42 protein-coding genes and 2 pseudogenes are annotated in these 43,038 nt (G+C 56.2%); 26 read left to right on the top strand and 18 right to left on the bottom strand.

All coding sequences use genetic code 11. The features are described 5' to 3' along the window. Positions 1 to 185, top strand: a 185-nt coding sequence (locus tag ACEW72_RS08530; RefSeq protein WP_373475957.1) for a hypothetical protein, incomplete at its 5' end; no start/stop codon positions are given. Positions 186 to 201: 16 nt separating this feature from the next. After that, positions 202 to 759 carry a DUF5655 domain-containing protein gene (locus ACEW72_RS08535; protein WP_373475958.1) on the top strand — a complete coding sequence of 186 codons (558 nt, stop codon included), beginning with the start codon at positions 202 to 204 and terminating at the stop codon, positions 757 to 759. Positions 760 to 1,128: 369 nt separating this feature from the next. Here the strand turns inward: ACEW72_RS08535 and ACEW72_RS08540 are convergent, their stop codons facing one another. Beyond that, positions 1,129 to 2,199, bottom strand: coding sequence for a class I SAM-dependent methyltransferase (locus ACEW72_RS08540; RefSeq protein WP_373475959.1), 1,071 nt, complete (start codon positions 2,197 to 2,199; stop codon positions 1,129 to 1,131). Beyond that, positions 2,189 to 3,052, bottom strand: coding sequence for a prolipoprotein diacylglyceryl transferase (gene lgt / locus ACEW72_RS08545; RefSeq protein ID WP_373475960.1), 864 nt, complete (start codon positions 3,050 to 3,052; stop codon positions 2,189 to 2,191). The genes ACEW72_RS08540 and lgt overlap by 11 nt, the downstream gene beginning before the upstream one ends. Before the next feature lie 77 nt (positions 3,053 to 3,129). Between lgt and ACEW72_RS08550 the strand changes: the two genes are divergently transcribed. Beyond that, positions 3,130 to 4,833: a class I adenylate-forming enzyme family protein gene (locus ACEW72_RS08550; protein WP_373475961.1), complete on the top strand. Its 1,704-nt coding sequence runs from the start codon at positions 3,130 to 3,132 to the stop codon at positions 4,831 to 4,833. 60 nt (positions 4,834 to 4,893) lie between these two features. Continuing rightward, positions 4,894 to 7,653, top strand: coding sequence for a [protein-PII] uridylyltransferase (locus ACEW72_RS08555; RefSeq protein WP_373475962.1), 2,760 nt, complete (start codon positions 4,894 to 4,896; stop codon positions 7,651 to 7,653). Between the two features lie 116 nt (positions 7,654 to 7,769). Here ACEW72_RS08555 and ACEW72_RS08560 read toward each other — a convergent pair whose 3' ends face one another. The 8 genes from ACEW72_RS08560 to ACEW72_RS08595 form a co-directional block, all read right to left on the bottom strand. Continuing rightward, entirely contained in the window at positions 7,770 to 8,894 is a 1,125-nt protein-coding gene (locus ACEW72_RS08560; protein WP_373475963.1) for an OmpA family protein, read from the bottom strand. A gap of 158 nt (positions 8,895 to 9,052) precedes the next feature. After that, positions 9,053 to 9,502: a DUF2793 domain-containing protein gene (locus tag ACEW72_RS08565; protein WP_373475964.1), complete on the bottom strand. Its 450-nt coding sequence runs from the start codon at positions 9,500 to 9,502 to the stop codon at positions 9,053 to 9,055. Positions 9,503 to 9,533: 31 nt separating this feature from the next. Next, the gene (locus tag ACEW72_RS08570; protein WP_373475965.1) at positions 9,534 to 11,735 is read right to left on the bottom strand and encodes a phage tail protein; all 2,202 of its coding nucleotides are present in this window, start codon (positions 11,733 to 11,735) and stop codon (positions 9,534 to 9,536) included. Between the two features lies 1 nt (position 11,736). Next, positions 11,737 to 12,150 (bottom strand): hypothetical protein, encoded by a 414-nt coding sequence (locus ACEW72_RS08575; RefSeq protein WP_373475966.1) that lies wholly within the window; start codon positions 12,148 to 12,150, stop codon positions 11,737 to 11,739. Further along, a complete protein-coding gene (locus ACEW72_RS08580) occupies positions 12,140 to 12,961 on the bottom strand; it encodes a DUF2163 domain-containing protein (protein ID WP_373475967.1) in 822 nt (273 codons plus the stop codon). The genes ACEW72_RS08575 and ACEW72_RS08580 overlap by 11 nt, the downstream gene beginning before the upstream one ends. Positions 12,962 to 12,966: 5 nt before the next feature. Beyond that, on the bottom strand, positions 12,967 to 13,869 hold the full coding sequence (locus ACEW72_RS08585; RefSeq protein ID WP_373475968.1) for a DUF2460 domain-containing protein: 903 nt from the start codon (positions 13,867 to 13,869) through the stop codon (positions 12,967 to 12,969). 172 nt (positions 13,870 to 14,041) lie between these two features. Then, positions 14,042 to 14,230 carry a hypothetical protein gene (locus tag ACEW72_RS08590; RefSeq protein WP_373475969.1) on the bottom strand — a complete coding sequence of 63 codons (189 nt, stop codon included), beginning with the start codon at positions 14,228 to 14,230 and terminating at the stop codon, positions 14,042 to 14,044. Positions 14,231 to 14,499: 269 nt separating this feature from the next. Continuing rightward, a complete protein-coding gene (locus ACEW72_RS08595) occupies positions 14,500 to 15,138 on the bottom strand; it encodes a glutathione S-transferase family protein (RefSeq protein ID WP_373475970.1) in 639 nt (212 codons plus the stop codon). A gap of 175 nt (positions 15,139 to 15,313) precedes the next feature. Between ACEW72_RS08595 and ACEW72_RS08600 the strand changes: the two genes are divergently transcribed. The 3 genes and pseudogenes from ACEW72_RS08600 (at position 15,314) to ACEW72_RS08610 (ending at position 16,603) form a co-directional block, all read left to right on the top strand. Then, positions 15,314 to 15,517, top strand: coding sequence for a hypothetical protein (locus ACEW72_RS08600; RefSeq protein ID WP_373475971.1), 204 nt, complete (start codon positions 15,314 to 15,316; stop codon positions 15,515 to 15,517). 68 nt (positions 15,518 to 15,585) lie between these two features. Beyond that, positions 15,586 to 16,236: pseudogene (locus ACEW72_RS08605) on the top strand (YqaA family protein). A gap of 55 nt (positions 16,237 to 16,291) precedes the next feature. Then, complete coding sequence (locus tag ACEW72_RS08610) at positions 16,292 to 16,603, top strand: hypothetical protein (protein WP_373475972.1); 312 nt, start codon at positions 16,292 to 16,294, stop codon at positions 16,601 to 16,603. Positions 16,604 to 16,617: 14 nt separating this feature from the next. Here the strand turns inward: ACEW72_RS08610 and ACEW72_RS08615 are convergent, their stop codons facing one another. Further along, positions 16,618 to 17,037 carry a VOC family protein gene (locus ACEW72_RS08615; protein ID WP_373475973.1) on the bottom strand — a complete coding sequence of 140 codons (420 nt, stop codon included), beginning with the start codon at positions 17,035 to 17,037 and terminating at the stop codon, positions 16,618 to 16,620. Then, positions 17,034 to 17,402, bottom strand: coding sequence for a hypothetical protein (locus ACEW72_RS08620; protein WP_373475974.1), 369 nt, complete (start codon positions 17,400 to 17,402; stop codon positions 17,034 to 17,036). The genes ACEW72_RS08615 and ACEW72_RS08620 overlap by 4 nt, the downstream gene beginning before the upstream one ends. A gap of 94 nt (positions 17,403 to 17,496) precedes the next feature. Between ACEW72_RS08620 and lnt the strand changes: the two genes are divergently transcribed. From lnt to ACEW72_RS08645, 5 genes are all read left to right on the top strand, one after another. After that, complete coding sequence (gene lnt, locus ACEW72_RS08625; RefSeq protein ID WP_373475975.1) at positions 17,497 to 19,095, top strand: apolipoprotein N-acyltransferase; 1,599 nt, start codon at positions 17,497 to 17,499, stop codon at positions 19,093 to 19,095. 60 nt (positions 19,096 to 19,155) lie between these two features. Next, positions 19,156 to 20,367, top strand: a complete 1,212-nt coding sequence (gene metK / locus ACEW72_RS08630) for a methionine adenosyltransferase (RefSeq protein ID WP_373475976.1) — start codon at positions 19,156 to 19,158, stop codon at positions 20,365 to 20,367. 308 nt (positions 20,368 to 20,675) lie between these two features. Then, positions 20,676 to 21,374 (top strand): tRNA (guanosine(46)-N(7))-methyltransferase TrmB, encoded by a 699-nt coding sequence (locus ACEW72_RS08635; protein ID WP_373475977.1) that lies wholly within the window; start codon positions 20,676 to 20,678, stop codon positions 21,372 to 21,374. A gap of 98 nt (positions 21,375 to 21,472) precedes the next feature. Beyond that, positions 21,473 to 21,814 carry an XRE family transcriptional regulator gene (locus tag ACEW72_RS08640; RefSeq protein ID WP_373475978.1) on the top strand — a complete coding sequence of 114 codons (342 nt, stop codon included), beginning with the start codon at positions 21,473 to 21,475 and terminating at the stop codon, positions 21,812 to 21,814. Positions 21,815 to 21,818: 4 nt separating this feature from the next. Then, complete coding sequence (locus ACEW72_RS08645; protein WP_373475979.1) at positions 21,819 to 23,069, top strand: type II toxin-antitoxin system HipA family toxin; 1,251 nt, start codon at positions 21,819 to 21,821, stop codon at positions 23,067 to 23,069. A gap of 101 nt (positions 23,070 to 23,170) precedes the next feature. Here ACEW72_RS08645 and ACEW72_RS08650 read toward each other — a convergent pair whose 3' ends face one another. After that, entirely contained in the window at positions 23,171 to 23,728 is a 558-nt protein-coding gene (locus ACEW72_RS08650; protein ID WP_373475980.1) for a hypothetical protein, read from the bottom strand. A gap of 163 nt (positions 23,729 to 23,891) precedes the next feature. Between ACEW72_RS08650 and ACEW72_RS08655 the strand changes: the two genes are divergently transcribed. Both ACEW72_RS08655 and ACEW72_RS08660 read left to right on the top strand, forming a co-directional pair. After that, entirely contained in the window at positions 23,892 to 25,019 is a 1,128-nt protein-coding gene (locus ACEW72_RS08655) for a sensor histidine kinase (RefSeq protein WP_373475981.1), read from the top strand. After that, complete coding sequence (locus ACEW72_RS08660) at positions 25,016 to 25,756, top strand: LytR/AlgR family response regulator transcription factor (protein ID WP_373475982.1); 741 nt, start codon at positions 25,016 to 25,018, stop codon at positions 25,754 to 25,756. Before ACEW72_RS08655 ends, ACEW72_RS08660 begins: the two co-directional genes overlap by 4 nt. A gap of 39 nt (positions 25,757 to 25,795) precedes the next feature. On the opposite strand, the gene ACEW72_RS08665 is transcribed toward ACEW72_RS08660, so the two are convergent. Beyond that, a complete protein-coding gene (locus ACEW72_RS08665; RefSeq protein WP_373475983.1) occupies positions 25,796 to 26,116 on the bottom strand; it encodes a UrcA family protein in 321 nt (106 codons plus the stop codon). Between the two features lie 274 nt (positions 26,117 to 26,390). Next, positions 26,391 to 27,371, bottom strand: a complete 981-nt coding sequence (thiS, locus tag ACEW72_RS08670) for a sulfur carrier protein ThiS (RefSeq protein WP_373475984.1) — start codon at positions 27,369 to 27,371, stop codon at positions 26,391 to 26,393. Positions 27,372 to 27,466: 95 nt separating this feature from the next. Here thiS and ACEW72_RS08675 point away from each other — a divergent pair, with 95 nt between their 5' ends. From ACEW72_RS08675 to ACEW72_RS08725, 11 genes are all read left to right on the top strand, one after another. Continuing rightward, entirely contained in the window at positions 27,467 to 28,402 is a 936-nt protein-coding gene (locus tag ACEW72_RS08675) for a YdiY family protein (protein WP_373475985.1), read from the top strand. 15 nt (positions 28,403 to 28,417) lie between these two features. Continuing rightward, complete coding sequence (gene aroQ / locus ACEW72_RS08680; RefSeq protein ID WP_373475986.1) at positions 28,418 to 28,852, top strand: type II 3-dehydroquinate dehydratase; 435 nt, start codon at positions 28,418 to 28,420, stop codon at positions 28,850 to 28,852. A 44-nt stretch (positions 28,853 to 28,896) separates the two neighbouring features. After that, positions 28,897 to 29,370 carry an acetyl-CoA carboxylase biotin carboxyl carrier protein gene (gene accB, locus ACEW72_RS08685; RefSeq protein ID WP_373475987.1) on the top strand — a complete coding sequence of 158 codons (474 nt, stop codon included), beginning with the start codon at positions 28,897 to 28,899 and terminating at the stop codon, positions 29,368 to 29,370. A 2-nt stretch (positions 29,371 to 29,372) separates the two neighbouring features. Then, a complete protein-coding gene (accC, locus tag ACEW72_RS08690; RefSeq protein WP_373475988.1) occupies positions 29,373 to 30,722 on the top strand; it encodes an acetyl-CoA carboxylase biotin carboxylase subunit in 1,350 nt (449 codons plus the stop codon). Next, complete coding sequence (locus tag ACEW72_RS08695; protein WP_373475989.1) at positions 30,698 to 31,411, top strand: M15 family metallopeptidase; 714 nt, start codon at positions 30,698 to 30,700, stop codon at positions 31,409 to 31,411. Before accC ends, ACEW72_RS08695 begins: the two co-directional genes overlap by 25 nt. Before the next feature lie 134 nt (positions 31,412 to 31,545). Then, positions 31,546 to 32,514, top strand: a complete 969-nt coding sequence (locus ACEW72_RS08700) for an RcnB family protein (protein ID WP_373475990.1) — start codon at positions 31,546 to 31,548, stop codon at positions 32,512 to 32,514. Between the two features lie 114 nt (positions 32,515 to 32,628). Continuing rightward, positions 32,629 to 33,897 carry an amidohydrolase family protein gene (locus ACEW72_RS08705; protein WP_373475991.1) on the top strand — a complete coding sequence of 423 codons (1,269 nt, stop codon included), beginning with the start codon at positions 32,629 to 32,631 and terminating at the stop codon, positions 33,895 to 33,897. Between the two features lie 12 nt (positions 33,898 to 33,909). After that, a complete protein-coding gene (locus ACEW72_RS08710; RefSeq protein ID WP_373475992.1) occupies positions 33,910 to 34,614 on the top strand; it encodes a prolyl hydroxylase family protein in 705 nt (234 codons plus the stop codon). A 105-nt stretch (positions 34,615 to 34,719) separates the two neighbouring features. Continuing rightward, a complete protein-coding gene (locus ACEW72_RS08715) occupies positions 34,720 to 36,537 on the top strand; it encodes a DUF885 family protein (protein WP_373475993.1) in 1,818 nt (605 codons plus the stop codon). 46 nt (positions 36,538 to 36,583) lie between these two features. Next, complete coding sequence (locus ACEW72_RS08720) at positions 36,584 to 37,477, top strand: alpha/beta hydrolase fold domain-containing protein (RefSeq protein WP_373475994.1); 894 nt, start codon at positions 36,584 to 36,586, stop codon at positions 37,475 to 37,477. Between the two features lie 60 nt (positions 37,478 to 37,537). Next, the gene (locus ACEW72_RS08725; RefSeq protein ID WP_373475995.1) at positions 37,538 to 38,596 is read left to right on the top strand and encodes a fatty acid desaturase family protein; all 1,059 of its coding nucleotides are present in this window, start codon (positions 37,538 to 37,540) and stop codon (positions 38,594 to 38,596) included. Here the strand turns inward: ACEW72_RS08725 and ACEW72_RS08730 are convergent. From ACEW72_RS08730 to ACEW72_RS08740, 3 genes are read right to left on the bottom strand one after another with little or no spacing between them, the layout of a single operon-like run. Then, positions 38,574 to 39,542 (bottom strand): magnesium and cobalt transport protein CorA, encoded by a 969-nt coding sequence (locus tag ACEW72_RS08730; protein ID WP_373475996.1) that lies wholly within the window; start codon positions 39,540 to 39,542, stop codon positions 38,574 to 38,576. The genes ACEW72_RS08725 and ACEW72_RS08730 overlap by 23 nt on opposite strands. After that, positions 39,539 to 40,063 (bottom strand): DUF1003 domain-containing protein, encoded by a 525-nt coding sequence (locus ACEW72_RS08735; RefSeq protein ID WP_373475997.1) that lies wholly within the window; start codon positions 40,061 to 40,063, stop codon positions 39,539 to 39,541. Before ACEW72_RS08735 ends, ACEW72_RS08730 begins: the two co-directional genes overlap by 4 nt. Beyond that, the gene (locus tag ACEW72_RS08740; protein ID WP_373475998.1) at positions 40,060 to 41,625 is read right to left on the bottom strand and encodes a lysine--tRNA ligase; all 1,566 of its coding nucleotides are present in this window, start codon (positions 41,623 to 41,625) and stop codon (positions 40,060 to 40,062) included. Before ACEW72_RS08740 ends, ACEW72_RS08735 begins: the two co-directional genes overlap by 4 nt. 39 nt (positions 41,626 to 41,664) lie before the next feature. On the opposite strand from ACEW72_RS08740, the pseudogene ACEW72_RS08745 reads away from it, so the two are divergent. Then, positions 41,665 to 43,038: pseudogene (locus ACEW72_RS08745) on the top strand (ATP-dependent DNA helicase); the annotation flags it as partial.

The raw sequence follows: 43,038 nt of genomic DNA on the forward strand, positions 1-43,038 counted from the left end.
GTGATGTGGTTCCGGTCCGCGAACTCCCATACGGGCCCGCAGCTATGCTGCATCAAGAGGCCGGACAGATGGCAGCATCCGACTACATGCACCCCTCTCAAAAACCGCTTGCATCTTTAGGGGCGTCCACAGATGGAAAGCTGACATTGCGTTTTTCTCTCAAATTAGGCATTTTACTCTTCTAAGAGTAGGAGAGACTCTATGGCAGATGTGGAAAAGGCCAAGGCCACTCAGCTAAGCAACATCGAGATCAAGACCGGTCAGAAATTGTCGGCGCTGTGCGAACAAATTGGTGCATCAGGTAAGGTAAGTCACAGCGAGGTCCGAAGTTGGATAATCGAGAAATTCGGTCTAGGCTACGGCGACGCTAATGCGCTCGCTCATGCAGCCAAAGCGGCGACGTCAACCACTGCCCCCGTCGATGATCCACTCGCCAGCATATATGCAGGTAAGAAAGAACATTTGCGCATTATCCATGACGCGCTGATTGCTGCGATCGCTTCGTGGGGAGAATTTGAACAGTCTCCTAAGAAAGCCTATGTTGCCCTACGGCGAAAGAAGCAGTTTGCTATGCTAGGGCCAAAAAATGCTAGTGCATCTGAGCTGGGAATAAATCTTAAGGATGATATCCGAAGCAGCCGGGTAATTGCACAAAAGCCAGGTGGTATGTGCCAATATGCCGTAGCGCTAACAAACGCGGATGACATCGATACAGAAGTTTTGGGGGTGCTACGCCAAGCGTTTGACGCGGCGGGGTGAAGATTGGCGAACGTCTGAAAAGTTGTCGTGTCCTGATAGTCCGCTTTCGATGTAGATTTTCGATTTGGCGACATAATCCTTCCTCTCTCCTTTAGGGGAGAGGTACGTAGTCTTGTGGCTTTAGCCATTAGACGAAGTGGAGAGGGGGAGTTGGCGAACGAACCTCACCGTTGTGGCCCCTCTCCAACTGCGCGGCACCGGGCGGCTTTTCTCTCATCAGCAGGCATGTACTGTAAATAGACCCTGAAACAATTTCAGGGTGACGGCTTTTTGCAATAAAGCGGAATGTGCAAGTCGACCTTTTTGTTTCGCCAACCTTCTTCATGCCTTCGTCTATTCGTACGAACCAAATTCAAATGCGCAGCGTCCCTAAACCACCGGACCACCAAAACCTTCGGGTACCGGCCAGTCAGCGGAGTGCGCGGCGAGGACTTTGAACAGCGTCCCCATTTCACCGGTTTTGACCAAACGGTCTCGTGCAACGTATATCTCTTCGCCTTTATCAGGTGACGCCTCTACCAAAGCGGCTGCGCGTTGTCCGATGCCGAGCGCGGACAACCAAACACCCTGCGTGGTTGGCCCGGAAACAACCAATTCCCGCATTCGCGCCAAATTGCCGAGCTCCAGGAAATTCACATGTGCTGTCAAATCGCAGATGCCGGGGTCAAGGAATGGGTCGGCATAGCCATGCGACTTCACCGCCTGCAGAGTGCTGCCCAGCGAGGGCTGTGTATAGCCATAGTCGATAACCAATATCACCCCGCCCTGCGTGGCGATACGCGTGGCGAGTTCATACATAATGGTCGCCGCATCGGGCGACGATTCGAATATGCTGCCGACCGGGGAATTCTGGAACGCGGCAGGGACCGATCCATCCATCGGGTAGGAGCCGGGCATAGCCGCAAATTTCGTGCCGCGATCCCGCACAACAACGCGCTCACGCCAACCGGCATGGGTTAGGATGAGCTGGCGGATGGGGAGCGCATCGAAAAACTCGTTCGCGACCACCAGCAACGGCCCGTCGGTCGGTAGGCTCTCGATCCGGTCATGAAAGGTCGCAAGCGGCACATTTTTGAGCTGCTGTGCACGCAACGCCTCGCTTGTTTCGACAAAATGCACGGCGGGTGCAAATTCGAATTTCGACATGGCGCGTAAAGCATCGGCGGCCAAAGTGCCGCGCCCCGGGCCCAATTCGACATAGTGGCAGTTGGTCGGACTGTTTTGGCGCAAATAGAGATCGGTGAGCCACATGCCGATCAGCTCGCCGAACATCTGGCTGATTTCCGGCGCGGTTATGAAGTCGCCTTCGACCCCGAACGGGTCGCCTGCGCCATAATATTCATTGTTCGACGCGCGCATATATTCGGCAACGCTGATCGGGCCGGACCCCTCAATCTGCTTCGCCAGACGAAGCGCGAGTTGGCCTGTGTCAGGCGACACTGTTACTGCCTGATACAGGTTCGACCCGCTGCCTGCGGCCTGCAGCGGTCGCGATCAGCCAGATGCCAAACAGCAAAAACGGGATGGTCAACCACTGGCCCATGCTTAGCCCTGTCATTTCGGGAAGCCATTTCAACTGGCTGTCGGGTTCGCGGACGAATTCGACGCCGAAACGCGCCACGCCGTAAATCAGCGCTGCCACCCCTGTTAGCAGGCCGGGCTTGTACCGGGCATCGGTTTTCCAGAATAACGGCCAGATAATCGCAGCCATCAACAATCCTTCAAGACCGGCTTCATAAAGTTGGCTCGGGTGGCGGGGAAATTCATCGGCCGCAGGAAACACCATCGCCCACGGCACGTCGGTCACCTTGCCCCACAACTCGCCATTCACAAAATTGGCCATACGGATCAGAAATGTTCCAAAAGGTACGCAAACCGCGATATAATCGCAAACGCGAAGATAGGATAATTTGTGGACACGAGTGAACAACCAAAGCGCAAACAGAACACCTAAAGTGCCCCCATGCAGCGACATCCCACCCTCCCAAAGCTTGTAAAAGCGGTCCAGAGCCAGCAATTCTTGGTCGTAAAACAAGATGTAGCCGAATCGGCCACCCAATATGATACCTAATGTCATATAGAGAATAAGATCGTCAGCATGTGCGCGTGACATTGGTGCACCCGGTCGGTTCAGCAATTTGGTGAGATACCAATAACCGAGCAATATCGTGACCAGATAGCTCAGGGAATACCAGCGAATCTGGAAGAAACCCAAATCCAGCGCAACCGGCCCCACCCCAAGGTCGGTGTAATGGATATACTCGGCTGCGGTCGCAATAATTTCAAATGGCACAGGAAATCCTCGGTAAATTTTGACATTCCTATAGAGCGAAATAGAAGGTGCACAAAAGAATTTAGGAGAGAATCATAATGCCTACCGAACTGGACCTTGCGATTACCGCGACAATTTCGCGCCTGATGGAAAATGATGGTCCCCTTGCCGTTATCCAAGTCGAAAAATATGGCGTCCAAATGCCGATGTTGGCGAAAGCCCCGGCAAATCTTTCGGATTATTTCGCCTTTTTCTGCGCGACCCATGCTGGCAAGGAATTTCTGGTCGACGGCGATTGCCGCCTGACGTTCGGTGAAACCTATGCCGCAGCTCGCGCCCTGGCCGGTGGCCTGGTTGAAGGCCGCGGACTACAAAAAGGTGAGCGGGTTGGAATCGCCGCACGAAATTCGGCAAACTGGATCGTCGCTTATATGGCGATTATCATGGCCGGCGGCGTTGCGACACTATTGAACGGATGGTGGCAAGGCGGCGAACTGGCTGAAGGTATCCGCATGGTCGGGTGCCGCTATGTCCTCGCCGATGCCCAGCGGGCCGCGCGTGTGGAAGGACAGGATATAGGCGACTGCCAATTGCTGATATTCAGCCATGATTGTTCACCGCTTGACGGCCTGTCAGTGTTGACTTCACAAGGTGGTGGAGCGCAAACAGCCCTCCCCGCAATAGATGCGCTGGATAATGCAACCATTCTCTATACATCTGGATCGACGGGGCAGTCCAAGGGTGCTGTTTCCGACCATCGCGGCGTAGTTCAGGGTGCGATGAGCTATGTGGGCCAGACACTGGTCTTTTTTGAGTTGTTGAGCGCAACAGGACAGGCAATGCCGGCGCAGCCCTCGGCCTTGGTCAACGTACCATTATTCCATGTCACCGCTTCAGTACCGCTGGTGTTGCAAAGCTTCGCCATTGGCCGCAAATTGGTCATGATGCCCAAATGGGATGCCGAGGAGGCGATGCGTATCATTGAAAAGGAACGCATCAGTTACTTTGTCGGCGTGCCGTTGATGAGCATCGAGCTTGCGACCCACCCGAACCGCCACAAATATGACCTGACCAGCTGCACGGCCTTTGCCGCAGGGGGCGCACCGCGTCCGGTCGACCATGTGAAGAAAATCCGCAAGGAAATGAGCTGGGGTTACCCGCTGCTCGGCTATGGCCTGACCGAAACCAACGGCGTCGGATGCGGCAATTTCACGGAAAACTATCTGCTAAAGCCCACCAGCACGGGCCCGGCGACCAAGCCTTTGGTCGAGGTGGCGATGCTTGATGATGACGGCAACCATATGCCACAGGGGGAACGTGGCGAGGTCTGCATTCGGACCATCGCCAATTTCAACGGCTATTGGGATAATGAAAAGGCCACCAGCGACGCCTTTACGGAAGACGGATTTTTCCGCACTGGGGACATCGGCTATCTGGATGAAGACGGCTATCTGTTCATCGTCGACCGCAAGAAAGACATCATCATTCGTGGCGGCGAAAATATCAGCTGTCCCGAAGTCGAAGCCGCCGCTTACGAGCATGACTCGATCGTCGAGCTGTCGGTGTTCGGCATTGCGGATGACAAATATGGCGAGGTGCCCGGCATCGTCTACCACACCAAAGATGGAGTGGCCCTGACCGAGGAGGAATTGAAAGCCTTTCTGTCCCCGCGCCTCGCGCCGTTTAAGATTCCGGTACATTATTGGCATGCGCCCGAGCCGCTTCCGCGTCTTGGCACACAGAAGATTGACCGGGTCACGCTGCGCCGCGAATATAATGCAAAGGTCGGTACGACTGTCTAACTTTGGATACCGGCCTGCATTTTGGTTCGACCCCGATGAAATAGGGGTATAGGAGGCCCTATGGCTTCGACAGCGGATCATATTGTTAAGCAGCGCGATATTATCGACCGGAAATCTCTGGCGGAAACGTTGGACGATATTGCATCGGAACGCGAAACACTGACCCAGCGCCCGCGCGTACTGGAACAGTTGCAAGCCGCATTGGCACAGGGCCGGGCCGAGATCGACCGCCGTTTGCAGTTACATCCCTCGCAAGGATATCGCGCGGCGACGGAGCAGGCCTTTCTGATCGATCAGATTGTCCGGCTGATCTATGATTATGTGACTGTGCATGTCTATCCGGCCGCCAACCGGTCGGCTTCCGAACGGATCGCAGTGCTGGCCGTGGGCGGCTATGGACGAGGCGAAATGGCACCGCATAGCGATGTAGATATCGCCTTTGTCACTCCATATAAGCGCAGTTCGTGGACCGAACAGGTCGTCGAGGCGATACTCTATTTACTGTGGGATCTGGGCCTGAAAGTAGGGCAATCGAGCCGTTCGCTCGATGAAACCGTCAAGATGGCGCAAGAGGACCTGACCATCCGCACCGCGCTGCTGGAGAGCCGCTTCGTATGGGGCGATCGCGATATATACGAACAGGCTGGCCGTAGGTTCTGGAGTGAGGTCGTCGGCAAGACGGCGTCGGAATTTGTCCGCCTGAAAATGATAGAACGCGACGAACGGCATAAGCGCATGGGCGACAGCCGTTATGTGGTGGAACCGAATATCAAGGATGGTAAAGGCGGCTTGCGCGACCTGCATACACTCTATTGGATCGGGAAATATATCCATCAGGTCTCTTCCGCATCCGATCTGGTCGGTGTTGGGTTGTTGACCGCAGACGAATACCGGCATTTTCGCAAGGCCGAGAATTTTCTGTGGGCGGTGCGCTGCCATATGCACGCCATAACCGGCAGGGCCGAAGAGCGGCTGACTTTTGACCTGCAACGCGAAGTTGCGGAGCGGATGCATTTTGCGGATCGCCCGGGCCGGTCGACCGTCGAACGGTTCATGCAATTTTACTTCCTGAACGCCAAAACCGTCGGGGATGTTACCGGCCTGTTTCTTGCTCATCTGGACGAAGCGATGGCGAAAAAGGGGCGGCGCTTTTTGCCGTCGTTCAACCGGAATCCTCGAAAATTAAATGGGTTTCAACTGGACCGTGGACGCCTTGCCCTGCCCCATGACCGATTTTTTGAAGAAGACCCGGTGCGGTTGTTGGAAATATTCCAACTCGCAGATTTGCATCGGCTGGAAATACACCCGCTCGCCATGCGCGCAGCTCAGCGTGAAGCAAGGTTGATTGACCGCAATGTGCAGCGCGACAGCCGCGCAAATGCCTTGTTTCTTGATGTACTTTCTTCACCACGGGACCCGGAAACTGTTTTGCGATGGATGAATGAATCGACCGTATTCGGCCGTTTCATTCCTGATTTCAGACGGGTCGTAGCCCAGATGCAATTCGATATGTATCACCATTATACTGTGGATGAGCATTCGATCCGTGCCATCGGCCTTTTGGCAGAAATTGAATCGGGCGCTTTAAAAGATGACCATCCCTTATCAACCGCAATCATGCGTCAAATTGTCAGCCGACGGGTTTTGTTTGTCGCAACGCTTTTGCACGATATCGCCAAAGGCCGGGGCGGTGACCACAGCGTGCTGGGCGCAGAGGTTGCCGAAAATCTGTGCCCCAGACTCGGGCTGAATCCGGCGGAAACTGAGACTGTTGCATGGCTGGTCCGTTTTCACCTGCTCATGTCTGCAACCGCGTTCAAACGCGATCTGGCGGACTTCAAAACCATATTGGATTTTGCCCAGGCGGTCCAATCGCCAGAGAGATTGCGGCTTTTACTCGTTCTGACTGTTGTTGATATCCGCGCGGTGGGGCCTGGCGTGTGGAACAGTTGGAAACGGCAATTGCTTTCTGACCTATACGAAGCGACCGAGGAAGTGTTGCGGCTAGGCCATAAGCAACGCGGTCGTGAAGAGCGTATTGCGGCGAAAAAGGAATTGCTGGAAAATGAGCTCCGTTTGCCCGCACCTGAATTTGCCAAATTGGCAAAGCGACTGCCCGACGCATATTGGATAGCCGAGCCGTCAGACATCATCGCACGCAATGCCAAGCATCTGCTCGCCAACAAGGACACCGAACTCGCAATTGACGCCTGTTTTTATCCGGAACGGGGGGCGACATTAGTTACCGTTTTTGCCGCCGACCATCCCGGACTATTTTACCGCATCGCAGGTGCGATCCATTTGGCAGGCGGAAATATTATCGATGCCCGCATTCACACCAGCAGCGACGGCATGGCGATCGACAATTTCTTGATACAGGATCCGATTGGACGCCCTTTTCGAGAACAGGGCCAATTGAACCGGCTTTCGCGGAATATTCAGGATGCTTTAACCAATCGCGCAAAGCTGATGGTGCAACTAGATGCAAAGCCCAAGGCCCTGCGCCGCGCCGATGCGTTCAAAATCGCGCCATCCGTTTTCATAGAAAACCAGGCCTCGAACCGCTTTACCGTTGTTGAAGTCAACGCGCTGGACCGCCCTGCTTTGCTGAACAATCTTGCACAGGCGCTGTTCGAATCCAAGGTCACGCTTCATAGCGCGCATATTGCAACTTATGGTGAGCGCGCGGTCGATACTTTCTATGTCACCGACCTGTTAGGCGGCAAGATCGAGAGTAGGTCGCGATTAAAATCTTTGGAGGCCCGTCTTATCGAAGCCGCGGCAGGAAGCCCGTTAAGCAAAGGCAAGGCTGCGGCTTAAAAGCGGAGCAAACTCAGGGCCAGTCGGGCTGATCCGCATTCTAATTCGGAACAATCCAAAAAAAGGGCCGGTCTTGCGACCAGCCCTTCTTCTTGTCTTGTATTGCAATCCGAAGATTACATGCCCGATCCTGGACCGTAGGTAACTTCAACGCGACGGTTTTGCGGTTCACGCTCACCATCTGCAGTTTGTACCAAAGGTGCAGTTTCACCAAAGGCTTCGGTAGCGATCGCGCCACCAGCAACACCCTTGGATTCAAGATATGCACGCACAGTCGAGTTACGGCGCTGAGACAGGCCAACGTTATACGTTGCAGTACCTGACTTATCAGCATGTCCAGCCAACATGACTTTCGCATTGCCGCAATCAGTATACTGGGCAACCGCGTTGTCCAGAACCGAAGCCGCGTCAGGACGCAGGTTCGACTTATCCCAATCGAAGAACACGATATACGGACCCGTGTTGCAAACCGCACGTGGCGGAGGAGGCGGTGGTGGTGGTGGTGGTGGTGGTGGAGCCACGTAAACCGGAGCTGGCGGTGGTGGTGCCACAACTGGCTCAGGCGCGCCGCCGAAGTTATAAATCAGGCTGCCCATGATGCTGTGCGAGCGGAAACGTGTTTCCACATCGCGTCCCAAACGGTCAACCAAGTTCACCTTGTTAGCATTGAAGAAGCGATATTTCACGCCAACATCCCAGTTATCCGACAACGGAGCACGGACGCCTGCAAGGGCCTGCCACGCAAAACCCGTATCGGAGTCATCAAGGAACGACGGACCCCCAAACACTGTTTGCACGTCGACGCGAGCTACGCCAACGCCGCCGCCCACAAAGCCTTGAAGACCGTCATCATCACCAAAGTCTAACAGACCATTGACCATGAAGCTGAGTGCATTGGCATCGCCAGCAACAGCGTAGTTTCCGCCTGGAGCGAGTGCTGTGCTAGAACCTGCTGTGATTTGCGGTGTAGTGCTGGAGAAGCCCTTAATATCGGCTTCACGGTAAGATACTTCGGATTCCAGACGGAAACCGCCGAAATCATATCCCACGACTCCGCCAAAATCATATCCGGTATCAGTATCGATTGTCGCGGCATCGTTTAAAGTACCGATATCCGACGCCAAATCTTCAACAATCATGACACCGCCGTCAACTCCGACATACCACTGGTCGTCGCGGGCTAAAGCCGGTGATGCCAGAGCTGTAGAAGCGAGCGCCAAACCTATGGCTAACTTACGCATCAACTATCCCCTTTTCTATCTTAGTAATGGAATTTCGAGAACGCAGGTCTATCGATTTTGTTCCATTGATGCAAGCAACTAAGTTGCCATACTGTTGCCCAAATGTCGCTATTCCAACAAAAAAGCCCGGTTTTGGCGGCTAAGTTTTACACGATAGTTCAACGCGTAACATAACCTGTCGATCGCAAATGCTCCAATAATGTAGTCATTGCTTGGCGAACCTCCACGTCGATGATGTTTCCACCAGAGGGGTCGTCGATGATCGGCGCGAAGACCCAATTATTTCCGTCGAATACGGCATCGCTTTGTTCGTCTCTTAATCGCAACCTCATTCCTTCAATTGGGTTGATAAAACGCCAGTCATTTCCAACCCAAATGGCCAATTGGACGAACTTTCCGGCCCATTCGCCGACTGCACCGGAACCTATTAACCAGCATTTGCCAATATCGGACTCGTTCAAAGTTGGTGGAACTGAAAGAACTGACTCAATCATAGTATGAAGCAATGCATCGATCCGGACCAAAGCCTCGTTGTGCGTGACTTCCTTTTGCGCCTGGCTAACCGCCAAAAGTGGTAAATTGAAGCGCGTGGTTTGCAGTACGGCCATTAGTTCACTCCCTGTAAAAATTTGGATAACGTCAGCCCGCGTGACCAGAACTTGATGGCAGATGGATTACCGCAGGAGAGGATTGGGCATAGCGTCCGGATTGGCGGATTTCTGCCGTCAAATTTGCAAGTCCATCTAAACCCATCTCCGAACATTGACTGCCACTCAAGGCAAGTTCCGGGGAATCGACAACCCATTCGCCAACGAGATTCTGTTGAGCAAATAGCGCAACACGATACTGCTCGCGCTCTTCTGCCATCAACTGGTCGACCCCGTCTTTCCAGCCGTTATCGATTCGCGAACGCCTTATCCAGCGTACCAATAGTCCGTTGTCTTGTGCCCTGTTCATGTATCCATGAACCGGCGCGAGGGGTGTAATCGCCAGAGATTTGATGTGGGCTATTCCGGTTGCCGGGATAGAATCGCCGAGACCCAGTGCTTCGACTTGAACCAAGTCGCCAGCCCCGAATATACGCTCATCGATGATATGCGCGCTGTCGGAATCTATCAGGACAAAGGGGGCAGATACGGGATGGTGCAAGACAGCATCTTCCGACCCGAAACAGCCACGTAAAAGCCGGGAAAAGCGATAGACTCCATTCCCCAGGTCTTGGCATTTCCCGTAACGGATGAATTCGCCAGATAACCAGAATATCGGTGCATCAACATCCAGAGGTGATCCGCTTCGATTGGCTATATCCATTCCGGCATTCACCATTTGCACACGCAGGCCGCGCCGCTCATCAATTAGATGCGGCGCGTGCGGATCAAGCGGTTCGAGCAAAGACCCGATGATTGCTGATTGCGCCGTCGCACCGATGTCAATCCGGGCGCTATTGTCGCGAAGCGAAAGCGCGGCCCTGCGCCAACCTGCCCCTGTCCCTCCGGCATATACCGCAACGATCGGCTTTCCCGGATCGGTCAAGCCAATTACCGGCAATTCAACAACACAAATTCGGGTGTCGCCAATCAAAATGTCAGGCGAAGGAACTATACGTCCCGGTGAAGCTTCATTCACAGGAAAAATAGCCGAAGCGCCCGAAGCGCGCGCAACTATCTGGGCTGAACCAAAGCGATGTTCAATCTGGAGGATTTGCCAACGCCCTCCCCTATCATCGACAAAATGATCTCCGGGAAATAATTTTTCTTTAAGCAAGGCCACATCGCCGCGCCAACTGCGGCGTCGGCTATGCATTTCTAGCAACCGTTGTTCGACAATTTGCTTTGCAGTCGCCGTATCAAGAACGGCAGGCAGTTCAATGCTATGGTCGACCGCTGAAAATTGCCCCCTGAAGCTGCGTTGCAAACTGGTCTGATAATCCCGTTCGCTGTCATAATATCGAAGTGTCATAACGTGCGGTAAGCGGCTGGCTGGCTCAATCGTCTCTCTCGATATGTCAAAGAGAGTAGTATTTTCTGACATTATGGGGACAATAGAACAGGGCTCATCCTGCAACCGCTGGTAATCTTTGATCATCAGATCGCGTCCTTGAGTTCGGCATTCCAAGGAAAAACTGTCATTCAATATAGCAAGTGGCTCACGCGCGGTTGCACCAGATAATGCAAAGCCGCTAACCATTTGCTGGCTTTCCCCTCTCACGACACCATTCGTTGCGGCGTGGAATATTTCTGTAACCGGGACCGTGTCCTCCCGTTCGAAAATTTCGAAGGTGAGTGAAGGGACGCGGTTGCCAAAGTCTGCCAGCTGCAACTCTTCGAACATGGCATAAGCAATCCCGCGATATGCCGGGCATTGTAATGAATTTTCGGCCGACGCCATCAGGGGATCGAGTTGTTGGTCGCCATGGCCACTATACAGGCGCAACTGCGTATCGACTTTCAAATCTCCGGCGCTGCCGCGTATCAGATTTCCGTCCGCCCAGATGCGCCCCACCCGCAAAATGGGTCGGCTGGATAAAGCCACGGCCATGCTAACCGAATAGGAATAATTGACCGTCGACGGCCGCCCTTTCCCTCCTCCAGTTTTGGCGCGGCGCTCAACCAGATCAGTGGCCCAGATTACCGTTCCGGCAACGCGCATCTTCCCGAAGCAGGCTGGAATCTGACTCCCGTAGCTGGAAATCTGAACATCCAGCTCCTTTAACCGCGGGCCTTCACGTGGCTTCGGAGCGAACACAGCATTGTCGACCTGTTGACCTAAAGCGGCGCCGATAGCACCGCCAAGAGGTCCACCTATGGCCGAACCTACAGCGGTTAAAACAAGGGTTGCCATTTCAGTCTCCTGTAAATCGCCAATGGCCGATCAACGCCCAAGGCAAAGGTAACGGGGTGAGCACAACGCGCCGCAAGCCGGCGTGCGCGTGAACCGCGCCACGGTCAGTCACAACTGCCAGATGAAGTTGCCGCACGCTTGGTTGACACAGCAAAATGTCACCCGACCTCGGGCCAGCGTTTTCTAAACCCTGGAAAGCAGGGCGATTAAAAAAAGCTGAAATCCGGTCGAGATATTCACCACGAAGGGCATAATCATTGGGAATGGGGTCCGATGCAATATGATCGGCCAAAACAAAGCCGACAACTCCGACACAATCAAGCCCTGCACACGGGCATCTTCCACCCAGTTTGAAAGGCGCACCGACAATTTCCAATGCGCGACCGGCAATCGCGGCGAGCGGTTCAATTTGCACCGGGGTAACGGGTCAAAAGGTCATTACCCGGCAAGTAGGGCTCGCCCCGGAAATTGACCGCATTGTCAAACCGTGAGGCACAGGTTGCGATCTGCTTGTCGCAGCCTTCCACAATTTCTATTCGCGTGCCCGACCCAATTCCGCCCCTTGGAACGAGTGATAATGCGAGACTGTCGGCATCATTCTCGATAATGTCAAAAGCGCGTCCACAGTGCGCGCCGCTTAATATCCGCAAACGGCCATAAGCAAAGCTATTTGCCACGAACGACATAGCGCCGTCCAAAATCACCCGATCGCCCTCGACATGGTTTACGCGCGCCATTTGCCTGAACTTTTCCCGGTTCAAACCGCACGCGGCATCGCAGAAATTGGCCCGGCAAGACGGTGAAGTCTGTGGCACAATCGCTTTGTCAAAAACTGTCTTCAATCCCAGGAATTCGGCTTCAAAAGCATCGCCGGAAAAGGACACCGAACCCAGTTCCCCGCAGGCTATCAAACGCTCTCCATCATCAGGATGTTGCCAATCGAAAAGGAAGATTTCCAAATAAGCGGCATCCCACCGACCCGTTGCCAAATCATCTTGGCGTATTGCATCCGAGGTGATCGCGCCGTTTACATCTAGCCCGTCATTTTCAAGGCCAAGGCTTTCGATCACTGACGTCGGCTTTAGCCCGGGGCTGGCACGTAAAAGCAACCCATCGTGAAGTATATCTTGGTCGTGGGTGGTAAAACCCAGTGTGATCCCATCGCTGCGTTCCAGCCGCCAGCCATAAACTAGCGACATCACCTGCCCTTGCATTCCTGTGTGCATCAAGATCATTCCTTTATTTCGATAAGCGGAATGTGCGGAATGTCCCCCGCGCCAAAAGTTGCGCGACTGACTTCGATCCTGTCTTCTGCAAAGCGCACCGGGACGTCGAACAGGAACCCGGCCGAGGCGATGGTGCCAACGGCAGGGGGTGATGCAAATTCGATTATGCCTTTTTCGGCAAGTGACCAGTCGCTGGCCTTTTCTCCGTCGAGGGCGACTGAAACACTTTCTTTGCGGGGCCTGGTAATGCGCCGGGATTGCGCTTCTTCGCCATATTTTTTCATCAAGGGAAAATCTCTGCGAATGCCGTCTCCGACACCCAGAATCTGATCCAACATTGTGGGTTCTGCCACCATCTGGTTTGAACTGAAATCGAACGGATCAGTGAAACGAAATCCGATAGCGGCTCCCCTGCGTGCTCGGAAAAAGTCGATCAGCATTGAAAGCTCCGTTTCCGAACGGACGCCGGGTCCGGCGTCAAAGCTGAGCCGTGCATCTGACCAACTGCTGTTGCGATGCTCGTGTCCGGACAATGTAGTTACAATATTCGTTGAAAATTCTGCCGCCGCCATCGCATCTCGACCGATTTCGAGCGGGAATAAAATATCGTCAAAGCACCGCATGGGCCCTTCCTCCTGCGCTATTTCAAAATAAGTGAAACCATCACGCGCCACTTGCGGGAGCGCCCAAATGTAAGTTTGCGCCGTACCTCGTGCGATGGCCTGCTCCGATGCAAAGGCAATGTCGCTCCACTGCGCCTTGTCCTCCGGATAGAGCACGAAACCTGAAAAATAATGCTGATTTGCGACGGGATAGGCACGCACACCCGACAGACGATCCTGCCGGACACGCGCTTTGGCCGGACGCAGCAAGCCGCGCCCGGTTGATTTCCAACCGAAGATATTCATGTGCAATCCTTGTGTGACATCCGCCGGTTTGCGAATCGCAATTTTCGACGATGCCTATTTGTACCCAAACAGCGTTACGATGTCAATATCTTTTTACCGATATGGTTATTTCATTGGCTAGGTGCGTGTTGGGGGATGTTGGGGACAGTCCCCAACACCCTCTTGAAAAGACCTAAGCCGCCACTGGCCCGTCCACCATCAATTGCGCCGCGATTTCGTCCATGCTGCCCGCGACCAGCAACGGTTGCCCGCCGACGATACCAACCTGCGTCTGCCCGTTTTCCGCCGTACGCAACCAAGCGACGTTCGACGCCACCACCAGATAATTCCCGCCGCGTGAGTGAAGTGCGATAAATTTCATAACCATGTCTCCTGACGCGAAACAGCGTTAGGGGTCAGGTGTGATGTTTGGATTAACGGGGGGGGGTTGCAGGCTGCACCGGCGTGGCCCCTCTCCAACTGCGCCTAGGCCTGGCGGCCAAGGCTTCGTATCCTCTCCCCCTCAGGGGGAGAGGTCATGCGCTATTCTCCTCTCTCCTTTAGGGGAGAGGTACGCAGTCTTATGGCTTTAGCCATTAGACGAAGTGGAGAGGGGGAGGTCATCCGCTATTTGATCGCGCCCCTTCGGCCTTAACCCAGACCCAGCATTTTCCGTTCGCGGCGGATCCAGTCGGCGAAGCTGGGGCGGGTGTGGAGTTGGGCGAGATACGCGGTTAATTTGGGGTAGGTGTCGGCATCGGGGATGTAGCCGGCGTGGGCGGCGTTGACAAAGGGGCTGGCGACCGAAATGTCGGCGAGTGTCAGGGCGTCGCCGACCAGATATCCGCCTACGCCGATCACATCTTCCAGATAGGCGCAGATGGGGGCCATGTCGGCCTCGCCCTTTGCCGCCGCCGCATCATTGCCGGGCTTGCCGACAAATTTGGGGGAGACGATGCGGTTGAAGAACATTGCGCCAGCCGCGGAGACCAAGATGGTGTCGCCAAATTCGTCGAACCAGACCACGCGCGCACGGTTTTCGGCGTCGGCAGGGATCATGTTTTTGTCGGCATATTTGGTGTCGAGATAGGTCGCGATCGCGGTCGAATCCGAAATCGAAAAATCGCCATCGGTAAATCCGGGCATTTTGCGAAAGGGGCTGCACGCCAGAAAGTCGGGGTTCTGGTCGCCAAGGCCAATTGGTATCAGTTCAAGCTCCAACCCCTTTTCAGCGGCAAGGACGAGGATTTTGCGGACAAAGGGGGACACGGGGGCGCCGTACAATTTCATAATCTGTGCTCCTGAATGACCGGCCGGACCCGGCCTTGCCCGGCATAGTGCCAATTAAGTAGCGATTTGCAACTGTTTTTGACTTGATGGAACAAATTCGCGTCCCGGTCATTACCCTTATGGCCGATTTGGTTTTACGCGGGAAGTAATCCGACACGTCCGGAGGGAATATGAGATGGCAACATTGCTGGATATTGCGGGCAAGCCCTTTTCGCAGCGTAACCGCGCCAAGCGCCGGCTGCAGCAACAGGATTTGCGCGACCTGACGAAGATATTCGTCGTTCTGCTTTTAATCATATTCGGCTATTTTCTGGTTGTCCCCGAACGCGATGCTGCCGCCGAGATCCGGGTAGCCGCCAGCGCCAAGACACGGGTCTGACGTCCCGGCACCTGCGGCCATACGAAAAATTTGGACAACAACAACGGTGACGGCTAACGCCGCGCCTGATGTTGAAACGCCTATATGACTGGATGATGTAAAAGGCGGCGCATGCCGATGCGGAACGCTGGCTGTTCCTGTTTTCCTTCATCGAATCGAGCTTTTTCCCGATACCTCCCCATCCTTTGCTGGGCCTGATGTGTCTGGCGCGGCCGGACAAGGCTTTGCGTTATGGCCTGATCTGCACCGTGGCGTCGGTGTTGGGCGGTCTGTTTGGCTATGCCATCGGGTTTTTTGCTTATGAAACGGTCGGGGTCGGGTTGTTGAAACTATTGGGGCTGTGGGACAGCTTTCCCGCCGCGGCCTGTTATCTGCGCGAATTCGGGGCGGAGATTATCCTGATTAAGGGCGCAACGCCTATCCCGTTCAAGCTGCTCACTTTGACCGCCGGATTCATCCATATGGACCTGTGGACCTTCATCTGGGCCAGCGTCCTGTCGCGGGCGTTCCAGTTCATGCTGGTCGGTTTCCTGTTCTGGAAATTCGGACGGCCGATCAAGAAATTTATCGACAAATATCTCGCATGGGTCACCGCCGCGTTTCTGGCGGCGGTCGTCGGCGGCTTTGTTGCCTTTACGATGCTGGCCGGTGGCGGCACGGAAAAAAGCGACCTGTGTTCAAATGTGACGCAGATCGAAAAGCCAAGCGGTCCGGTTTAGGAGATCGTTAAGGCCCGTCTGTTATATCTTCCGCTTTGGATATCAAGGTGGGATCATGGACAATAGTTCGCGTAATATCGTCAGTTTTATTGCCACCATAACCGTGGCTGCCCTGATCTTGATGGGCGCGCATTTCTATTCGGAAAGCCAAAGCACCAAAGCCGTCACCGTGGCAGAGGTTCCCAAGGCCAAGAGCCTGACGGGTAATGCCACGCCTGCAACCGCAGAGGACCTTGCAGAAGCGGCGTTCGATTTTGCCGAAGAGGAAGACGCCCCAATTGTCGAAAGCCAGATAGCGGTGGAAAAAACCGAAGCGATTACCGGCGAACCATCCATCGCCATTCAGGCAGTCAATCCGGCCGAGTAATTAGGGTCAGGGCCCTATGTCGCAAACAGGGCGCTATCATCGGCAAAGGCCTTGAATTCCAGCGCGTTGCCGCTGGGGTCGTAAAAGAACATCGTTGCCTGTTCGCCGACTTCTCCTTTGAACCGGACGTGCGGGTCTATGCCGAATTCTATTCCGATGGCCTGCACTCTTTCGGCCAGTTCGTGCCATTGCGGCATGGTCAGGACGACGCCGAAATGCGGCACCGGCACGGCGTGGCCATCGACTGCATTATGCACTTTGACACGCGCATAAGCCGGGTCGAGATGGGCCACAATCTGATGCCCGTACAAATTAAAATCGATCCAGTGATCGGAGGACCGCCCCTCTTCACACCGCAAGATCGTGCCATAAAAATGGCGCGCTGCGGCAAGATCATGCACTGGAAAGGCGAGATGAAACGGGCGCAGTGTCATCGCGCCTTCACCGGTTTGGGCAGCGGTTGACCAGCGGCATCGGCGGCGACCAATTCCCGCAGCATCTGGCGGATGCAGACATCGCGCTGCGTGTCGTTTTGGCCGCCGTTCCCGTTCGCCTTGGCCGCTTCCTGCATTGCAAAGGCCACCAGTTCGCGCGGCTGGCCGGTTTCAAAAACGATCCGGTCGCCGACAATCCCTGCCCATCGCCTGCCCGTTAATCGCACATCAGTGCCGCTTTCGAAGCCGCGTTTCTGTGCGTCGGCAAGCACCGCAATCTCCGCGACACAGGCGATATCACTCTGATGCGCCTCGCTTAACGGCGATAGCGCAACGGGCGCCAAAAAGAGGATGAATGACAGCATGGCTGGAGCCGTTTCTAGGCGCGGCACTGCGCGGAAACTAGCATAATCTTGTGAATGGTTGCTTTTGTCATGTTGCGTGGGCAAAGACTGCGCCGTGCACAAAGTCTTCGCGTTCTTTTCAAAATATCCCCGATGGACGGCCCTGATTGCAGGGGCGGTTTCGGCTGCGGGGTTTGAGCCATGGGGCGTTTGGTCGCTCACTTTGCTCTGCTTTGCGTTGCTGATCCAAGTGGTAGGTGATGCCCCGAACAAACGCCGCGCCGCGATGATCGGCTGGCTGTTCGGTGTCGGCCATTTCAGCGTCGGCAATAACTGGATCGCGGTTGCTTTTACCTTTCAGGCGGCGATGCCAATCTGGCTCGGTTATTTTGCGGTGGTCATACTGGCGCTCTATCTGGCGGTATACCCAGCCATCGCGGCGGGCGGGGCGTGGTGGGTCAACAGCCACGCCAAACGCGGCGCCAAGGCGGGGTCACATATCCCCCTCATCCTTGCCTTTGCCGGATGCTGGACGATCAGCGAATGGCTACGAAGCTGGGCGTTTACAGGCTTTGCGTGGAATCCATTAGCCGTGGTCTGGCAATCGCAGCTGGAACTCGCGCGCGCGACTAGCTTGTTGGGTACTTATGGTCTGTCGGCGGTCGTGGTGGCGACGTCCGGGCTGATCCTGCTGGCCGGGCATCGGCAGTGGCGGCCTTTGTTGACGGGTGTTGCCGTTCTGGCCGGACTGTGGCTATACGGGCTCCAAATCCCCACAACGCCCCGCTTTCAAAAAGGGCCGCGTCTCAATATCGTCCAACCCGATATCTCACAGGCCGACAAATATGAACCGGGCTATGAAGCGATCAATTTCGCCAAGCTCGCCATGAACAGCCGCCGCCTACCCGACCAAGGCCCGCGCCTGCTACTTTGGCCTGAGGCGGCGTTGCCGGACTATCTGGAGGATGGCTATCCGTATCGCTATTATTATTCCCAACCGGGGAACAGCGCAGCAGGTGCCCGCGCGCGGCTGACGACCCTGATGCAAGACGGCGATGTGCTGGTGACAGGGGCCAACCGTCTCGTGATCGAAAAAGGCCGGTTGGTCGCCGCCCGCAATAGCGTCAGTGCGCTGGATTCAAACGGCACGCTGCTGGGCCATTATGACAAGGCGCATCTGGTGCCTTATGGCGAATATCTGCCCGCGCCATGGCTGTTGCGGCCGCTAGGTCTGGCGCGGCTGGTGCCGGGGGACCTCGATTTCTGGCCGGGGCCGGGACCGCAGACCTTGACCGTGAAGGTCGGGGACCAACCAGTGAAGGTCGGCATACAGATTTGCTATGAAATCATCTTCTCGGGACAAGTCGTCGACAGCGGTAAGCGGCCCGATTTCATATTTAACCCGTCGAACGACGCATGGTTCGGAACGATAGGACCGCCGCAGCATCTGGCACAGGCGCGGCTGCGCGCTATCGAGGAAGGCCTGCCGGTCGTACGCGCCACACCCACCGGAATCAGCGCGATTATCGATGCCAATGGCCGGATTGTCCAACGGCTCGCGCTTGGCACCGCCGGACGCATTGACGCGCGTTTGCCGGTTGCAAAGGCGCCGACATTGTTTGCAACCTACGGCAATATCCTGCCCGTCGGATTTGCCTTGCTGCTTATCGCAGGCGCACTGTTACCTCTTGCCCGTCACAGGACTTCTCGCTAAAGGCGCGCATCGATATAAAGAATTCTTTATACGCAGACACAGCCGTAGACTGGAAAAACCATGCGCTCCAATTACCTTTTTACTTCGGAATCCGTGTCCGAAGGCCACCCCGATAAAGTTGCCGACCAGATTTCTGACGCGATCGTCGATCTGTTCCTGTCCAAAGACCCCGAAGCACGCATCGCGTGCGAAACGCTGACGACGACGCAGCTTGTCGTTCTAGCCGGTGAAATCCGCGGCAAGGGCATTATGGACGAAGACGGCAACTGGGCCGCTGGCGTGAAAGAAGAGGTCGAAGCGACCGTGCGCCGGACCGTCAAGGAAATCGGGTATGAGCAGGAAGGCTTCCATTGGGAGACGCTGCGCTTTGAAAATAACCTGCACCCGCAATCCGCGCACATCGCGCAGGGTGTCGACGCGTCAGGCAACAAGGATGAAGGCGCAGGCGACCAGGGTATCATGTTCGGCTATGCCTCGACCGAAACGCCCGACCTCATGCCCGCAACGCTCGATTACAGCCATAAGATATTACAGCGCATGGCTGCCGACCGTCATTCGGGCGCTGCGCCTTTCCTCGAACCCGATGCCAAGAGCCAGGTGACCCTGCGCTATGACAGCCAAGGCAAGCCGAGTGCGGCGACCGCAATCGTGGTGTCAACGCAGCACGCCAAAGGCTATGATCAGGGCGAAAAAGAGGCTGAACTGCACGCCTATGTGAAAGGCGTCATCGCCGATATCCTTCCGGCCAGCTTGCTGACGGAAACCGAATATCACATTAACCCGACCGGCAGCTTTGTCATTGGTGGTCCCGATGGCGACGCCGGTCTGACCGGACGCAAGATCATCGTTGACACTTATGGCGGCGCAGCCCCGCATGGCGGCGGCGCGTTCAGCGGCAAGGACCCGACCAAGGTCGACCGCTCGGCGGCTTACATCACCCGCTATCTGGCGAAGAATATCGTGGCCGCAGGGCTCGCCACCCGCTGCACGATCCAGCTTGCCTACGCCATCGGCGTATCGAAGCCGCTGTCGCTCTATGTCGATACGCACCGCACCGGTACCGTGGGCGATGACCAGATCGAACAGGCGATCATGAGCATCGAGAAACTGGGCGGCCTCACCCCGCGCAGCATCCGCACCCATCTGGCCCTCAACAAGCCCATTTACCGCAGAACCGCAGCCTATGGCCATTTCGGCCGCAAGGCAGAAGGCGACTTCTTCCCGTGGGAGCGGACCGATCTTGTCGAGGACCTGAAGGCCGCGCTGGCGTAACGCCCGACTTGATTTCGACGGTCAAAGCGTTAGGGTCAGGACCTGCTAAATGCACTTGCGAGGCGTCAAAATGGCGAAGATATCGGACCAAATTGCACGCCGTCAGGCAGCCATTCTGCCTGCAAGTGCAATTTGGTTTGAGATCGAAGCCATTTTGACGTCCGAAGGATTTGACCCATTTTGCTCATGGCTGCGTCAGAAAGCCTTGAGATATATTTATATCCCGGCGGCTTCCTTCCTTGCCCTGAGCAAAATGGCCTCAAACCTCGCAATTGCATTTAACAGGTTCTGACCCTAATCGCGCCGAGATGACAGCACACAAACCCGGCGATCCCACCACCTTGAACCGCCTTTACGGGCGGTCCAAGGGCAAGAGGCTCCGGTCGGAACAATCCGATCTGGTCGAGAAACTCTTGCCGCAAATTTCGGTGCCCGAAGAAGGCGAGCTGACGGGTCAATCGCTGTTCGGTGACCCGCGACCCATGCATTTCGAAATCGGCTTTGGCGGGGGCGAGCATCTGGCCCAGCGCGCCGATATGCTACCCGATCATGGCTTTATCGGTTGCGAACCGTTCCTCAACGGCGTCGCCATGGCGCTTACCCATATCCGCGATGGGGCGCTTCGCAATGTACGCCTGCACATGGGCGATGCGCTTGAAATTTTGCGCCTCGTGCCTGACGGATCTTTGAGTTTTGTATATCTCCTTCATCCCGACCCGTGGCCCAAGGCGCGCCACGTCAAGCGTCGCATGATGAACGATGGGCCACTGGATTTAATTGCGGCAAAGCTGAAGCCGGGCGGCGAATTCCGGTTTGGCACCGACCATCCGGTCTATCTACGTCACGCGCTGATGGTGATGCAGCGGCATCGCGACCAGTTTGACTGGCTGTGCGAAGAACCGGCCGATTTTCAGAACCGCCCCGGCGGCTGGCCGGAAACGCGCTATGAGGCCAAAGCACGCCGTTTGGGACATGAAGTATGGTACTTCCGTTATCGGAAACGGTGATCATAAGGTGCGGAAAATATATGCGAAGTAGATCGTAATATATAGTGATGTATCATGTGTAATTGACAAAATTCATATGATATGTCATATATTCCAATATGGCACGTACATCCCGAGCAGTCAGCGGACTACCGCCCCAAAGCCAGCGCGCAATCGTGGAGCTGGGGAGAGATATTTCGTTGGCCCGTCGTCGTCGCAAGATTCCGCAGCGGCTTATGGCAGAACGTATGCTGGTTTCAATCCAGACAGTCCAACGTCTGGAGGCGGGTGACCCGACCGTTGGCCTTGCCATTCTCGCGAGCGCGCTTCATGTCTTCGGAATGACTGCGCGCCTAGCCGCATTGGTGGCACCCGACAGTGATCGCGCTGGCATAAGCGAAGACCTCGCACGCCTTCCTAAAAAGACTCATGCCATTAGCAATGACGAACTGGATTTCTAGTCAAATGGCTATGATCCGAAGCTACGTCTTTGTCCATTTACCCGATGGCCCGGTGCCAGCCGGGCTGCTTATGATGAATGACGAAACGCGAAACCCGTTCGCAACTTTTGCTTACGGGCAGCGCTACCTTGAGCGCCCCAATCGGGTTCCAGTCGATCCCGTCACCTTGCCGCTTCATGACTCTGGCATAAGCCGGACATTTCGAACCGAAGAGGGATTTGCAGTCTTCGGCGGCATTCGCGATGCCGCTCCAGATGGCTGGGGCCAGTATCTTATGTACAAGGCGATGGGCGATCGCTTGCCCAGCGAAATTGACCTTATACTGGCATCCGGAGACTATCGGGTCGGGGCCTTAGCGTTCGGTCCAACGGCTGAACGACCAGAACGTGTCACCCCTTGGGGAGACGGAAATGCGCCTGGCGAACATTTTACGCTGGAAGAATTGGCCGATGCGGCGGAACGCGCCCAACATGTTGATCAGCTAGATGACAATTTGCGACGATTGCTTACGGCGGGCTCGTCACTTGGCGGCGCGCGCCCAAAAGCGGCTACCGACATCGACGGGAAGCCCTGGATCGCCAAGTTTCAGGCACGGCATGACAGCTTCCCCGAATGTCGCGTCGAACTTGCAACAATGCGCCTCGCAAAACAATGTGGACTGAATGTTCCCCGGCTCGATTTCCGGCGCGTGCTGGACCGTGATATCTATCTCATTGAACGCTTTGATCGCGTTGCCCTTGGAAACCAGACGGTGCGTCATCCATTTGCTTCCGGTCTCACCATGCTTGGTGCACATGAAAGCGAAGTCAGCCGTTATAGCTATGCCGATCTCGCGGCTGTGCTTCGCCAACATGGGACACAAATACGGGTCGACCTGCACGAGCTATTTCGGCGCATGCTGTTCAACATTCTAGTTACTAATGACGACGATCATCTGCGTAATCATGGCTTTCTATATGACGGGAAGGGGTGGCGCTTATCCCCGCTTTACGATGTTGTGCCCAAGCCGCAGGTTGGCCACCAACGCCGGCTCGTGCTGGGCGTTGGTCCCTTTGGCCGCGATGCAACTCTGGAAAATGCTCTGGCCGGTGCGGCTAGCTTCGATCTCGGGTTTGACGACGCGCAGGCCATCGCTCAAGCGATGCGGTCGAAAGTTGCGGCATGCTGGGAAGCCTTGTTCGAAGAAGCACATGTGAGCGCAGCCGACCGCGGGCGGTTCGCAACTTGCTTTCGATTGGCAAGCACGGACGGCTGATTTTTGGACTTCACTGCAAACGAATGTGTGCCTATTTTGAAGGTGTAACCCCGAAAAATCGTGAGCGCCTGTGGCCGCAACAAAAATGCCGTGTGGCGGACCTAACGCGCTTTGCTGTTGTTATCCGCGTCGACCTTTTCCACCCACTCGGGGTAAAAGCTCGGCTGCCTTTTGGACCAGCCGGGAGCCGTGGCCGCCGCTTCGCTGATGGATTGGAGCAGTGCCTTGCGCCGTTCAGGCTGAAGATGCGGCATAGAGGCCGCCGCGCAAAAGGCCGATGGCAGCCATGGCCGCGCATCGGCACCGATGAGCCGTTCATACAAGAAGCGAAAGGCCGCAAATCCATCCAGCCTGCCCTGACCCAGATCGAACGCCGATACCGTGATTAAAGGTACCAAAAAGGGTTCGGCATCTTCAATCGAGCTGGAATCCGGAATAAGTGCGCGAATTTCGGGCAATTTGTCGTAAAATTTATGCTGTGCCTGAATGGAAGACGCTTCAACCGTATCGCGTGACCACACGGCGATGGCATCCTTTCGGTCAAATGCAACATCAAGCGACCGGCGGACATAACGTTGGGTAGCGGCGCTAAAACCGGCAAATTCTTTAATTTCGGCCAGCGTCAATAGACCGGGCCCGTCATTCCTGCTTTTCGTCATGGCACCAAATCCCCTGTCACCATAGACCGGTATAATCGCAGAAGTGTAGTTAACGAATCGTTTACAGCACGGCTAGCCCCAAAAGTTTCGACCAAATTATCGGGCATTTCGACAAGAAACGCCGCCGATGGTGCAACTACCTTAAAATAGGCTATGCAAAGCAATGAATTTTATTCAGCACAGAAAAGCGCTCGTCGGCCAGCAAATGGCGCTGCTGACCATTATCGGCTTCTGGGCGTTTTACGCCCTGATTTTATCGCTGCGTGCGGCTTTGCTCGATTTTCCTGCACAGACAGTTTTGTTCGAACGCCGTCTGATGGTGGCGCTGGTTGGCATTGTCGTCACCTGGATTTTATATCTGGGTCTGCGCCTTGCCGACCGCCAATCGCTTGGCTTTCGGGTCAGCATGGCTTTTTTGGGGGCAATCCCGGCTGCTTTACTGCTTGCTTCCGCCAATTTCTATATTTTCAACCTGTATGATCCGGTTAGCCTGTTCAAAGACCCGAATATGGGGAAAACCGTTGAGGATCTGAAAGACCAGCTTGGTCTGTCATTCTGGCAGGAAATTGCCGACATTTCGGTCACGCATTATTTCTTCCTGATCGCATGGGCATCGCTATATGTGGCCATCGGATATGCGCGCGAAGTGCGAGAGGCGGAGAGGAAAACGTCGCGCTTTGCCCAGGCAGCGCAAGATGCCGAACTTCGTTCTCTGCGCTATCAGGTCAATCCGCATTTTCTGTTCAACACGCTTAACTCCTTATCCAGCCTTGTTATCACCGGCAAACCGAAAGAGGCCGAAGCGATGATCCAGAACCTGTCCAATTTTTACCGTACCAGCCTGTCATCCGATCCACTGGAAGATGTGACACTGGAAGAGGAAGTCGACCTGCAGAGGTTATATCTGGAAATTGAGAGCATCCGGCACCCGACGCGCTTGCGGACCAATTTCGAGATCGCTCCGGCGCTAATGAACCAGCATGTGCCAGCGTTGATCTTGCAGCCTTTGGTCGAAAATGCGATTAAATATGGTGTGTCCCGAACCAATCGCCCGGTTACGATAACAATAAGCGCAGTGCTTAAAGGCGATGACATCGAGATCAAGGTTTCCGATGATGGTGAAGCGATGGATGCATCCCATGTCGGCGGCAACGGTATCGGCCTTGCCAATGTGCGCGACCGGTTAGAAGCAAGGTATAAATCGGCGGCAAAATTGGAAACGCAGGCGTTTCCCGAAGGCGGTTATACCGCAAAATTGACCTTACCACTTAGTCACAAGGTAAAAACATGACGCGCCTTCGAACCATGATCGTCGACGATGAACCGCTCGCAATCGAACGGCTCGAAATATTGTGTAATGAACATCCGGTCATCGAAATCGTCGGCACCGCCAATGACGGCGTTGCCGCCCTGCGGCTGGCACAGCAATTGACGCCCGACCTTGTGTTCCTCGATATCGGAATGCCCAAGATGGACGGAATCAACGCGGCGCGGGCATTGGGCCTGATGGACAAAAAGCCCGCGATCGTGCTCGTCACCGCTTATGACAATTTTGCGGTGGAAGCCTTTGATCTTGATGTGATTGATTATGTCCTGAAACCGGTTTCGGGGGAACGTCTGGGCCGCGCCATTTCACGGGCGACATCGGAAAATGAAACTGAGCAGGTCGCAAACAAGCATCCCGAAACCAAATCCGGCTTTGCGAGCGAATTCTGGGTATCGCACCGCGCCGAACTGATCCGCATCGCAGCGTTGGATATTGAACGGATCGAGGCCGAGCGCGACTATATGCGCCTGTACACAGCCGGTCGCAGCTATCTGTTGCATCAAACCATATCGGCGCTGGAGCAGCGTCTCGACCCGGATCAGTTCCAGCGCATTCACCGCAGCCACATCGTCCGCCGCGATCTGATTACCGGATTGCGCCACGAAGGCGGCGGCGTTTGGCACGCTTTGCTGGGCGAAGAACTTTCGATGCGGATTGGCCGTAAATATCTCGCCGACGTCAAACGGCTGGCCGGTAAGTAACGAGCCGCCACCTCTTTCAGGCAGCGGCCCTTAGTTGGATTAACGGTTGGCGGCCATCCGCCGGTTGGCGAGGTCCGCAGCGATTTGCTGCTCCGCTTTGGGCATGGCCCTGGCAGCGGCATTTTTTTCGCAATTTTGGTGATCCAGCCGATCTTCGAGCGTTATCGCCAAAGGCCGGGCGCAAACCAGCTTTACAGCCTGATTTATGCGGGATTTCAGTCGTTCCTGACCACGGGCTGAGGTGAGGTCCAAATCTTGATATTTGACTTCGACGCTATGGACTTGTGCCATAGCCGGTGTTGAAATTGCCAGCAATGACGCTGCAATACATGCAAATGAAATCAGCTTGGGGGTAGCCATTTCGAACATCCTTTTTTTTCAAGCCGCGGCATATTGCCGTCGGCCATTGGGAGAGGGGTGCAGGCGGACTAACATCTGTAGCTGGGGAGCATGTTTGCAAGCCCGTCCTGCAGTCCTATTTCTAGACGGGGTGTGTTGTCCGTGCATTACACTTTCGATTAAGCGCAAAGACAGTCGATGGTTCGACCAGCGTCATTGCGAACATACAAAGTTGTTCGACCAACGACAATTTTGGCAATTTTATTTCAACCGCCGGGCTGCGAACGTCATCTTTTTAGATAAGTCCTGCCAATGGACTCGAAGGGTCGGCGTACATACGGCGGCCCATACGTCCGGCGCGGTAAGCCAAGCGGCCTGATTCGACCGCCAGCTTCATCGCCGTCGCCATTGCTATCGGGTCTTTCGCCTCGGCAATGGCGGTATTCATCAGCACGCCGTCGCAGCCCAGCTCCATTGCGACCGCCGCGTCAGACGCTGTTCCAACCCCTGCATCCACCAGCACCGGAACCGAGGCGCCTTCGACAATCAGGCGGATCGTCACGCGGTTCTGGATACCCAGTCCCGAACCAATCGGCGCACCCAAGGGCATGATCGCCACTGCGCCTACTTCTTCCAGTTGCTTCGCGGCAATGGGATCATCGACGCAATAGACCATGGGCAGAAAGCCCTCTTTGGCCAGCACTTCGGTCGCCTTCAATGTTTCGCGCATATCGGGGTAAAGCGTCTTCGCCTCCCCCAATACCTCCAGCTTCACCAGATCCCAGCCACCCGCTTCACGCGCCAGCCGCAAGGTTCGGATCGCGTCGTCCGCGGTGAAGCATCCGGCGGTGTTGGGCAGATAGGTGTATTTTTTAGGATCGATATAGTCGGTGAGCATCGGCGCGTTGGGGTCGGACACATTGACCCGGCGTACCGCCACGGTGATGATTTCGGCCCCCGACGCCACCAGCGCAGCCGCATTTTGTTCAAAGTCCTTATACTTGCCCGTGCCGACGATCAGCCGTGACGAAAATGTCCGGCCAGCGACGGTCCAGCTGTCATCCTGTCCGCCGCCGACAAAATGCACGATCTCAAGTGTATCGCCATCGGCGATACAAACATCGGCCAAGGTGGAGCGGGATACGATTTCCAGGTTGCGTTCGACCGCGACCTTTGCCGGGTCGAGACCGATTTCGCGAACCAGATCGGCAACGCTGATTCCAGCGGCCACGCGGCGCAGGTCGCCGTTCAGTTGGATGGAAATACTGTCGGTCATCTGGGAAAGGGCCATTTCGTCTCGCTTTTTCTGATTTGCCCCATATAGGAAGAGAGCAATTGCAATAGCAACCCGGCTTGCCAAAAAGGCGTCCTATGCGGCCACGATATCGATCATTTTTAGTGTTGCTCGCGGGTCTGGCGTGCGCCGCGCCCGCTTTTGCCCAACTGCCCCAGCCGGTGCGGCAGATGATGGAGGTTACGGCACGGGAGGGCAATGCCGCAGAACTTGCCGCCGTGGTCAAATTTGCGCGGCTCACCTATCCGGCCGAAAGCGTCGACATCGACAATCTGCTGCTGGCGCTGGAAAGCAGCCGCGCGCAGCAGATAACGGCGGCAGTCCCTGTAACGCCCGCACCCGCGCCAACGCCTGCACCCCCGACACCACCACCCGTCAAATGGTCAGGACGGGGCGATTTGGGTGGATTTCACACCAGCGGCAACACGGACAGTTTCGGCATCACCGTCGGTGCTGTTATCAAACGCACCGGAACCGCATGGTCGCACCAGGTACGGCTGCGGGGCGATTATCAGGAAAGCGAAGGCCGCACATCGCGCGAATATCTGAACGCCGCCTATCAAAGCGACTGGACAATTGGCGACCGCTATTATGCCTTAGGCATCATCGAATATGAACGCGACGTTCTGGCTGGCCTCGATCATCGGGCGACATCCAGCCTTGGCCTTGGCTGGCGCGTGGTGCGTGAACCGAATGTCGCCATTTCATTGGAGGCTGGCCCAGCATACCGCAGAGAATGGACCCGCTCTGGCATTCAAAGATCCAATCTTGCAGGTCGTGGCGCATTGACCAGCAGTTGGCAGATGAATGACAAGGTGCGGCTATCCCATAATATGGAGTTGGTGTCAGAAGAAGACAGCAATAGTATTCGCACGATTACGGGCCTGCAGGCAAAACTGACCGGGCGGATTTCTTCACAGATTTCCTATGACCTGCGCTATCAGGACCGGCCGTTGCAGGGCAAAGAGGAAACCGATACGGTCACCCGTATCGGCCTGACCTATGATTTTTAAGCGAGAGCCAATAGTTTGACTGATCTGATTTTTGTACTGAACGGCCCCAATCTGAACCTGCTCGGCACGCGCGAGCCGGAGATTTACGGCCATGATACGCTTGATGATATCGCCGCGATGCTCGACGATCAGGCGCGCGATGCCGGGGCAGAGATCGATTTCCGGCAATCGAACCATGAAGGCCATTTGATCGACTGGCTGCACGAGGCGCAGGCCGAAGGCGCAAAAGCGGTGCTATTGAACGCGGCGGGATATACGCACACGTCGATTGCCTTGCTGGATGCAATCAAGGCCATCAAAGTGCCGGTTTTCGAGGTCCATTTGTCCGATCCGCATGCCCGTGAAGAGTTCCGGCATGTGAGCTATGTGGGCATGGCCGCGAAAGCGGTGTTTGCAGGACACGGCGCAAAGTCCTATCAACTGGCGCTGGACGCAGCGTTACAAGTTTGACATTAAACGCAGCAAATCAAAATTCGGGGCACAAGGAGCAAAAAATGGCGGCAAAAGCAGGTAGCAACAGTGGAATGCAGGTGGATACCGATCTGGTCCGCGAATTGGCCGACATGCTGAACGATACTGGCCTTACCGAAATTGAAATCGAAGACGGCGATCGCAAGATCCGCGTTTCGCGAACAATCACAGCGATCGCCGCACCTGTCGCTGCTGCACCCGTAGCCGCATCATCCGCGGCACCCGTTGCCGCATCACACGCTGTTGAGGCCGCTGCTGTGTCAGCCAATGCGCTCAAATCGCCGATGGTCGGTACCGCCTATCTCACGCCAGAACCCGATGCTGCGCCTTTTGCCAGCATTGGGCAGCAGGTTAAGGCCGGTGATACGGTGATGATTATCGAAGCCATGAAGGTGATGAACCCGATTATCGCACCCAACAGCGGCACCGTGACCGAGATTTATGTCGAAAGCGGCCAGCCTGTGGAATTCGACCAACCGCTTATGGTCATCGCGTAAATATGGGCATTGAAAAAATCCTGATCGCCAATCGCGGCGAGATTGCGCTTCGCATCCATCGTGCCGCGCATGAAATGGGAATCAAAACTGTTGCGGTCCATTCGACAGCCGACGCCGAAGCCATGCACGTGCGCCTCGCCGACGAAGCAATCTGCATCGGGCCGCCTGCTGCGATAGACAGCTATCTTAATGTTCCTGCGATTATTTCTGCCGCCGAAATCAGCCACGCCGATGCAATCCATCCGGGTTACGGTTTTCTGTCCGAAAATGCACAGTTCGCCGAAATCGTCGAGAGCCATGACATCACGTGGATCGGCCCCAAACCCGAACATATCCGCACCATGGGCGACAAAGTGGAGGCCAAGCGCTCGGCTGGCGCTTTAGGATTACCGCTGGTTCCGGGCAGCGATGGCGCCATTGAGGATGTTGCCGAAGCGAAAGCGATCGCTCGTGACATCGGCTACCCCGTGATCATCAAGGCCGCATCGGGCGGCGGTGGTCGCGGTATGAAGGTGGTCAATAACGAGGATGAACTCGAGTCCCAGATGCAGCAGGCCGGGACCGAGGCCAAGGCAGCCTTTGGCGATGCGACCGTGTATCTCGAAAAATATCTCGGAAATCCGCGCCATATCGAATTCCAGATTTTTGGCGATGGCAATGGTAATGCCGTGCATCTGGGCGAGCGTGACTGTTCGTTGCAGCGCCGCCACCAGAAGGTTCTCGAAGAAGCGCCTTCGCCGGTCCTGTCGACGGCGGAGCGTGACCGCATGGGCAATATCTGCGCCAAGGCCATGGCCGACATGGGCTATCGCGGCGCGGGCACCATCGAGTTTCTTTGGGAAAATGGCGAATTCTTCTTCATCGAAATGAACACCCGTTTGCAGGTGGAGCATCCGGTGACCGAAATGATAACCGGCCTCGACCTCGTCCGCGAACAGATCCGCGTGGCCGAGGGCAAGCCTTTGTCCTTCACCCAGGACGAAGTGACTTTCACAGGACATGCGGTCGAATGCCGAATCAATGCCGAAGATCCGGTCACCTTCATGCCCTCACCCGGCACGGTAAGCTGGTACCACCCGCCCGGTGGCCTGTATGTCCGCGTCGATAGCGGGTTGTACCATGGCTATAAGGTGCCGCCTTATTATGACAGCATGATCGCCAAGCTGATCGTTTACGGGCAGACACGCGAAGGCTGCCTGATGCGCTTGCGGCGCGCGCTTGGGGAGTTTGTAATCGAAGGCATGAAGACGACCATTCCTTTACATCAGAAATTGCTCGAAGACCCGGATTTCCAGAACGGGAATTACACGATCAAATGGCTCGAAGAATGGCTGGCCAAGGACGCCAAATAAACCTCTCCCGCCGGCAGGTGGCGCTGGGGCTGGCATTATTGCCACTCAGTGGCTGCGCACCTGCCCGGCCGGACAAGGACGTTCCCTTTATACCGGCCAGACAGGCAAAGGATTTGGCGGCGGCGGATCCCGGCAGGTTGGTCGAGCTGGTCAAGGTCGACCCGAATATCCGGCTCGACATGCGTTACGCGACGACGAACAATTTCACCGGCGTAATTCTATATGATGAAGCGCGGGCGTTTCTGACAGCACCTGCCGCGCAAGCGGTCGCACGGGCAAGCACGGCGGCCCGGGCCGAAGGTTTCGGCCTGACGATTTACGACGCCTATCGTCCCTGGCGCGTGACCAAGAAGCTATGGGATGCAACGCCGGCTGGTCCAAAGAAAAATTATGTCGCCAACCCCAAGCGCGGTTCGAAACATAATCGCGGGTGTGCGGTCGATCTCACACTGCATGATCTCGCGAACGGCCAGCTTGTCGAGATGCCGACCGAATTCGACGATTTCTCCGAAAAGGCGCATCGCGATTATATGGGGGCGAGCACCAGAGCGATCGAGAACCGCGCGAGGTTGCAACGCTATCTGGAAGCGGAAGGTTTCAGCGGCCTGTCCAACGAATGGTGGCATTTCGACTTTAACGGATGGGAGCAATTTCCGGTGCTCGACATCCCGTTTGACAAATTGGGTTGATCGACGGCGGCCGTCTTGTTCATCAAAACGCTTCCTTTCATGAACATGTACAGGTAATTCAGCTACGCTTCAGAACGACTCGGCCATTAACCAGTTCATGCCGGGGCATCGGGCGCCCGCTTTGGGGAATGATTATGAAGAAGATTATTTTGGCCACTTTGGCAGCCACGTCCTTGATGACGCCAGCCGTTTCGCAGGCCGCAACACAGATGGGACCCGTGTCTTCTAACTTTGACGACAATGCGAATTTCAAACGTGGAGAAGGTGAAGAACGCGAAGGACGGCGCAATGTCAGAGTTCGCGGTGACGCACAAAACAATCGCGGCCGCGAAGAATCCGGCCAACGCGTCCAAGAGCAACCAAATCCGGTAGAAGTCCGCAACTGGTCGCAAGAACGTGGGCGCGAGCGCGAGCGCAATGTTAGAATTCGCAGTGATGATGGAAACAATCGCGGCCGCGAAGAATCCGGCCAGCGCGTCCAAGAACAACCAAATCCGGTAGTAGTCCGCAACCGGTCGCAAGAAGGCGGGCGCGAGCGCGAACGCAATTTCAGAAATCGCAGTGATGATGGAAACAATCGCAGCCGCGAACAATCCGGCCGAGGCGTCCAAGAACAACCAAATCCGGTGCAAGTCCGCAACTGGTCGCAGGAACGCGGGCGCGAGCGCAATGACGATGATCGCCGGTATCGTGGCGGGGAACGGCGTAATGGAGGTGGCGAGAACAACCGCCAATGGAACAACGATAACGATAGAGATGATCGCGGATACCGCGGGAATCAAAACCAGAACTACCGTTGGAAACAGACCTGGCGAAATGACAGCCGTTATAATTGGAGCGGACATCGCGACCGTTATCGCAACCATTACAACCCCGGCCGCTATTATTCGCCCTATCGGGGGCACAGCTATCGCCGGTATGGTATAGGTATCAATATCGGTTCGGCCTTTTTCGGATCCCGTTACTGGATCAGCGACCCATATTATTATCGCTTGCCACCTGCTTATGGCCCCTATCGCTGGGTGCGCTATTATGATGACGTGTTGCTGATCGACCTGCGGTCCGGCCGCGTGGTGGACGCGATTCACGATTTCTTCTGGTAAGAAACCTGACGACAAAGACACATGGCCCGGGCGTCCCAGACGTTCGGGTCTTTTTTTGCTTGTAACATCGGCGCAAGCTGCTCAATCTCCCGCCAAATCAGCAGGGAGATTTTTATGGTCCGTTCCGTCCTTCTGGCCAGTATCGCGCTGGCCGCCACGGCACCTGTGTTGGCCGAGACGCAGGCGATCCTGGTCGGCAACCTCATGCCCGATGCGATAACCGGACCGACCGGACCTGCCGTCATTCTCGTTGAGGATGGCCGGATCAAGGAAATTGCAAAAGGTACCACCAACCCGTTTCAGGCCGACGTTGTCGTCGATCTGTCCTCCAAAACCGTGGTGCCCGGATTTATTGACCTCCATGTTCATCTGACCGGTGACCCCGGCGGTGACTTTCGTGACGAAGCGGTTGACCCCGACGAATGGGGCGTGGTCATGGGCGTCAAGAACGCCGCCCTCACGGTAAAGGCCGGATTTACCACCGTGCGTGAAGCTGGATCGGCTCAAAACACCGCCTTTGTCCTGCGCCGCGGCACGGCAGAGGGCAAGATTGTCGGACCACGCATTATCGCCGCTGGTCCTGCTCTGTCCATTGTGGGCGGGCATGGTGATGTCACCGGTTTCCGCAAGGATGTGCTGGCCGCGCTCGACACCGGCTATACCTGTACCGGTCCGGTGGAGTGCGCCGAAAAGGTGCGTAAATCATCGCGGCTGGGATCGGATGTCATCAAGATTACCGCGACTGGCGGTGTCCTTTCGCAACAGGGTCGCGGGCTGGAGGCGCATTTTACCGATGCGGAGATGAAATCCATCGCCGACACCGCGCATTCGCTGGGCCTGAAGGTCATGGCCCATGCCCATGGTGCACGCGGTATCGAGGCAGCTTCGGCGGCGGGCATTGATACCATTGACCACGGAACCTTCGCCGACGAGGCTGCGCTCAAGGTGATGAAGGCCAAGGGCACCGTGCTGGTCCCGACGCTGATGGCGCTTGAGGGTGTTCGCGCGCGGCTTGGCAAAGGCATTTACACCCCCACGGTCGAGGTGAAAGCCCGGCAAGCGCTGGAGGCCGCAGGACGGCAAGTGACCCGGGCCAAGGCCATGGGCGTCACCGTCGCGTTCGGCACGGATGCAGGCGTGTTTGAACATGGCAGCAATGGCAAAGAATTTGCGTTGCTGGTCAAAGCCGGACTGACCCCGTCAGAAGCGCTGGCCAGTGCCACCACCATCGCTGCGAAGACGCTCGGCATGGAAAATGAAATCGGGAAAATCGCGATCGGTTATTCGGCCGATCTGGTCGCGGTCGCGGAAAATCCGCTGACCAACATCACAACACTCGAAAATCCGTCATGGGTCATGGTAAGAGGCCGCATCGTTCCCTGATTCGGACCCGATATGCTTGAAGATACTCCTATAAAAGAATTTGACGCCAATAACGATCCGGCAAAGCTGGCCCGTATCGGCGTGCATGTCACCAAAAGGCTGAAGGCCAACCCATTGGTGCAGCAGGTCGAGCACGCCGATGCCCAATTATATCTGTATCAGGGTTTCCTGGGCAAAGCGGATTGCAAGACGTTAATCGGCAAAATCGATGCCGATGCCGTGCCATCGACGCTGTACAAGGGCACAGAACAGGCAGGCTTCCGGACCAGCTATAGCTGCCATCTCAACCGCTGGGACGCCTTCATTGCCAAGGTCGAAGCGCGGATGAGCGATGTGCTTGGCATCGAAAATGATTATGCCGAAACAATGCAGGGCCAACGCTATCAGGTCGGTCAGGAATTCAAGGCGCATCATGATTTCTTCCACCCCGGTCAAAGCTATTGGGAACAGGAGGGCCCGACGGGTGGACAACGAAGTTGGACCGCGATGATTTTCCTGAACGAACCTGAAGAAGGCGGGGCCACCGAATTTCCGCATCTGGGTCTGGGCGTGCGCCCGCAGGCTGGCATGATGCTGATATGGAACAATGTGAAACCCGACGGCACGCTGAATTATAAAACGCTGCACACCGGAACGCCGGTGATCAAGGGCGTGAAGCACGTTATCACCAAATGGTATCGTCAAAATAACTGGCTGGAAATCAATACGCCAAAATAGTGTCGGGAAATGCCGTCTGTCGAATTGCGGTTGCGGCAGAACGTAGATGGTTAAAGAGTGGGATCACGATACGCTGCCTTCCCTAGCGTGATGATTTATGGAGATATGTTTGTGAAATCCTTTAAATTCTTGTTGCTCGCCGGTGCGGTACTATCGGCGTCCGTGGCGACCGCAGCTGGCGCGCAAACTGCCCCTGTTACCCAAGCCACGCAGACCGAAGGCCAAAAATTGACCGCCTTGTTCGCCGCCGATGACGAAGGTAGCCTGAAACGCAACCCGTTGAACGCCCTGTTTCGCGGCGATATGCGCTATGCCGACCGCTTTGGCGATTTCATCAGCGACGAATATTTCGCCAATGAAAGAAAGGCTGCCGAGGCCAATCTGGAAAATCTGAAAGCGATTGACCGCGAAAAGCTGAACCCCACCGACAAGATCGCTTATGATGTGTTCAAGCAGGGCCAGATTGACGGGCTCAAGGGCCTTTCCAAGGAAATCATGGACCTGACCGTCGTGCGTCCACTGAACCATTTCTCCGGCTTTCACACATTTTACCCGACCTTTGCGAGCGGCAAAGGCGCGGCACCGTTCAAGACGGTCGAAGACTATGACAATAACCTGAAACGCCATAAGGAATTCATCGTGCTGATGGACCGGTCGATTGACCGGTTCCGGCAGGGCATGGCGACAGGCGTGTTTGAAACGAAGCTGACCATTGTCAATGTCATTGACCAGCTAAATACCCAATTGGGACAAAAGACCGAGGAATCGCCTTATTATGGCCCTGTACTCAGTTTCCCCGAAAGTTTTAGCGAGGCTGACAAAACGCGTTTGACCTCCGAATATCGCGAGATCGTCGAAAAGGGACTCTATCCCGTCAACGCCCGCATGCGCGATTTCCTGCGCGACAGTTATCTGCCGCTCGCCCGCGAACAGGTTGGCCTGTCCGCGATGAAGGGCGGCGAAATACTCTATCAGTATCAGATCGAGCAGACGACGACATTGCCGTTAAAGGCGGACGAAATCCACACGCTCGGCCTATCCGAAGTGGCGCGTATCAAAACCGGCATGGAAAAAATCAAGTCAGAAGTCGGCTTCAAAGGCACATTACCTGAATTTTTTGAATATCTGCGTTCCGACCCGAAGTTCAAGCCCGCCAGCCGTGAAGCGTTGACCCAAGGCTATTATGACATCGGCAAAACCGTCGACGGCCTGATTTCAACGCAGTTCAAATATCTCCCCAAGGCCCCGCTTGAAATCAAGCCTTATGAAGAATTCCGGGAGAAATATGAGGCGGGCGGAAGTTATCAGGGCGGAACACCCGACGGTAAACGCCCCGGTGTTTTCTATTTCAACGCTTATGACCTGCCCAGCCGGACCACACCCGGAATGACCACGCTCTATTTGCACGAAGGCGCGCCGGGCCACCATTTCCAGATCAGCATCGCGCAGGAAAACGAAGCTCTCCCTGCGTTTATGCGATTTGGCGGCAACACCGCTTATGTCGAAGGCTGGGCGCTGTATTCCGAAACATTGGGCTATGATATGGGCCTGTTCAAAGACCCATATCAGCGGTTCGGCACATTATCGGACGAAATGCTGCGCGCGATGCGGCTGGTGGTCGACACCGGTTTGCACAGCAAGGGTTGGACCCGCGACCAGGCCATCGACTATATGCTCGCCAACAGCGACATGGGCAAAACCGATGCGACGGCAGAAGTCGAGCGTTACATCGCCATTCCGTCACAGGCATTGGCTTACAAAATCGGCGCGCTGACCATTCAACGGTTGAAGGCCAAAGCGCAAAAGGAACTGGGCAAGAAATTCGATGTCAGGGAGTTTCACAATCAGGTCCTAAACACCGGCGCGTTGCCGTTGACCGTTCTTGAAAAGAAAATCGACTACTGGATTGCAGCGTCGAAATAAAGGCAATAGGCTCCTTGTTGTAGGCTGGAGCAACAAGGAGCCCTAAATGCCAAGTTTGATCGCCCGCCTGACGGGCTTTGTCCTGCGCACGACTGGCATATACCGGAAGATGTTTACCGGCGGCCCACAATTTGGCCAAAATATCACCAAGGCACGCAGCCAACCATTGCCCGAACCCAACGCCAAAGCACGCAGCAATCTTCGTGTCGAACACAGCGAATTTGGCGGGCGTCCGGTTTGGACCCTTGCTCCCAAAGACCGCGAACCCACTACCCATGTCCTGTACTGGCATGGCGGGGGTTATGTTTATCCGGCCGCGGATGTGCATTGGGCATTTCTGGCGCATATGGCCCAAATGCACGGCTGGTCGGTGACCGCACCGCTTTATCCGCTGGCGCCCGAAAGCGACGCAGAGGCGGTGATAGCATGGGCGATGGAATTTTATCGCCAATATGCCGCCGACAAAAACGGCACGCCGTTCATTATGTCCGGCGATTCTGCGGGCGGAGGATTAACCGCAGCAGTTGCCCAACTGGCCCGCGATGCCAGAGATCCGGGCGCCGCAGCCTTGATCCTGATCTGCCCTTGGCTCAACCTTGACCCCGCGCATCCCGATCAGGCGCAGATCGAAAGGCGCGATGGCATTCTGACCATCAGCGGTATTTCGGACGCCGGACGAATTTATGCCGCGGACCTGCCACTCACCGATCCGCGGTGTAGCCCACTGTTCGGCAGTTGGAACGACCTGCCGCCGGTTCTGGCCTTTGGCGGCGGGGACGACATATTGGTAACCGATGCACGCGCCCTGAAGGCGAAGCATCCGGCAATCCTGTATCGTGAGCTGTCGGAGATGCTGCACGTTTGGCCAATCTTCTCCTTCCGCGAATCGCGCGCCGCCCAGGCCGAGATGGCGGCTTTCGCCGCGAGCGCATTAACGTAACGGATTTGGCTGCCCCCGGCTTTTGCGCTATGACAGGAGTATGAGAATAGGAGAGTTCCCATGCCAGCGGTAAAAGCCGCCAATCCCCGAAAGATATTCGGGGCCGACCGCTGGTCGCGGATTACCACGGTGTCGCGCTGGCGCGGGGTGTGGCTCATCGTCCATGCATGGCTTGTCGTGGCGTTCGCCGCATTTGGCGCAGCGGCAGCGTGGCAGTGGAGCTGGGTCGCAGGTCTTATCGCAACGCCGGTGGCGCTGGTCATCCTCGGCGGTCGCCAGTTGGGCCTTGCCATTTTGATGCACGAAGGCGCGCACGGCCTGCTCCATCCCGACCGCAAGCTGAACAATTTTCTGGGCCAATGGCTCACCGGCGCAGCGACCGGCAGCGATCTGCACGCTTATCGCGCCTATCATCTGACGCATCATAAATTCACGCAGCAGCCCGAGGACCCCGACCTGTCGCTGTCCGCGCCCTTCCCCACCAGCCGCGACAGCCTGCGCCGCAAGGCGATCCGCGACCTAACGGGCCAGACCTTTTTCAAACAACGTACAGCGCAGTTCGGCGCCGCATGGCGCGGGTTACAGGCGATGCTGCGACATGAAAGCGGCGATGCCTCGGCCAAGCGCGACACCAGCGCGGGCCGAATGCTCAACCTGCAAAGCCGGTCGGGCATCGATTCGCCGGTGGCAAATATCGACGGCGCCAAAACGACGGCCCGAACCGTAGGGCGCTTTTTGGGCGTTCAGGCGGTGCTGCTCGCGGTCTCCCTGATTTTCTGGGGCTGGCTGCCCTTCGCGCTGTGGCTGGTGGCGCTGGCGACCACATTCCAGCTTTTCCTGCGGGTCCGCAATATTGCAGAACACGCCTGTACCAGCACGGGCAGCGACGATCCCTTTTCCCATGCGCGCACCACTTATGCCGATCTTGTCGAGCGGACGACCGTCGCGCCTTATTGGGTGAATTTCCACAGCGAGCATCATCTGTTCATGGGCGTGCCATGCTACAGCCTGCCCCTTGCCCATGCGATGCTGGGCGAAGGGAATTATCACCACCGGATGACGATCGAGCCCGATTACCGGACGGTCCTGCGTAAGGTTACAGCCAGCCAGCCCGCTTGAACCGGACATAAAGCGAAAGACAAACTGTCGCCATCAAGCCGACTACGACGAAATACCCATATTTCCAGCGCAGTTCAGGCATGAATTCGAAATTCATGCCGTAAATTCCGGCAATCGCTGTCGGCACCGCTAGAATGGCTGCCCAAGCCGCCAGCTGCCGTGTCGTCGCACCCTGCCGCTGCTGTTCAAGCAGGCTGCTGGTCTCGATCACCGAGGTCAGCGTGTCCCGCAGTCCATCTGCCCGGTAAATGACCCTCCGGATATGGTCGAGCAGGTCGCGGAAATAAGGATGAATATTCTGGTCAATCTGTGGCAGATGCAGATTTAGAAACTGGCTGGCCAGATCTTCGATCGGGCCCAAAATCCGCTGTAACCGGAACAGTTCGCGGCGCAGGGTGAACAGGCGCGCGGTTTCGGCACGATTTAGGAACATGTCGATCGCGTTATCTTCCATCGCGAGCACTTTTTCTTCCAGCGCATCGACCACCGGAAAATATCCGTCGACGACGAAATCCAGAATTGCGTGCAGCACATAATCAGGGCCATGCTTGAGCAGCCACGGCGTTGCTTCCAGTTGCGCGCGAAGCTGGCTATGCGCCCGTTCGGAGCCATGACGGACGGTAATGATGAACTGCCGCCCAACGAAGATTGCGGTATTCCCATATTCGATCTTGTCGCCGTGAAGATGCGCGGTCCGGGCGACGAGGAACAAATGGTCGCCATAGGCCTCCATCTTAGGCAGATGCCGCGGATCAAGCGCGTCTTCGACCGCCAGCGGGTGCAGGCAAAAATGTTCCTGAATGCGCTTCAGAGATCCGTCATCGGGTTCATGCATGCCGATCCAGATGAATTCGCCCGGCTTATCAACATGAGGTATCGGCTTGGTCAGGTCGATATCGGCAACCATTTTGCCATCTCGGTAGAGGCGGGCCGCGATAACGGTCATTTTGTTTTCCCATCCGACTGGCCGTCTATCTTTGCAACCGCTTCGATCAGATGATTGACCTTTTCATGCAGGCGCAGGATTTCCAGTTCGGCCCGCAAATTGACCTCATAATCATGCGATGCTGCCGCCCGATCCTTGTCGGCCTGACGGTTCTGGCTCATCATGATGATCGGCGCCTGGATGGCTGCCAAAGTGGAAAGCATCAGATTCAGGAAAATGAACGGATAGGGATCGAACGCCAGACCCATCCGCCCCAGTATCTGAGAATTCAGGATCATCCAGCCAAAGAGCACCACGCCAAATGCAATGATGAACCCCCAACTGCCGCCGACCGCCGCAACATGGTCTGACAGCCGCTCGCCATAGGTCGCATCGTCTTCGTGGGTGACACCCATGTCCTTACTGATGGATTCACGCTTGTGGATGCGTTCGAGAACACGGCTTTCGGCAGGCGACAGAGCATCGCTTGTTTTGCCAAGCAATTCGAGTGCGAGATCGTCGACCGTCCGGGGTGTCGTCAAGTCAAAGCCTCCGCAATCAGGGCGCGGCTGTTCTGGATGCCATAAAGCGCGATGAAGCTGCCCATGCGCGGACCGGCGCTGGATCCGAGCAATGTTTCATAAAGCGCCTTGAACCAGTCACGCAGATTTTCGAAGCCGCCTTCCTTGCCGATTTCATAGACGATATTCTGGATATCTTCGGCGCTGGTATCTGCGGGCAGTTCGGCCAGCCGCGCGTCCAAGGACTGCAACGCTGCTATTTCCACGCCTTCAGGCTTGCGCTTGTGCAAGGTAGGCGCAACAAAATCACGGTTATAGGCGAGTGCAATGGGGATCAGCTCGGCCAGCTCGGGCGAATTTTCGGCGGTCGCATCCTTGGCATAATTGCCAAGATAAGTCCAAACCTGCTCCTCGCTCGCGCCTGCACCCATCACGCCGACAAGGTTGAGCAGCAAGCCAAAGGTCACCGGCGGCTGGCCTGTAGGAACATTGCCATTGTGGATATGGTGCACCGGATTGCCGAGCCGCTTTTCGACCGGCTGGTCATGCCATTGTGCGCGGAACTGGAAATATTCGTCCACCGCCTTGGGCACGACGCCCAGATGCAGCTGCTTTGCACTTTTGGGTTCGCGATAGGCGTAAAAGGCGACGCTGTTTTCGGTCCCGTATTTCAGCCAGTCTTCAAGCGCGAGGCCATTGCCCTTGGACTTGGAAATCTTTTCGCCCTTTTCGTCGAGGAACATTTCATAGATCAAGGCTTCTGGCGGACGTCCGCCGAGCACGCGCGCGATCTTGCCCGACTGCACGCCGCTGTCGGTCAGGTCCTTGCCATACATTTCATAATCGACGCCCAGCGCGACCCAGCGCATCGCCCAGTCGACTTTCCACTGCAGCTTCGCCTTGCCGCCCAAAATGGATTGCGTGACCCGCTCGCCCGCATCGTCAAAGGCGATCAGCCCCGCTTCGGCATCAACCACTTCGACCGGCACCTGCAGAACAATGCCGCTCTTTTCGCTGATCGGCAGCACCGGTGAATAGGTCGCCGCGCGTTCCTTGCGAAGTGTCGGCAGCATGATGTCCATGATCGCCTGATAATGGAGGAGAACACCCTTCAACGCGGCGTCAAAAGCGCCGCTTTCATATTGGCTGGAGGACGAAATAAATTCATATTCGAACCCGAACTGGTCCAGAAATTCACGCAGCTTTGCATTGTTGTGCGCCGCGAAACTTTCGAACTTTTCGAACGGATCGGGAATGCGCGACAAGGGCTTGCCGAGATGTTCGGTCAGCATCGCCTGATTGGGCACATTGTCGGGCACTTTACGCAAGCCGTCCATATCATCGGAAAATTCGATCAGGCGCGACGGTGCATCGGACATCGTCGCAAAGGCATTCCGCACCATCGTCGTGCGGAGCACCTCGTTGAAAGTGCCGATATGCGGCAGGCCCGACGGGCCATAGCCACATTCAAAGACTATAGGCACACCGCCCGGCTTCCCCTGCGGATAGCGTTTCAAAAGCCGCCGCGCCTCTTCATAAGGCCAGGCTTTGGATTGATTTGCGATCTCGCGGAGGTCAGTCACGTGTTGCTCTTTCGTTCTGTTTGCGCCACTCTTGCGCTTATGCAATCTCCCCTAACCTTTCCAGCGCTGCATGCAAGCCATGCCGGTATCTGGATGGCGACGCCCGATGGGCAGATTCGCACGGTAGGTAAGGGGGAGGCGGTCGGTCGTGCGGCCGAAACGCCGATGATAATGCTCAACGCGCCTCTGGTGGCGCAGCGGTTGGGCTATGCGGAATTGTCGGGGCTGGACGTGCTGGAACTGTTCGCCTTTGTGCATCCAGCGCGCTTTGTCGTGCCGACCGCAAAGGGGTTGGCGGCGGTGCTGGGTATTGCACCGGATTCGCCCGACGGCGGCTGGAGCGATGAGAAAGTCCCGCATCTCCTTCTCACCGCCACGCACAAACTTCTCGCCACATTGGCCGACCCCGCATGGCCCGAACGCGAGGGTGCATGGGACAGCGCGCAGGCGTTGATGCGGGTGCGCTGGCCTTGGGCGAACCTATTGCTGCGCCATCTTGCCAAGCCCGAAAAGCCCGAACGCTGGCTGTTCGCGCGGCTGCCCGAATGGGAGGAGGCCGCACCGCGCACCCCGCCGCGCGTCATCACGCTGAACCCCGATGCGGTACAGGCGCAGCTTGCATCCCTCGTCGGCAACGGCGCCGAAACAAGGCAAGGACAGCGCGACTTTGCGCAGGCCGCCGCCCGCATTTTTGCGCCCCGCGCGCGCAAGGGCGAACCCAATATGGTACTGGCCGAGGCCGGAACCGGGATCGGCAAGACGCTCGGCTATCTCGCGCCCGCATCGCTCTGGGCGCATCATGCCGATGGCGCGGTGTGGATTTCGACCTTTACCAAGGCGCTGCAACGCCAATTGGTGCGCGAGGCGCGGCGGATTTACCCGGACCCCGAAATCTTCAAGCAGAAGGTGGTGGTGCGTAAGGGCCGCGAAAATTATCTGTGCCTGCTGAATCTCGAAGACGCGTTGCAGGGCGGTTTTGCCGGACGGGCGGCGACGCTGGCGCATCTGGTGGCGCGCTGGGCGGCCTATAGCAGTGATGGCGATATGATCGGTGGGGATTTGCCCGGTTGGCTGCCCACGCTGTTCCGGCGCAATGGCTCGACCGCGCTGACGGACCGGCGGGGCGAGTGCATCTATGCCGGATGCCCGCATTACAAGAAATGCTTCATCGAACGTGCAGCGCGTGCGTCTGTGCAGGCGGATATCGTCATCGCCAACCACGCGCTGATGATGGTCAACGCCGCACGCGGCCGCGACGAAGTCAGCCGCCCGACACGGATCATCTTTGACGAAGGACATCATCTGTTCGACGCCGCCGATTCGATGTTCGCCGCCGCGCTTACCGGACAGGAAACGGTCGAGATGCGCCGCTGGGTCATCGGCCCGGAAGGCAAGGCGCGCGGACGCAGGCGG

Source organism: Sphingorhabdus sp. (assembly GCF_041737645.1).
Taxonomy (GTDB): Bacteria; Pseudomonadota; Alphaproteobacteria; order Sphingomonadales; family Sphingomonadaceae; genus Sphingorhabdus_B.

Excerpts from the sequence above, each read along its gene's own strand:
- ACEW72_RS08535 (WP_373475958.1), top strand. The coding sequence starts at position 202 with ATGGCAGATGTGGAAAAGGCCAAGGCCACTCAGCTAAGCAACATCGAG.
- ACEW72_RS08550 (WP_373475961.1), top strand. The coding sequence starts at position 3,130 with ATGCCTACCGAACTGGACCTTGCGATTACCGCGACAATTTCGCGCCTG.
- ACEW72_RS08555 (WP_373475962.1), top strand. The coding sequence starts at position 4,894 with ATGGCTTCGACAGCGGATCATATTGTTAAGCAGCGCGATATTATCGAC.
- ACEW72_RS08560 (WP_373475963.1), bottom strand. The coding sequence starts at position 8,894 with ATGCGTAAGTTAGCCATAGGTTTGGCGCTCGCTTCTACAGCTCTGGCA.
- ACEW72_RS08565 (WP_373475964.1), bottom strand. The coding sequence starts at position 9,502 with ATGGCCGTACTGCAAACCACGCGCTTCAATTTACCACTTTTGGCGGTT.
- ACEW72_RS08570 (WP_373475965.1), bottom strand. The coding sequence starts at position 11,735 with ATGGCAACCCTTGTTTTAACCGCTGTAGGTTCGGCCATAGGTGGACCT.
- ACEW72_RS08580 (WP_373475967.1), bottom strand. The coding sequence starts at position 12,961 with ATGCACACAGGAATGCAAGGGCAGGTGATGTCGCTAGTTTATGGCTGG.
- ACEW72_RS08585 (WP_373475968.1), bottom strand. The coding sequence starts at position 13,869 with ATGAATATCTTCGGTTGGAAATCAACCGGGCGCGGCTTGCTGCGTCCG.
- ACEW72_RS08590 (WP_373475969.1), bottom strand. The coding sequence starts at position 14,230 with ATGAAATTTATCGCACTTCACTCACGCGGCGGGAATTATCTGGTGGTG.
- ACEW72_RS08595 (WP_373475970.1), bottom strand. The coding sequence starts at position 15,138 with ATGAAATTGTACGGCGCCCCCGTGTCCCCCTTTGTCCGCAAAATCCTC.
- ACEW72_RS08600 (WP_373475971.1), top strand. The coding sequence starts at position 15,314 with ATGGCAACATTGCTGGATATTGCGGGCAAGCCCTTTTCGCAGCGTAAC.
- ACEW72_RS08610 (WP_373475972.1), top strand. The coding sequence starts at position 16,292 with ATGGACAATAGTTCGCGTAATATCGTCAGTTTTATTGCCACCATAACC.
- ACEW72_RS08615 (WP_373475973.1), bottom strand. The coding sequence starts at position 17,037 with ATGACACTGCGCCCGTTTCATCTCGCCTTTCCAGTGCATGATCTTGCC.
- ACEW72_RS08620 (WP_373475974.1), bottom strand. The coding sequence starts at position 17,402 with ATGCTGTCATTCATCCTCTTTTTGGCGCCCGTTGCGCTATCGCCGTTA.
- metK (WP_373475976.1), top strand. The coding sequence starts at position 19,156 with ATGCGCTCCAATTACCTTTTTACTTCGGAATCCGTGTCCGAAGGCCAC.
- ACEW72_RS08635 (WP_373475977.1), top strand. The coding sequence starts at position 20,676 with ATGACAGCACACAAACCCGGCGATCCCACCACCTTGAACCGCCTTTAC.
- ACEW72_RS08640 (WP_373475978.1), top strand. The coding sequence starts at position 21,473 with ATGGCACGTACATCCCGAGCAGTCAGCGGACTACCGCCCCAAAGCCAG.
- ACEW72_RS08645 (WP_373475979.1), top strand. The coding sequence starts at position 21,819 with ATGGCTATGATCCGAAGCTACGTCTTTGTCCATTTACCCGATGGCCCG.
- ACEW72_RS08650 (WP_373475980.1), bottom strand. The coding sequence starts at position 23,728 with ATGACGAAAAGCAGGAATGACGGGCCCGGTCTATTGACGCTGGCCGAA.
- ACEW72_RS08655 (WP_373475981.1), top strand. The coding sequence starts at position 23,892 with ATGAATTTTATTCAGCACAGAAAAGCGCTCGTCGGCCAGCAAATGGCG.
- ACEW72_RS08660 (WP_373475982.1), top strand. The coding sequence starts at position 25,016 with ATGACGCGCCTTCGAACCATGATCGTCGACGATGAACCGCTCGCAATC.
- ACEW72_RS08665 (WP_373475983.1), bottom strand. The coding sequence starts at position 26,116 with ATGGCTACCCCCAAGCTGATTTCATTTGCATGTATTGCAGCGTCATTG.
- thiS (WP_373475984.1), bottom strand. The coding sequence starts at position 27,371 with ATGACCGACAGTATTTCCATCCAACTGAACGGCGACCTGCGCCGCGTG.
- ACEW72_RS08675 (WP_373475985.1), top strand. The coding sequence starts at position 27,467 with ATGCGGCCACGATATCGATCATTTTTAGTGTTGCTCGCGGGTCTGGCG.
- accB (WP_373475987.1), top strand. The coding sequence starts at position 28,897 with ATGGCGGCAAAAGCAGGTAGCAACAGTGGAATGCAGGTGGATACCGAT.
- accC (WP_373475988.1), top strand. The coding sequence starts at position 29,373 with ATGGGCATTGAAAAAATCCTGATCGCCAATCGCGGCGAGATTGCGCTT.
- ACEW72_RS08695 (WP_373475989.1), top strand. The coding sequence starts at position 30,698 with ATGGCTGGCCAAGGACGCCAAATAAACCTCTCCCGCCGGCAGGTGGCG.
- ACEW72_RS08700 (WP_373475990.1), top strand. The coding sequence starts at position 31,546 with ATGAAGAAGATTATTTTGGCCACTTTGGCAGCCACGTCCTTGATGACG.
- ACEW72_RS08705 (WP_373475991.1), top strand. The coding sequence starts at position 32,629 with ATGGTCCGTTCCGTCCTTCTGGCCAGTATCGCGCTGGCCGCCACGGCA.
- ACEW72_RS08710 (WP_373475992.1), top strand. The coding sequence starts at position 33,910 with ATGCTTGAAGATACTCCTATAAAAGAATTTGACGCCAATAACGATCCG.
- ACEW72_RS08715 (WP_373475993.1), top strand. The coding sequence starts at position 34,720 with ATGTTTGTGAAATCCTTTAAATTCTTGTTGCTCGCCGGTGCGGTACTA.
- ACEW72_RS08720 (WP_373475994.1), top strand. The coding sequence starts at position 36,584 with ATGCCAAGTTTGATCGCCCGCCTGACGGGCTTTGTCCTGCGCACGACT.
- ACEW72_RS08725 (WP_373475995.1), top strand. The coding sequence starts at position 37,538 with ATGCCAGCGGTAAAAGCCGCCAATCCCCGAAAGATATTCGGGGCCGAC.
- ACEW72_RS08730 (WP_373475996.1), bottom strand. The coding sequence starts at position 39,542 with ATGACCGTTATCGCGGCCCGCCTCTACCGAGATGGCAAAATGGTTGCC.